At 62.7% G+C, this 55,723-nt stretch carries 55 protein-coding genes, 1 tRNA gene and 1 other RNA gene (2 of these 57 running past the window's edge); 29 read left to right on the top strand and 28 right to left on the bottom strand.

Annotated elements, in window-relative coordinates; translation table 11 throughout:
* The 15 genes from ECTHA_RS0107685 to ssrA form a co-directional block, all read right to left on the bottom strand.
* On the bottom strand, window positions 1–281 hold the beginning of the coding sequence (locus ECTHA_RS0107685; RefSeq protein ID WP_051582617.1) for a DUF932 domain-containing protein. Its footprint begins 538 nt before the window's first position; 281 of the gene's 819 nt are visible here — the first part of the coding sequence; its start codon is at window positions 279–281; the stop codon falls past the left edge of the window.
* 242 nt (window positions 282–523) lie between these two features.
* The gene (locus tag ECTHA_RS0107680) at window positions 524–871 is read right to left on the bottom strand and encodes a DUF7673 family protein (protein WP_025281510.1); all 348 of its coding nucleotides are present in this window, start codon (window positions 869–871) and stop codon (window positions 524–526) included.
* On the bottom strand, window positions 868–1,848 hold the full coding sequence (locus tag ECTHA_RS19430) for a DUF3577 domain-containing protein (RefSeq protein ID WP_238984833.1): 981 nt from the start codon (window positions 1,846–1,848) through the stop codon (window positions 868–870). The genes ECTHA_RS0107680 and ECTHA_RS19430 overlap by 4 nt, the downstream gene beginning before the upstream one ends.
* Complete coding sequence (locus ECTHA_RS17545) at window positions 1,845–2,288, bottom strand: single-stranded DNA-binding protein (protein WP_238984834.1); 444 nt, start codon at window positions 2,286–2,288, stop codon at window positions 1,845–1,847. Before ECTHA_RS17545 ends, ECTHA_RS19430 begins: the two co-directional genes overlap by 4 nt.
* A 48-nt stretch (window positions 2,289–2,336) precedes the next feature.
* Complete coding sequence (locus ECTHA_RS0107665; protein ID WP_025281513.1) at window positions 2,337–2,816, bottom strand: hypothetical protein; 480 nt, start codon at window positions 2,814–2,816, stop codon at window positions 2,337–2,339.
* Window positions 2,817–2,933: 117 nt separating this feature from the next.
* Window positions 2,934–3,818, bottom strand: coding sequence for a PFL_4669 family integrating conjugative element protein (locus ECTHA_RS17540; RefSeq protein WP_025281514.1), 885 nt, complete (start codon window positions 3,816–3,818; stop codon window positions 2,934–2,936).
* Window positions 3,815–4,579, bottom strand: a complete 765-nt coding sequence (locus ECTHA_RS0107655; RefSeq protein WP_025281515.1) for a PH domain-containing protein — start codon at window positions 4,577–4,579, stop codon at window positions 3,815–3,817. The genes ECTHA_RS17540 and ECTHA_RS0107655 overlap by 4 nt, the downstream gene beginning before the upstream one ends.
* Before the next feature lie 463 nt (window positions 4,580–5,042).
* Complete coding sequence (locus ECTHA_RS19870) at window positions 5,043–6,365, bottom strand: STY4528 family pathogenicity island replication protein (protein WP_128571893.1); 1,323 nt, start codon at window positions 6,363–6,365, stop codon at window positions 5,043–5,045.
* Window positions 6,366–6,415: 50 nt separating this feature from the next.
* Complete coding sequence (locus tag ECTHA_RS17535; protein WP_025281519.1) at window positions 6,416–6,967, bottom strand: DUF2857 domain-containing protein; 552 nt, start codon at window positions 6,965–6,967, stop codon at window positions 6,416–6,418.
* On the bottom strand, window positions 6,964–8,625 hold the full coding sequence (locus tag ECTHA_RS18965) for a ParB family protein (protein WP_025281520.1): 1,662 nt from the start codon (window positions 8,623–8,625) through the stop codon (window positions 6,964–6,966). The genes ECTHA_RS17535 and ECTHA_RS18965 overlap by 4 nt, the downstream gene beginning before the upstream one ends.
* The gene (locus tag ECTHA_RS0107625) at window positions 8,622–9,467 is read right to left on the bottom strand and encodes a ParA family protein (protein WP_025281521.1); all 846 of its coding nucleotides are present in this window, start codon (window positions 9,465–9,467) and stop codon (window positions 8,622–8,624) included. Before ECTHA_RS0107625 ends, ECTHA_RS18965 begins: the two co-directional genes overlap by 4 nt.
* Before the next feature lie 3 nt (window positions 9,468–9,470).
* Window positions 9,471–9,671 (bottom strand): helix-turn-helix transcriptional regulator, encoded by a 201-nt coding sequence (locus ECTHA_RS0107620; protein ID WP_025281522.1) that lies wholly within the window; start codon window positions 9,669–9,671, stop codon window positions 9,471–9,473.
* A gap of 107 nt (window positions 9,672–9,778) precedes the next feature.
* Window positions 9,779–10,549: a hypothetical protein gene (locus tag ECTHA_RS0107615; RefSeq protein WP_025281523.1), complete on the bottom strand. Its 771-nt coding sequence runs from the start codon at window positions 10,547–10,549 to the stop codon at window positions 9,779–9,781.
* A gap of 212 nt (window positions 10,550–10,761) precedes the next feature.
* A complete protein-coding gene (locus ECTHA_RS0107610; RefSeq protein WP_025281524.1) occupies window positions 10,762–11,991 on the bottom strand; it encodes a tyrosine-type recombinase/integrase in 1,230 nt (409 codons plus the stop codon).
* 162 nt (window positions 11,992–12,153) lie between these two features.
* Window positions 12,154–12,507: a transfer-messenger RNA gene (ssrA, locus tag ECTHA_RS19425) on the bottom strand.
* Between the two features lie 278 nt (window positions 12,508–12,785).
* Between ssrA and purL the strand changes: the two genes are divergently transcribed.
* From purL to ECTHA_RS0107595, 3 genes are read left to right on the top strand one after another with little or no spacing between them, the layout of a single operon-like run.
* Complete coding sequence (purL, locus tag ECTHA_RS0107605) at window positions 12,786–16,682, top strand: phosphoribosylformylglycinamidine synthase (RefSeq protein WP_025281525.1); 3,897 nt, start codon at window positions 12,786–12,788, stop codon at window positions 16,680–16,682.
* Window positions 16,683–16,693: 11 nt separating this feature from the next.
* Window positions 16,694–17,350 carry a TIGR04282 family arsenosugar biosynthesis glycosyltransferase gene (locus tag ECTHA_RS17525; protein ID WP_051582616.1) on the top strand — a complete coding sequence of 219 codons (657 nt, stop codon included), beginning with the start codon at window positions 16,694–16,696 and terminating at the stop codon, window positions 17,348–17,350.
* A gap of 27 nt (window positions 17,351–17,377) precedes the next feature.
* Window positions 17,378–18,106: a glycosyltransferase gene (locus tag ECTHA_RS0107595; RefSeq protein WP_025281527.1), complete on the top strand. Its 729-nt coding sequence runs from the start codon at window positions 17,378–17,380 to the stop codon at window positions 18,104–18,106.
* A 4-nt stretch (window positions 18,107–18,110) separates the two neighbouring features.
* Here the strand turns inward: ECTHA_RS0107595 and ECTHA_RS0107590 are convergent, their stop codons facing one another.
* A complete protein-coding gene (locus ECTHA_RS0107590; RefSeq protein ID WP_026623629.1) occupies window positions 18,111–18,935 on the bottom strand; it encodes an NAD(+)--dinitrogen-reductase ADP-D-ribosyltransferase in 825 nt (274 codons plus the stop codon).
* A gap of 176 nt (window positions 18,936–19,111) precedes the next feature.
* On the opposite strand from ECTHA_RS0107590, the gene nifH reads away from it, so the two are divergent.
* The 16 genes from nifH to nifM all read left to right on the top strand — a co-directional run bounded on the left by nifH (window position 19,112) and on the right by nifM (window position 33,961).
* A complete protein-coding gene (nifH, locus tag ECTHA_RS0107585) occupies window positions 19,112–19,996 on the top strand; it encodes a nitrogenase iron protein (protein ID WP_025281530.1) in 885 nt (294 codons plus the stop codon).
* Window positions 19,997–20,115: 119 nt separating this feature from the next.
* Window positions 20,116–21,567 (top strand): nitrogenase molybdenum-iron protein alpha chain, encoded by a 1,452-nt coding sequence (gene nifD, locus ECTHA_RS0107580; protein ID WP_025281531.1) that lies wholly within the window; start codon window positions 20,116–20,118, stop codon window positions 21,565–21,567.
* 106 nt (window positions 21,568–21,673) lie between these two features.
* Window positions 21,674–23,245: a nitrogenase molybdenum-iron protein subunit beta gene (gene nifK / locus ECTHA_RS0107575; RefSeq protein WP_025281532.1), complete on the top strand. Its 1,572-nt coding sequence runs from the start codon at window positions 21,674–21,676 to the stop codon at window positions 23,243–23,245.
* A gap of 205 nt (window positions 23,246–23,450) precedes the next feature.
* A complete protein-coding gene (gene nifT / locus ECTHA_RS0107570) occupies window positions 23,451–23,660 on the top strand; it encodes a putative nitrogen fixation protein NifT (protein ID WP_025281996.1) in 210 nt (69 codons plus the stop codon).
* A 168-nt stretch (window positions 23,661–23,828) separates the two neighbouring features.
* Window positions 23,829–24,539 (top strand): nitrogen fixation protein NifX, encoded by a 711-nt coding sequence (nifX, locus tag ECTHA_RS0107565; RefSeq protein WP_025281995.1) that lies wholly within the window; start codon window positions 23,829–23,831, stop codon window positions 24,537–24,539.
* 134 nt (window positions 24,540–24,673) lie between these two features.
* Complete coding sequence (gene nifE / locus ECTHA_RS0107560; protein WP_026623628.1) at window positions 24,674–26,092, top strand: nitrogenase iron-molybdenum cofactor biosynthesis protein NifE; 1,419 nt, start codon at window positions 24,674–24,676, stop codon at window positions 26,090–26,092.
* Window position 26,093: 1 nt separating this feature from the next.
* Window positions 26,094–27,512 (top strand): nitrogenase iron-molybdenum cofactor biosynthesis protein NifN, encoded by a 1,419-nt coding sequence (gene nifN / locus ECTHA_RS0107555; RefSeq protein WP_026623627.1) that lies wholly within the window; start codon window positions 26,094–26,096, stop codon window positions 27,510–27,512.
* Window positions 27,466–27,969: a NifB/NifX family molybdenum-iron cluster-binding protein gene (locus ECTHA_RS0107550; protein ID WP_025281994.1), complete on the top strand. Its 504-nt coding sequence runs from the start codon at window positions 27,466–27,468 to the stop codon at window positions 27,967–27,969. Before nifN ends, ECTHA_RS0107550 begins: the two co-directional genes overlap by 47 nt.
* 64 nt (window positions 27,970–28,033) lie before the next feature.
* Window positions 28,034–28,513 carry a NifX-associated nitrogen fixation protein gene (locus ECTHA_RS0107545; RefSeq protein WP_025281993.1) on the top strand — a complete coding sequence of 160 codons (480 nt, stop codon included), beginning with the start codon at window positions 28,034–28,036 and terminating at the stop codon, window positions 28,511–28,513.
* A gap of 57 nt (window positions 28,514–28,570) precedes the next feature.
* Window positions 28,571–28,873: a ferredoxin III, nif-specific gene (fdxB, locus tag ECTHA_RS0107540; RefSeq protein WP_025281992.1), complete on the top strand. Its 303-nt coding sequence runs from the start codon at window positions 28,571–28,573 to the stop codon at window positions 28,871–28,873.
* Window positions 28,874–28,900: 27 nt separating this feature from the next.
* On the top strand, window positions 28,901–29,572 hold the full coding sequence (gene nifU, locus ECTHA_RS0107535) for a Fe-S cluster assembly protein NifU (protein ID WP_025281991.1): 672 nt from the start codon (window positions 28,901–28,903) through the stop codon (window positions 29,570–29,572).
* Window positions 29,573–29,575: 3 nt separating this feature from the next.
* Entirely contained in the window at window positions 29,576–30,784 is a 1,209-nt protein-coding gene (gene nifS, locus ECTHA_RS0107530; RefSeq protein ID WP_025281990.1) for a cysteine desulfurase NifS, read from the top strand.
* A gap of 258 nt (window positions 30,785–31,042) precedes the next feature.
* On the top strand, window positions 31,043–32,212 hold the full coding sequence (gene nifV, locus ECTHA_RS0107525; protein WP_025281989.1) for a homocitrate synthase: 1,170 nt from the start codon (window positions 31,043–31,045) through the stop codon (window positions 32,210–32,212).
* 22 nt (window positions 32,213–32,234) lie between these two features.
* Window positions 32,235–32,567, top strand: coding sequence for a nitrogenase-stabilizing/protective protein NifW (gene nifW / locus ECTHA_RS0107520; RefSeq protein WP_025281988.1), 333 nt, complete (start codon window positions 32,235–32,237; stop codon window positions 32,565–32,567).
* A 57-nt stretch (window positions 32,568–32,624) separates the two neighbouring features.
* Entirely contained in the window at window positions 32,625–33,080 is a 456-nt protein-coding gene (locus tag ECTHA_RS0107515) for a nitrogen fixation protein NifZ (RefSeq protein WP_025281987.1), read from the top strand.
* A gap of 32 nt (window positions 33,081–33,112) precedes the next feature.
* Window positions 33,113–33,961, top strand: a complete 849-nt coding sequence (nifM, locus tag ECTHA_RS0107510; RefSeq protein ID WP_025281986.1) for a nitrogen fixation protein NifM — start codon at window positions 33,113–33,115, stop codon at window positions 33,959–33,961.
* Window positions 33,962–34,104: 143 nt separating this feature from the next.
* On the opposite strand, the gene ECTHA_RS17520 is transcribed toward nifM, so the two are convergent.
* The 5 genes from ECTHA_RS17520 to ECTHA_RS0107485 form a co-directional block, all read right to left on the bottom strand.
* Window positions 34,105–34,824: an MBL fold metallo-hydrolase gene (locus ECTHA_RS17520; RefSeq protein WP_025281985.1), complete on the bottom strand. Its 720-nt coding sequence runs from the start codon at window positions 34,822–34,824 to the stop codon at window positions 34,105–34,107.
* Between the two features lie 158 nt (window positions 34,825–34,982).
* Window positions 34,983–35,183 (bottom strand): YgaP family membrane protein, encoded by a 201-nt coding sequence (locus ECTHA_RS0107500; RefSeq protein ID WP_025281984.1) that lies wholly within the window; start codon window positions 35,181–35,183, stop codon window positions 34,983–34,985.
* Window positions 35,184–35,231: 48 nt separating this feature from the next.
* Window positions 35,232–36,530, bottom strand: coding sequence for a citrate synthase (locus ECTHA_RS0107495; protein WP_025281983.1), 1,299 nt, complete (start codon window positions 36,528–36,530; stop codon window positions 35,232–35,234).
* 152 nt (window positions 36,531–36,682) lie between these two features.
* Window positions 36,683–37,219: an invasion associated locus B family protein gene (locus ECTHA_RS17515; RefSeq protein ID WP_025281982.1), complete on the bottom strand. Its 537-nt coding sequence runs from the start codon at window positions 37,217–37,219 to the stop codon at window positions 36,683–36,685.
* 40 nt (window positions 37,220–37,259) lie between these two features.
* A tRNA-Arg gene (locus tag ECTHA_RS0107485) sits at window positions 37,260–37,336 on the bottom strand.
* 183 nt (window positions 37,337–37,519) lie between these two features.
* On the opposite strand from ECTHA_RS0107485, the gene ECTHA_RS0107480 reads away from it, so the two are divergent.
* Genes ECTHA_RS0107480 through ECTHA_RS0107470 form a run of 3 tightly spaced genes read left to right on the top strand, consistent with a single transcriptional unit; the run spans window position 37,520 to window position 41,257 of the window.
* Complete coding sequence (locus tag ECTHA_RS0107480) at window positions 37,520–38,800, top strand: nucleotide sugar dehydrogenase (RefSeq protein ID WP_026623625.1); 1,281 nt, start codon at window positions 37,520–37,522, stop codon at window positions 38,798–38,800.
* 60 nt (window positions 38,801–38,860) lie between these two features.
* Window positions 38,861–39,868 carry an NAD-dependent epimerase gene (locus ECTHA_RS0107475; RefSeq protein ID WP_025281980.1) on the top strand — a complete coding sequence of 336 codons (1,008 nt, stop codon included), beginning with the start codon at window positions 38,861–38,863 and terminating at the stop codon, window positions 39,866–39,868.
* 33 nt (window positions 39,869–39,901) lie between these two features.
* Entirely contained in the window at window positions 39,902–41,257 is a 1,356-nt protein-coding gene (locus tag ECTHA_RS0107470) for a phosphohexomutase domain-containing protein (protein ID WP_025281979.1), read from the top strand.
* A gap of 52 nt (window positions 41,258–41,309) precedes the next feature.
* Here ECTHA_RS0107470 and ECTHA_RS0107465 read toward each other — a convergent pair whose 3' ends face one another.
* Together ECTHA_RS0107465 and ECTHA_RS0107460 are read right to left on the bottom strand one after the other, a co-directional pair.
* Window positions 41,310–42,143, bottom strand: a complete 834-nt coding sequence (locus ECTHA_RS0107465) for a foldase protein PrsA (RefSeq protein WP_025281978.1) — start codon at window positions 42,141–42,143, stop codon at window positions 41,310–41,312.
* 35 nt (window positions 42,144–42,178) lie between these two features.
* Window positions 42,179–42,478, bottom strand: a complete 300-nt coding sequence (locus ECTHA_RS0107460) for a YciI family protein (protein ID WP_025281977.1) — start codon at window positions 42,476–42,478, stop codon at window positions 42,179–42,181.
* 198 nt (window positions 42,479–42,676) lie between these two features.
* Here ECTHA_RS0107460 and ECTHA_RS0107455 point away from each other — a divergent pair, with 198 nt between their 5' ends.
* The 7 genes from ECTHA_RS0107455 (at window position 42,677) to ECTHA_RS17505 (ending at window position 48,282) form a co-directional block, all read left to right on the top strand.
* A complete protein-coding gene (locus ECTHA_RS0107455) occupies window positions 42,677–43,294 on the top strand; it encodes an L-threonylcarbamoyladenylate synthase (RefSeq protein WP_025281976.1) in 618 nt (205 codons plus the stop codon).
* Window positions 43,295–43,300: 6 nt separating this feature from the next.
* Window positions 43,301–43,978: a site-2 protease family protein gene (locus ECTHA_RS0107450; RefSeq protein WP_025281975.1), complete on the top strand. Its 678-nt coding sequence runs from the start codon at window positions 43,301–43,303 to the stop codon at window positions 43,976–43,978.
* Window positions 43,979–44,016: 38 nt separating this feature from the next.
* A complete protein-coding gene (locus ECTHA_RS0107445) occupies window positions 44,017–45,234 on the top strand; it encodes a tryptophan--tRNA ligase (RefSeq protein ID WP_025281974.1) in 1,218 nt (405 codons plus the stop codon).
* A 9-nt stretch (window positions 45,235–45,243) separates the two neighbouring features.
* Window positions 45,244–46,110, top strand: a complete 867-nt coding sequence (locus ECTHA_RS0107440) for a segregation and condensation protein A (RefSeq protein ID WP_025281973.1) — start codon at window positions 45,244–45,246, stop codon at window positions 46,108–46,110.
* Window positions 46,107–46,655, top strand: a complete 549-nt coding sequence (gene scpB / locus ECTHA_RS17510; RefSeq protein ID WP_025281972.1) for an SMC-Scp complex subunit ScpB — start codon at window positions 46,107–46,109, stop codon at window positions 46,653–46,655. Before ECTHA_RS0107440 ends, scpB begins: the two co-directional genes overlap by 4 nt.
* A gap of 149 nt (window positions 46,656–46,804) precedes the next feature.
* Window positions 46,805–47,599 carry a 23S rRNA pseudouridine(2605) synthase RluB gene (gene rluB / locus ECTHA_RS0107430; protein ID WP_025281971.1) on the top strand — a complete coding sequence of 265 codons (795 nt, stop codon included), beginning with the start codon at window positions 46,805–46,807 and terminating at the stop codon, window positions 47,597–47,599.
* On the top strand, window positions 47,596–48,282 hold the full coding sequence (locus tag ECTHA_RS17505; RefSeq protein ID WP_025281970.1) for an endonuclease III domain-containing protein: 687 nt from the start codon (window positions 47,596–47,598) through the stop codon (window positions 48,280–48,282). Before rluB ends, ECTHA_RS17505 begins: the two co-directional genes overlap by 4 nt.
* Window positions 48,283–48,303: 21 nt before the next feature.
* Here ECTHA_RS17505 and ECTHA_RS0107420 read toward each other — a convergent pair whose 3' ends face one another.
* The 5 genes from ECTHA_RS0107420 to ECTHA_RS0107400 form a co-directional block, all read right to left on the bottom strand.
* Entirely contained in the window at window positions 48,304–50,370 is a 2,067-nt protein-coding gene (locus ECTHA_RS0107420) for a TonB-dependent receptor plug domain-containing protein (RefSeq protein ID WP_025281969.1), read from the bottom strand.
* Between the two features lie 19 nt (window positions 50,371–50,389).
* A complete protein-coding gene (locus ECTHA_RS0107415; protein ID WP_025281968.1) occupies window positions 50,390–52,474 on the bottom strand; it encodes a putative bifunctional diguanylate cyclase/phosphodiesterase in 2,085 nt (694 codons plus the stop codon).
* Window positions 52,471–54,831 (bottom strand): ATP-binding protein, encoded by a 2,361-nt coding sequence (locus tag ECTHA_RS17500; RefSeq protein WP_025281967.1) that lies wholly within the window; start codon window positions 54,829–54,831, stop codon window positions 52,471–52,473. The genes ECTHA_RS0107415 and ECTHA_RS17500 overlap by 4 nt, the downstream gene beginning before the upstream one ends.
* Window positions 54,828–55,346 carry a YfiR family protein gene (locus tag ECTHA_RS0107405; RefSeq protein WP_128571914.1) on the bottom strand — a complete coding sequence of 173 codons (519 nt, stop codon included), beginning with the start codon at window positions 55,344–55,346 and terminating at the stop codon, window positions 54,828–54,830. The genes ECTHA_RS17500 and ECTHA_RS0107405 overlap by 4 nt, the downstream gene beginning before the upstream one ends.
* A 218-nt stretch (window positions 55,347–55,564) precedes the next feature.
* A protein-coding gene (locus ECTHA_RS0107400) for an SDR family NAD(P)-dependent oxidoreductase (RefSeq protein WP_025281965.1) crosses the window boundary here: on the bottom strand, window positions 55,565–55,723 show its final stretch. 588 nt of this gene lie beyond the right edge of the window; only the last 159 of its 747 coding nucleotides appear in the window; the start codon falls outside the window, past its right edge; it ends in the stop codon at window positions 55,565–55,567.

Genomic DNA, 55,723 nt, shown 5'->3' with positions numbered 1-55,723 from the left:
TTGGTCAGCACCAACTCCGCGACCGAATCCCCCACCGCCATCTGGCGGTCAGGATCCTGGCGAAAGCGGATCATGTGCCTGGCCACGCCCACCCGCTCCAGATCCCGGCAGTTCGTCTGCTGGGCCCGCACCGGGTACCAGCCTTCGTCCCGCAGGGCATTGACCACCTGGATGGTGGGCACAAAGCCATACCGCTCCGAGACCGCATCATGCGGGGCCTGTGCGAACACAGCCGGCGCCGCGCGGCGCAGATGGTCATCGTTCAGCATCATCATGGACATGACATCTCTCCTCAAAAAGCCGGGACACGCCATGCCCCGACCGGGGAATGACGCCCCGGCAGGGTGGTTGGAATGACACTGGATTCAGGCCTGAAAGCCTCGCCCTTCTGCCGAATCCGCAAGGGCTTCACAGGTGCCACTGATACCGCAGTGGCCACGGACAACTCCGACCTTTCCGCAGGGCCCGGCCGCCAACCAGGTCCTGGGGAAAGGCCGCCCCTCAAGGAGGGGCAGCCAGGGGTTTAAGGCTTCGCGTGCCGTTGCCACCATGCCCGCAGCAGGGCCTCGGCGCCTGCCACGTAGTGGTGGATTTCCCGGCGTGGGCTCATGTCCATGGCCAGGACGGCCAGCACATCCGCCTGGATCGAAGGATCCAGACCGCGCAGGTCGTTGAGGTTCATCGGCCACGCATCACCGTTGTACAAACCCAGCAGGAAGCGACGCACCGTGGCGGCCTGCCCCCCATGGGTCTGGGCCACCTCGAAGAGTCGCATCAGGGCCGGCAGACCCGCGGCTTCACGAGCGGCCTGCGTCCTCTGCCACTGGGTGTCGTCCTGCTCCATCGGGTCGGCCAGTGCATCAGGATTCATGACACACCTCCCGGCAAACGCCAGGTCCGGCTCTGGCCATCGAAGCGATATCCCTGGGATTTCAGGCGATCCTTCTTGGCGGTAAACGCCGGATCATCCCGGCTCAGGCACACCTCCTGGGGCAGCAGGGCATCCAGGTCATCATCGGACGCATCCGTCACCGGATGCTGTGCCGCCGCCGGGTCGGCCACGGCATCACCTGCAAGTGCCTCAGACCGGGGCGTGCGAGCGGTGGCCTCCACCTCCGCAGCTGATGCCGAGGACGTCGGCTCCCGCTGCGCCTGGTAGACCATCCGGCCATCCACCTTCAGCCAGTGGAGCTTGAGCAGCCGGGCCTTGAGTGACACGCCGATCTGGCCTTGTCTGGAGCCCTTCTGGTGGGTGAACACCTCCGGGTAGAGATCCCCCAGACGAAAGCCGGCCAGCACCTTGTGACGCAGGGTGGTGCCATCGGCCGCCAGGCGCCCACGATCGTTGATCTGATCCAGGTACTGACGGATCAGTGCCTGGGCCTCCTGGCCGTTGACCCGGCAATCGAAGCGGGTGTACTGCGGATCGTCGGCCGCCCCGTGCAGGGCATTGACCTCCACGGCCAGAAAGGGCTCGCCGCGCCGGACGGACACCTCGCGGGCCCGGTTCAGGTAGCCCAGGCCGCTGATGTGAAGATCGAAGTACTGTGTATCGGACATGGTCTCGCTCCTGTCGATGAGGCAGGAAAACACCATGTCCCGATCGGGAAGGTGTCTTCCCGTCGGGGTGAACTCAAGATCCGGTTCGGTCTTGAGGCAGTGGGATGGCATGCTCGCCCGTGAAGCTGGACGGGGCATGGCCTTGTGGATCCAGGCCCGCGGGCCTTGCATCTCCACCGGATCCGAAGATGCTTGCTGGGCGCGGCGATACCCTCGCCGCCAGGGTTGAACCCGTTCAGGGTGGCGATCCCGGTCGGTGCCGGGCATCCCATGAAGTACGCCGCTCATGCGTCGGCATCCGGCGGCGCGTCATCGGATGCCTGGCCGCTCGCCGGTGGGGCAGTTCGGGGCTTGAGGGTCACGGTGTCCAGGCGGGCCAGTTCCAGGGTGAGCTTGTCGGCGGTCAGACGCAGTTCCACCCGCGGCCCGTCCTCACTATCCCAGGCATGTTCGCGCAGTCGCCCCTCCACCCGCACCCGCATGCCCTTGTGCAGCACATGCGCACAGTGCTCCGCCAGGCGTCCCCAGGTGCTGACGCTGAGCCAGAAGCCCCCTTCGTCGGCAAAGCCCCCATCCTCCAGCGGCACTGGCCGATCGAAAAAGATCCGCATGTCGGCCACCGCCCGGGTCTCGCCATCCACGTCCACCTGCCGCAGGCTGGGCGCACCGCCCAGATTGCCGCTCGCGATCAGTCGTGCGCTCATCATGGCCTCCGGATGTCGTCGCATGTGGGGCCATCACATCACCGCCGGGTGGTCGGCGCCATGAAAAACCGTTCATCCGCCGCATGAGGGTTTTTCCGCCCACGCGCTCAGGGCCTCCAGGTGCTGACGGTAGGCCCTGAGCCGGCGCAGTTCATAGCTGGCCAGGTTGAAGTGCAGGCTCAGATGCGCGGCGCGCCGATCAAAGTCCAGCATCACCTGCACCACCGCCGGGGACAGGGATCGCAGCAGTGCCTGGCCGGCTTCACCCGTGAGCTCCAGATAGGTCTGTGCCACCGGATGGGCCGCGCGTCGCCGCCAGCGCAGACTGGCCCCGGGGGCCTGGCCATGGATGCTGAGCCACACCGGCGGCTGGCGGAACTGGCTGCGCCAGAGGCGACACAGCTGGCGCATCTGCTGGCCCAGCACCTCCCGTCGCTGGGCCACCTGCTGACAGCGACGCCGGGCCTCGCCCAGGGAGGTGAGGGGGCCGAAGACATCCGGGTCCAGGGGCCCCTCGGGATGGTCTCTGAAGTCCGGGTAGAGGGGATTCACCGTGGATCACCGCAAGGCAAGATCAAGGTCAAGGGCAGGGGGACGGGTGAGGGGAAGGGTGACAGGACGCTGCCCCTTACCCTTAAAGGGTAATAAAGGGCCCTTTGGGGGATATATCTAGCCAGTGGGGCGGGCAGGGTCGTCATCGTCATCCTCCTCGTCCAGGCACCTGGTGCCCTCTGCGCCGTCCTCGCCTGTGTGAGATTTTTCGCCAGTACGGGCCGAGGCCTCCAATGGATTGATCTGCGCGTCAGCCGCCCGCGACGGCTTGCGGATGTCCGGGGCGATGCGCGGGCGCGTCTCCCCCTGGATGACATCCGGGGGCAGGGTGCCCATGGCCTCGATGGCAGATCGGGCGCGGGCGTTATCGGCCAGCAGATCCGCACGGGTGACAGCGCAGTGCTTCCAGGCCTGGGCTGCCGCAAAGGCCCGGCGCACCTTGCGCCCACCCTGGTAGAGCATGCGCTCGCTGGTGTCCCGATCCAGCATGCCCACGTGGCGGGCGGTGAGCAGGGTGCGGGCCAGGCGGTCGAAATCGCAGATCAGATAGGCTCCCATGTAGCCATAGGGGTTGGCGAAGTTCAGCGGAATGCGCACCGGTGTCAGGGTCTGCGCCAGACCGATGGCGATCCCGTCCACACCATCCAGCTGACCCTGAACCCGCTGCTGCAGCTGGTTGACGTCCTCGCGCCCCTGTTCCAGTGCCTCGAGTATCCGCAGCAGGGCGGCATCGGCATAGGGATCATCCCGGGCGGCGCTGTCCCAGATGCGGCGCACGATCATCCCGAACCGGACCAGGCCGATGATGGCGGGCTTGTCGGGACCGGCGGCCCGGCCCAGGACCAGGCGCTGCGCCTGGCGGGTCTGGATCTGGAGAACCACCTCGCTGCGTAGGCCACCGGGGCTGTCCGTGGCCGTGCGGTAGGCCACGGCCGGATCGCTCGGGAGCGGGTGGCCCAGGGGCGACGCGCAGGCCTCAGGTGCGCTGTCCAGGGGGATCATGTCTCACCGCCTGCCGGCCGCTGGGCGGCCTGGATCAGGTTCTGGACCTGCTGGCGGATGCTCGCCGGATGGCGCAGGCCATGCCAGCGGATGTCGATCTCGCCGGTGCCGGCCGAGGCAAACTCCAGATGGCCGACGTTGAACAGGCGCCCCCACAGGGATTGCTCCAGGCCGATGGAGCGAATGTGCGTCAGGTTCACGCGCCGGGTGCGTCGGGCGATCAGACCGGTCTGCACCTCGATGGCCCCGTCCCTGAGGCAGTAGCGATGGCTGTAACGCTGGACCATCCAGGCGATGGCGCTCAGCGACGCCATCAGCAGGCAGAAGCCCATCGCCCAGAGACCGGGATCCAGTGGCAGTGCCTGCACCGCATGCTCGAAGGCGCGCTCCCCCAGCAGCATTGCCAGCCAGGGATCGGCGGATTCCACGGCAGCCACGGCCAACGCCAGGCTCAGCAGGATCACCAGGCCGTGGTACCAGCCATTGCGCCAGGCGGGCCGTAGCACCCGGGCGGCGGCCTGGACGCCCTGAGGCGGGCTCGGCCCGGCGGTGGCAGTCGCTTGCGCCGCAGCCGTCCCAGGGGGCGAGCGAACCAGCTGGAAGCCCTGCCTGTCCCGCCGGACCAGGTAGGGCCGCCCGGTCTCGGCGATCAGCAGGTCACGCAGTCGCGCAGCAGCCTCGAAGTCCTCGAGCGACGGCCAGGCAATGGGCGGCGGCTGCCCCGGCGAGGGGGCACGCGAACGCGGATCGAGCTGAGACATGACGACTCCTCGGATTGACCCACCACAGAGGATCCGCAAACCGCAACCGGAATGCAGCCGAAAACGGTTCATCCAAAACGAACGGTTTTTTGCGGATGGGGGGTGGGCGACTCGCCCAGGTAATTTGTAGGGTTATTTCCCGGCGCTGAGCCGGTGCTGGCAGGGGGTGAATCCTCCCCGCCAAGGGGGTGGGCGACTCGCCCAGGTAAATTGTAGGGTTATTTCCCGGTGCCGTTCCGGTGTCGGCAGGGGTGAATCGGTCCCGCCAGGGGGTGGGCGACTCGCCCAGGTAAATTGTGGGGTTATTTCCCGGCGCCGAGCCGGTGCTGGCAGGGGGTGAATCGGTCGCGCCAGGGGGGTGGGCGACTCGCCCAGGTAAATTGTGGGGTTATTTGCCGGCCCGATCTGGTGCCGGCAGGGGGGGAATCGGCCCCGCCAGGGGGGTGGGCGACTCGCCCACCCCCTACGAAGTCTTGGATTTCTTCCTGGTTCTCATGGCCTGGATCCGTTGAACAAGCGGATGATCCGGATCACCGGCGGGCAGTGGATCGGGAGATTGCATCGGTTGGCCCTGAGGGGCCCGTTCCGCCCGCTTCTGCCGGGCCTGTCGGACCCGCAATCCCGCGCTGGTGAGCTGGAACTGCCCCTCTCGGGCCCGCTTGCAACTGGCGATGAGCCAGCCGACCGGGTTCTTGATCGGATCGCCGTGTGGGCTTTGCAGGCGCCCCTGGAGCTCATCCAGGACGTCCTGGGCCTGTGCCTGCGCCAGTCTGCGACAGGCTGGGGCCACCAGCAGGCGCTCATCCGCGCTGAGTTGCGCGGGCCAGGTGAGTCGGGCGGGTTCGCATTGTCCCGTATCCTCTTCGTTTAACCTTGGGGGGGTTTTTGTAGTAGTAGTTTTATTTTTTTTACTACTACTACTACTACAAGGAGCCGAGTACAGTTTTTGGACTCGGATGTTATCTTGTTGTTTTTCTTGAAAAACTTCATTTTTTCCAGCGGAGTACAGTTTTTGGACTCGGCTATCGGGCACCGAGTCCAATTTTTGGACTCGGCTGGAGGCCGGTGCATCCCCCTCGCCAGCCTCACTGAGGGGGTGTGGATGGGGTGGAATGCATATTCCTCTCAGTGTGTCAAGGCTAAACTGTGCACTCGCTTCGAGGAACTTCAGGCGTCGCCAGGCGGTGGTTTTCAGGTCTTCGGGCTGTGTGATGTCGTCACCTTGCAAGACGGATGTCTCGATGGCGGCGAGGGTGTCCTGCGCAAGGCGGCGAATCCGGGCCTGGGCGTGGCGGGTCAGGGTGTGGAGAAAACCGATGTGGCCGGTGTCCAGGTGCATGGCGTCGGCGAGGGGAATCGGTTCGTCATGCAGGGCGTAGATGTTGCCCACATGGCGCCCGGCCGCATCACGCACCCGGGCGCACAGGGAAAGCCATCGGGCAATGCGCAGGACCAGCATGGCCGATGATATGGTGCTGCGTGAGGCCACGTTGGTGTATTGCGCCAGTGTGGTGTAGTCCGGCATGACCGCCGGTCCATCGGCGCCCACCAGGGTGCGCATGACCGCCCAGAGACGCACTTCCACGGGTTTGAGGACCGGATCCCGGATCAGTCGCCTCGGGATGCTGTCGTTCCAGGTGCCCAGGAACAGCAGTCCGCCCGCGTCTCGCTGGAAGGCATCCGGTTGTTGCCGCAGATGGGCGACCGTACGCTCTATGTATTCCGCCAGATCCCGGGTGTGGGAGGAGACGGGGGGTGAGTGATTGCCTGATGACGGAGTGGACATGAGTTCGGATCTCAGGGGCTGAGGACACGGTATCGCTGCGTGTCATGCCCTCAGTGATCCGACGGCATCAGACCGGCCTGTTCCCAGGCCTGCAGCAAATGAACGACCATCCCGACCGAGACCTGGGCCGCCTGTGCCGTCTCCAGGTAACGCTGTGCAAGGGGGTGGTGCTGATGGGCTTGCCACAGATCCCAGATGTTCTGCTCCTGGGCTTCAGTGGGTTTGCCGGGGCGGCCGCAAGGACTCTGCACCCCCAGCAGCTTGCGTCGCTGGGCATATTGCAGGGCGCCCCAGCCAAACAGGTCGGCCATCAGCGAACGCGGCGCGCCGGCCTGCAGCAGGGCATCCTGCAGGGCCTCGCTGTGAGCCTCTTCGCGCACCCGGTTGAGCATCGTCCGATAGGTGTCGTGGTCCACCTGCATGCGCAGAAAATGTCCGCTCAGCCGACTCAGGTGGGAGAGATCCTTGAGAGTGAGCTGCTCCATGCCCCGGATCTCCTCCAGGGTGAAGCCCAGCTCCAGGGCGGCCCCCAGGTCGCCATCCTGCACCCGCTGCAGGGCAAAGCGCAGGATGTGGAAGGACACTTCACTGGCGGCGTTCATGATTCGTGCTCCCCGTCAGGTGGCCACAGGCTGTTGCCCGCCGGATCCCGGGCCTGCTGGCGTGTCTGGCGGCAACTGTGGAGGAGTTGATGCAGGATCTGTATGTCCCGCTCCGCCAGTCTTGGGGAGGACAGCAGTTCATTGCCCAGCCGGGTCCAGTCCGGTGTCCGCACCCGAGCCTGTGCATCCGGATCCGCTGGCAGATAATCGATCAGTTCATGTTCGATCAGGTGCGCGGCGCGATCCTGATCGGCATGGAACTCCGACAGCACGAACAGGAACCACCAGATCCAGTGCGAGAGAGTGTCATCCGGTACGCTGGGATCCACTGCCTCGGCGGGGAAATCCACGAGAAACCCCAGCCCCAGGCGATAAGGGCGGATGCAGTCCCCTAGTCCATGGTGCTGAGCCAGTTGCAGGCTCAGCACGTAGTTGCGGCTGCGCAGGGACTTCAGGTCCGTGGGCAGTGATGGGTTTGGGCGGGGGTTTGCGCTATACGCGGTCTCGCTATCCTCCTGGCCATCGCCATCGCCATCGCCATCGCCATCGCCATCGCCATCGCCATCGCCATCGCCATCGCCATCGCCATCGTTGTGGGAGGTCGACTCTTGGTGCTCGCCAGGAGCCGCCTTCAGGCTGTGTGGGGCCATGGATGGGTCAGGCATATCACCCGGAGAGGGCGCCTCCTCGGATGCAGGCGCTGACTGGGCAAGATCAGGGCAGGCCGCCTCAGGCGGCGCGATGGGCTGATCTTGTGTGTCGGACACGGGTTCCTGAGGCTCGCCCATCAGCCGTCGACCTGCGATCAGGGCGTCCACCTCCAGGCGGATGTGGGTCAGGGGGCGTTCCAGCAGGGTGGCCAGGCGGTTTTCCATGCCCTCGCGTACCAGTTCCACATCGAAATCCGGACCGTCCAGGTCCGTCAGCACGTCACTCCAGATGCCGTCGAACAAATCCGGTGCTTCACCGGCCTGTGTCCAGAGTGTCTGAAAGGCCTGCTCCAGGGTGCGCAGCCCATCAATCTGGGGTTGCCCCATACCGTTTCGCAGGGCCTCGGGGATGAGGGGATACAGGATCCGGGCGGCATACTCGAACCGGCGCAGGTGACGTCGGGAGAGGGTGTATCCCAGGTCCGCCAATTGGCGGGCGAGTTCACTGCGGGACAAGGGCTGCTGAATCTGGGCCTCCAGTTGGGCGCGCAGATCCTCAAGACCCAGTGCCTTGTCGATCAGTGTCAGTTCGCCACGCAACTCGTTCTCCACCAGGTGTGCGGTGAGCACGGCGGCTTCATGGGTCCAGGGGTGAAACAGACAATGCACCTGAGCGAAGCAGGGGTCACCGGTTTGTGCCAGCAACTCCTTGAGGATTTCCAGGCGGGTGTTGCCACCGGCGCGCACCATATAGTGCGGATCCCCCGGCCGCCGGGTGATCTCCAGGGCATTGTTCAAGCCCCGCTGGGCCCGGATGGACTGCTTGATCTCATCGTAACGCGGGTTGCGCTCGCGCCGTGGATTGCGATCATAGGGCTGGATACGGCTGATCTCGAGAATCATCTGCGTGACCGTCACCGGATCCGCTGAGGCCGGTGGTTCGTCGGGCCGGGCGAAGTGGCCCTCGCGCAGCATGGCCCCGACATCGGGTGATTCCGGGCGACTCATTGCACACCTGCCTTGTCGGTCGACAGACTCCAGCGTGGCGCTTGCCCCCGCAGGTGCGGGAACACTTCATGGACCAGGGCGGCCATGGTCTGCAGTGCCGGCGCCGTGGGGCCGGTGCGCCGGGTCTCCCAGCGATGCACCGGGCAGCGATGGGTGGCGGCTTCACGATAGGCCACCGTGGCCGGTATCACCGTCTCGAGGATCGTGATGGCGCCCCGCGAGGGCACATACGAGGCCTCGCGCAGTTCCTGGGCGATGATGCGGGCATCCCGGGTGTGATCCATCCGGTAGAGAACGCCGCGCAGGGGGCCGACGGGCGCCCCCATACAGGCCATGGGGCGGAGCCGCTCGAGCATGGCGACGGTGCCTCGGGTGAATTCCCGGGCGGAAAGGATTTCCGGGGGGATGGGCGAGATCAGTAGATCGGCGGCCAGGATGGCGGCATCCTGCAAGGGCCCGACGGCCCCCTGGGTATCGATCAGAATCACGTCATACCCGGACTCGAGCTGCATGAGCAGGTGACGCATGCGTACCCGCCCATCCGGCTGATGCAGCACCCAGTTCTGCAGGTGGCCGCCGGGATCATCGGAGAGCACCAGGTCCAGTCCAGCGACACTGCAGCGGCTGATGATGCCCTCCAGCGAGGCGGTACTGACCAGTTGCATGAGCCCGGCGGGGGCCCGGTCGGTGATGGCGTAGTAACTGGACAGGGTGGGCTGGATGTCGGCGTCCACGGCCAGGACACGTTGCCCCAGATCGGCCAGGATGCCCGCCAGGTTGGCACACAGGGTGGTCTTGCCCACCCCGCCCTTGGTGCTGGTGATGGTGACCTTGATCGCCATGGGTCACCTCGCCACCGGATGCCGGCTGGCATCGATCCGTTGCTGCAGCCACTGATCCACGTCCTCTTCCACCCAGCCCACGGCGCGACCGCCCAGGGAGATGGGTTTGGGGAAGACCCCCTGGGACACGCGCAGATAGATCGTGCTGCGGGACAGGCCGGTGCGTGCCTTGACGTCAGGCAGTCTGAGAATGGTGTTGGCCATGACAATGCCTCCTTGGGCGTGTTGGGACATGGCCTGGGAGTGTCGATGGGCCGAATCGGAAAATCACCGCAACTGCGGCGGCCCCGACCGCAATTGCGGTGAACGGATCAGCTGGCGCGAAAACGTTGGTTGGCAGCGGCCAGCTTGGCCTGCAAGGTCCGCTGGGAGAGCCCGGGCTTGCCCTCGTGACGGGCCAGCAGGGCCTCGATGACATCGGCCTGGCGCCGGAAGCGTGGCGCAGGCGAGGAATCGCCGGGGGAGGGCAGGAGGAGCTCCATCAGGGCGGCGATGATGTTCAGGTAGGTGGTCTCGGCGCGCTCGCCGAGCGGGCGATGCTGCTGCGCTTCCTCCAGCTGGTGGCAATGGGCCTTGAGGCTTTTTTTCTGCCCCTGCAGCCTCTTGCAGCGGCGCTTTTGCTTGATCAGCTGTTTTTCCAGGCGGTCGTGTTCCGCCTTCAGGGCCAGGAAGGTTTCAACGCTGATGCCGGATCGCCGCTGGCGTTCCACCGCGTCGAACAGCAGGGAAGGCTTGTCGGCGGGAAACTCCCGCTCGATCCAGTCCTTGAAATCCCGTCGCTGGATGGTACGCATGGCTCTGGGTACTGGATCCTGGGAATGCAGGAGTTGGCCATTGCCCAGTCGGCCACAGGGCAACTGGTCCTGCTCAATGGCTTCGTGGATGACACGACAGCGCTCATCAAGGCAGGCGATCTCGGGATGGTGGAAGATGCCATCCTCAATCGGCTCGGCCTCTTGCAGGAGGGTCTCGATGGTTTTTGGGGGAACGCCGCACCACAAGGCTGCGGCGGTGGGGACTGGGTAGTAGGCGTGATAGGACTGAAGGATCTGGCAGTCATCTGCTGTGCTGGGCTTGGTCATGTCATCCGCTCCCTTAACACTGCCCCTGACGAATCCTTTGGCGTCCGTTTTTGATAAAACTTGATATGCTCTCTAAGATTGTTTTGGGATAAATCAATTCTCTGGAGTTATAGGGCCTCTGTATCCCATCGCGTGTCTAGGCTTGAATCCCGCTGGGGGCAGGTATTGCCAGGTCTGGATCTCCGCTGGTCTTCAGGGTTTCCGATCGGGTCTCAGGAGGCCAGGGATTGATCGCTCGAGGGCAGGGCATCGGTACCGGTCTTGCCGGATTTGATCGCGTCAAGGTAATCCGCCCAGACCTGCATCATCTTGCGGCGTTCGTCCAGGTGAGCCGTGCGGTTGTAGGCTCGTCCATGGGGGTCGCGAACCCTGTGCGCGAGTTGGTGTTCAATGTAGTCGGGGCGAATCCCGAGCACTTCGTCGAGAATTGTCCTGGCAACGGCCCGAAAGCCGTGGCCCGTCATTTCATCCTTCCCGATGTCCATGCGGCGCATGGCGGCCAGGATTGCGTTGTCACTCATTGGCCGGCTGGGGCTTCTCGCACTGGGAAACACGTAGCGGCCATTGCCGGTGATGTGGTGTATTTCTTGCAGGATCTCCAGGGCCTGCCGGGAGAGGGGTACAATATGGGGGGTTGCGGTTTTGCTGGCCTGGTATCGCCATTCAGCAGCCCCTAAGTCGAAGTGTGCCCATTCGGCTTTTCTCAGCTCCCCGGGCCGCACGAAAACCAGCGGTGCCAGTCGCATAGCGCAACGCACGGTAGTTGTTCCGTGGTACCCATCCATCGCGGTCAGCATGAGACCCAGTCGGTCCGGATCAGTGGTTGCCGCAAAATGCTTGGCCTTGACTGCGGTTAAGGCCCCTTTAAGGTCGCCCGAAGGATCCCGTTCAGCACGGGCGGTGGCGATGGCATAGCGGAAAACCTGACCGCAGTTGCTCAGGGCGCGGTGGGCTGTCTCGATGGCTCCACGTTTTTCAATGCGACGCAATACGTCCAGAAGTTCGGGGGCGCTAATCTCGCTAATAGGTCTCCTGCCGATGCGCGGGAAAACGTCACGCTCAAGGCGGCGAATAATCCGGTTACCGTGGTCTTCAACCCAGTCCGTTGAGCGCCTCTCAAACCATTCCCTTGCCACTGCCTCAAAGCTGTTGGCCGAGCTTTCAGCGCGGGCCGATTTCAGAGCCTTTCGGCTGACGCTGGGGTCAACGCCGTTTTCCAGTAGCTGTCGGGATTCGTCTCGCCGTTTTCTGGCCTCCTTGAGTGAGGTCTCAGGATAGACACCAAGAGATAGGCGTTTTTCCTTCCCTCCATAACGATATTTCAGGCGCCACCAGCGGCCACCGGAGGGGGAGACTTCCAAATAAAGTCCACCACTATCAAAGAGTTTCTTCGTCTTGTCGGAGGGTTTGACCTTGCGAACGGCGACGTCAGTCAGGGGCATGGGGGCAACTCCTGCAGGGGGCTACAGAGTTGCCCCCAATGTTGCCCCCACTTGCCCCCGGCTGTCAAAGAACTTTCCTGGATTCGGGTGGATGCCGGACACAAAAAAAGCCCCCGTTTCCGGGGGCTTAGAGACTTCATTGGACTGCTTTGAATGCTCACTTGGTGGAGGCGGCGGGAATCGAACCCGCGTCCGCAAGCCCTACGCCCTTGGTACTACATGCTTAGTTCGTCTTTTAGGTTAACGCCTTGGTCTCCGACGAACAGGATACCGCAGCGCGAGCCCGCTTGGTTTTAACGGTTAAGACCCGGGCAGGTCCGCTCCGCGAGCTTGTGTGCGATGACCTCTGAGTAGAACCCACAAGCAGGTCCCGTCAGAGGCTGACCGGTTTTTAAGCGGCCAGAGCGTAGTTGTCGTCGTTGGCAACTATAGCGTTACAGCATGATTTACGAGGTAAGCTGTATCCTCGGCATGCACCTCAGGTTTCACGACCCACGTCGAAGCCAGGTCGCCCCCGGTGTTGTAACAATAGACATGGTACCCGGGGGGGAGTTCCCTGTCACTAGCGCGCCCGGAAGAAAAAAGGGGTGGCTGCTCTTTCCTGATCGCGTTCTGAGGGGGGATTCGCGGCCAGGGCCGCTCCCACGGAGGTATGCAAGGAGCATGGGGTGGGGGCTTTTCCGGGAGCAGCTCCCATGGGGAGCTGCTGTGGTTCCAGTAGGGGCAGTCGGGGGCTTTTGGGGCGCTTTTCAAGTATCATGGACGGCTTTTCAAGCCTGAGTTCGGGGTCTTCAATGCTGTGTCTTCCGGGTAGTCCCTCCCTGTCCAGTTTTCGTCGTCAACGCCTGCTGGAGGATCTGCGTCGTCAGGTGCCGGAGATCAGCGGGGTGTGGGCCCGATTCGAGCATTTCGTGCAGACGGAGCGGGAGCTGACCCCCGATGAGCACCATGTGCTCGGGCAGTTGCTCAACTACGGCGAGCAGCCTGATGACGCATCGGCAGAGCAGGGGCAGCTGGTGCTGGTGGTGCCGCGCCTGGGTACCATCTCGCCCTGGTCCAGCAAGGCCACCGACATTGCCCGCAACTGCGGGCTCGATGGCGTGGTACGGCGGATCGAGCGGGGTACGGCCTTCTGGCTCAAGGCTGACACTGCGCTGGGCACCGAGGCGCTTCACCGGGTATTGCCATTGCTGCATGACCGCATGACCGAGACCGTGCTCACCGACCGGGACGAGGCCGAAGGGCTGTTCTCCACGGCCTCTCCGGCGCCGCTGCGGGTGGTGGAGCGGGGCGCAGATCCCAAGAGCGCCCTGCAGAGGGTGAACACGGAGCTGGGTCTGGCGCTCACCGACGATGAGATCGATTACCTGGTGGAGGCCTACGAGGCCCTGGGTCGCGACCCCACCGATGTGGAACTGATGATGTTCGCCCAGGCCAACTCCGAGCATTGCCGGCACAAGATCTTCAACGCCGACTGGGTGATCGACGGGCGTCCTCAGGAAAAATCCCTGTTCGCCATGATCCGGAATACCCATGCCCAGTCCCCCGACGGGGTGCTCTCCGCCTACCGTGACAATGCCTCGGTGATGGAGGGCCATCGGGCCCATCGCCTGATCCCTGATGCCCGCACTGGCGAATACCAGTCCGTGGAGATGGATCTGCCCATCATCATGAAGGTGGAAACTCACAACCACCCCACCGCCATCTCCCCCTTCCCGGGTGCCGCCACCGGCTCTGGCGGCGAGATCCGTGACGAGGGCGCCACTGGTCGCGGCTCCAAGCCCAAGGCGGGCCTGTGCGGATTCTCCGTATCCAACCTGCGCATTCCCGGCCTGGAACAGCCCTGGGAGGAGGATTTTGGCAAGCCGGAGCGGATCGAGTCGGCCCTGAACATCATGCTGGAGGGCCCCATCGGTGCGGCGGCCTTCAATAATGAATTCGGGCGCCCGGCCCTGGCGGGCTATTTCCGCACCCTGGAGGCTGAAGTGCCCGGGCCTTCGGGCCTCGAGCTCAAGGGCTACCACAAGCCCATCATGATCGCCGGCGGGGTGGGCAGCATGCGCGCCGAGCATATCGAGAAGCAGGCCCTGCCCGAGGGCACACCGGTGGTGGTGCTGGGTGGGCCGGCCATGCTGATCGGCCTGGGTGGCGGTGCGGCCTCGTCCATGGCCAGTGGCGAGAGTGCCCAGGAACTGGATTTTGCATCGGTGCAGCGAGGCAATCCGGAGATCCAGCGCCGCTGTCAGGAAGTGATCGACCGTTGCACGGCCCTGGGTGAGGCCAACCCGGTGCTCTCCATTCACGATGTGGGGGCCGGCGGTCTGTCCAATGCCATTCCCGAGATCCTCAACGATGCCGGTCGTGGGGGCAGCATCGAACTGCGTACCGTGCCCTCCGATGAGGAAGGCCTGTCCCCCATGGAGATCTGGTGCAACGAGGCCCAGGAGCGCTATGTGCTGGCCATCGAGGCGGATCGCCTGGATGATTTCGTGGCCCTGTGCGAGCGGGAGCGGGCGCCGTTCGCGGTGGTGGGTACGGCCACGGCGGAGCAGCGCCTGCTGGTAGGCGACGCCCTGCTTGATGCAACGCCTGTGGACATGCCCATGGAAGTGCTGCTGGGCAAGCCCCCCAAGATGCTGCGCGATGTGCATCATCAAACCTTCCAGAAACCGGAAGTGGATACCGGTGTGGTGGATCTGGCCGAGGCCGTGCAGCGGGTGCTGCAACTGCCTGTGGTGGCCTCCAAGTCCTTCCTGATCACCATCGGTGACCGCACCGTGACCGGCCTGGTGGCCCGGGATCAGATGGTGGGCCCCTGGCAGGTGCCCGTGGCCGACGTGGCGGTGACCGCCAGTGATTACGATGCCTACACCGGCGAGGCCATGGCCATGGGTGAGAGAGCGCCCATCGCCATGGTTCACCCGGCCGCTTCGGGGCGCATGGCCATTGGTGAGGCGATCACCAACATCGCCGCCGCTGCGGTGGAGGATCTGTCGAGGATCTGCCTGTCCGCCAACTGGATGGCGGCCACCGGGCACCCCGGCGAGGATGCGGCCCTGTTCGATACCGTTCGCGCCGTGGGAGAGGAGTTGTGCCCGCGCCTGGGGATTGCCATCCCGGTGGGCAAGGACTCCCTGTCCATGCGCACGGTCTGGGAGCAGGACGGCGAGCAGCGCCTCATGACTTCGCCCTTGTCGCTGATCATCTCGGCGTTTGCGCCGGTATCGGATGTACGACTTACCCTCACGCCCGAACTGCGCACCGATCAGGGTGATACTGACCTGATCCTGGTGGATCTGGCCAAGGGTCGCCAGCGCCTGGCCGGATCGGCCCTGGCCCAGGTAACCGGTCAGGTGGGGCATCACGCCCCGGATCTGGATGATCCGGACACCCTCAAGCGTTTCTTCTCTGCCATCCAGGATCTGCGGCGCGAGGGGCATGTGCTGGCTTATCATGACCGTTCCGATGGCGGCCTGCTGGCTACGCTGTGCGAAATGGCCTTTGCCGGACGCACGGGGGTGACCGTGCACCTGGACGATCTGGGTGATGACACCCTGGCGGCGCTATTCTGCGAGGAGCTGGGCGCCGTGATCCAGGTGCGTCACGATGATACTGAAGAGGTGTTGTCCATGCTGCATGGTGCCGGCCTGGCGCATCACAGTCATGTGATCGGCACCCTGAATGACACCGGGCAGATAGAATTCCGGCGCGGTCATCAGGTGGTCTTTGCTGACAGCCGGTCCAATCTTCAGCAGTGCTGGGCTCGCACCAGTTACCACATGCAGGCCCTGCGGGATGACCCCGACTGCGCCCGGGAGGAGTTCGAGGCCCTGATGCCGGATGATGATCCGGGCCTCAATGCCCGTCTGACATTCGACCCGACAGATGACCTGGCTATGCCCTTCATTCAGACGGGCGTGCGGCCCCGGGTGGCCATCCTGCGGGAGCAGGGCGTCAATGGTCAGCTGGAGATGGCGGCAGCCTTTCACAGGGCAGGCTTCTGCGCCGTGGATGTGCACATGACCGATCTCATGGAGGGCCGGGTGGATCTGGCCAGCTTCCAGGGGCTGGCAGCCTGTGGTGGATTCTCCTATGGTGACGTGCTCGGTGCCGGCGGGGGATGGGCTCGATCCATCCTGTTCAACGCGCGCCTGCGGGACGCCTTCCAGGCCTTCTTCGAGCGTTCGGACACCTTCTCCCTGGGGGTGTGCAATGGTTGCCAGATGCTCTCCCAACTCAAGGACCTCATCCCGGGGGCAGGGCATTGGCCCCGTTTTGTGCGTAATCGCTCCGAGCAGTTCGAGGCCCGTTTTTCGCTGGTGGAGGTGACCCACAGCCCATCCATCATGCTTGAAGGGATGGTCGGTTCGCGTCTGCCGGTGGCGGTTTCCCATGGTGAGGGTCGTGTCGCACTGGGCAATGTGGATGTGGATGCCTTGTCGGGTTCCGGGTTGGTGTCGCTGCGTTATGTGGATCATTTTGGTCAGACGACGGAGCGTTATCCCTTCAACCCCAATGGTTCCCCTGAGGGCATCACCGGGCTGACCACTCACGATGGTCGTGCCACCATCATGATGCCGCACCCGGAGCGGGTGTTCCGTACCGTGCAGCATGCGTGGGCCCCGGCCGAGTGGGGCGAGGATGGCCCCTGGCTGCGGATGTTCCGCAATGCCCGGTTGTGGGTCGGGTGAGGGGCATGGTCATGTCTGCCAGTGTTGAGGAAATACCGGTCCTGGTGTTCACGCGCGCCCCGGTGCCAGGGCGCACCAAGACCCAACTGATCCCGGCAGTGGGCGCCGAGGATGCCTGCCGTATCCACAAGGCCATGGTACGTCACGCCATGATGGTGGCCTGTGCTGCCGACTGCGGTTCGGTGATCATCCATGGTGCCCCGGATGCCAGTCACGCCTTTCTGCGCAAGCTGGCCGTGGATTACGGCTGCGCGCTGACCTCCCAGCAGGGTATCGACCGGGGTGATCGTATTCAGGAAGCCCTGGGGCGTGCCCTGGAGTGCTTTGGTGGGGCCATTGTCATCGGGACTGACTGTCCGGAGATGACGGTGCAGGATATCCGCCAGGCTGCGGACAGCCTGCGGTCGGGTCGGGATGCGGTACTGGGGCCAGCCCATGACGGGGGCTATGTGCTGATCGGCATGCGTCGGGTGGAACCGCAGGTGTTCCAGGGTATCGAATGGGGCACGGATCAGGTGTTGGCGCAGACCCGGTCGCGGTTCGAGGCCCTGGGGTGGTCCTGGGATGAGCTTGAACCCCGGCAGGATCTGGATACGCCTGAGGACTGGGAAGTTTTACGAGACAGCTATCCCTGGTTGAGCCCCGCTGCCCTTGCCCTGAACGAGTGAACTTTTTCCGGAGCGCCCCTTCACCTCATGTCGGAATACCCCCAAGTCTCCATCATCATCCCCGCCTGGAACGAGGCCGAGTGGATTGGCCGGACCCTGGAGGCGGTGAACGCCGCCCGTGCGGAGCAGCCGGAGATCTCGGAGGTGATCGTGGTGGACAATGCCTCCACGGACGATACCGCCGCCACCGCCGAGGCTGCCGGTGCCCGGGTGGTCTTCGAGCCGGAACAGCGCATCGCCCGCGCCCGTAACGCCGGTGCCGCCGAGGCCCGCGGTGAATGGCTGATCTTCGTGGATGCCGATACCTGGCCCGATGGCGCGTTGCTTCGGGCCACGCTGCAGGCCCTGGGTAGCGGCCAGGTGTGTGGGGGTGGGGCGCGTATCCGCTTTGATCGTCTCTCCCTGTCGGCTTATCGACTGGGCGTGATCACCTGGAATGGGTTGTCCTCCCGGCTGCGCCTGGCGGCTGGCTGCTATCTCTTTTGCACCCGCGATGCCTTCGAGAGGGTAGGGGGCTTCACCGAGCGGGTGTATGCCGGAGAGGAAGTGTTCCTGTCCCGACGTCTGGCCCGCGATGGCCGTAGCCGAGGCCAGGTGTTTCGCATCCTGGATGACCCCCCGGTGCTCACTTCAGGGCGCAAGACCGAATGGTTCGGCCCCTGGCAGCATCTGCTCATGACTCTGGTGGTTTTGCTGGTGCCGTTTGCCTTGCGTTCACGGCGGCTGAGCTGGTTCTGGTATCGGCGCCCATCGTGATCGCTCACAGGGTGCTCAGGCTCACCTCGTACACCCCGCCGATCACCAGATGTTCCCCTTCCCCCCTCAGGAGTCCGGGCAACAGTTCCTGAAAACAGCACACCTTGGCCAACGGCACCCGAACGGTGAGGATGTAGTCCCCGAATTCGTCTGCTCGCTCCCGATGGCTGGAAAAGGCGTTCACGTTGTTGAACAGCACCACGGCCCGCTTGCCCCTGCGCCAGAGCACTTCGTGATCCTCCAGGCCGTTCACCCCTCGGTATAGGGTGAGGTGAGTCTGCTCCGGATATTGTCGGCCCAGTTCGTACTGACAAAAGCCGAACAGCAGATCCATCTGCGATTCCAGTGCATTGGTGTTGTAAAGCCCACAAGTCCGTTCGTGCATGAAGCGGGCATAGCCTTCCCCTTCGTTGTCCGTGAGCGGCTGGCGGTGAAATCGGGTCATCAGCCCGAAGCGTGATTCCACCCAGCCCTTGAGCACCGCCGCCTCGCGCCCGTCCGGGTTGAACCACCAGCCCCGCACCAGGCGCAGGTAATCCGCATTGCCGCGCCCCCCGTCCCCTTCCAGTCCGCAGGCCGACAGGTCATCCAGGCAGAAATGACCGCGCATGTAGGCCTTGAAGTCCTCGGCCCTGAGTTCGGGTGTATCGAGTGTGTCCAGGTGTTGCCACAGGTAGCGATGCAGATCACCCAGACCATCGAGCATGAGCGGTGTTGGATGCTGTTGGTAGGTGAGGCTGCCCAGGATCACGGCCGGCAGGTTGCAGCGGTTGATGGGCAGGCGGGCGCAGGCAGGCAGGCTGGGGGGAGGGGACGTGTCGTTATCCATACAGAGTTAGGGTCTTTGTCGGGTATCCCACGCGTAGTGACGGTCCGGTTGTTGTGTTTTAAAGTTTTTAAAAACAGTGATTTAATTGTTTAAAGGGCAGCTGGCACGTGCCTTGCAATCCCTCCTGATGAAGACACACACACAGTCCACAGCTCAGGCAGAGGAGATTGAAAGCCATGCCCACACGTCAATGTGCAATCTACGGTAAAGGCGGTATCGGCAAGTCCACCACCACCCAGAATCTGGTCGCCGCCCTGGCGGAGTCCGGTAAGAAGGTCATGATCGTCGGCTGCGACCCCAAGGCTGACTCCACGCGTCTGATCCTGCACGCCAAGGCACAGAATACCATCATGCAGATGGCTGCTGACGCCGGCAGCGTTGAAGATCTGGAACTGGAAGATGTTCTCAAGACCGGCTTCGGCGACGTCAAGTGCGTCGAGTCCGGCGGTCCCGAGCCGGGTGTCGGCTGCGCTGGTCGCGGTGTGATCACGGCCATCAACTTCCTGGAAGAGGAAGGTGCCTACGAGGACGACTTGGACTTCGTGTTCTACGACGTACTGGGTGACGTGGTCTGCGGTGGCTTCGCCATGCCCATCCGCGAGAACAAGGCCCAGGAAATCTACATCGTGGTGTCCGGCGAGATGATGGCCATGTTCGCCGCCAACAACATCGCCAAGGGTATCGTGAAGTACGCCAGCTCCGGCAGCGTGCGCCTGGCAGGCCTGATCTGCAACAGTCGTAATACCGACCGGGAAGATGAGCTCATCGAGGCCCTGGCCAGCAAGCTGGGTACCACCATGATTCATTTCGTGCCCCGCGATAACGATGTGCAGCGTGCCGAGATCCGTCGCATGACCTGCGTGGAATACAACCCCAAGTCCAAGCAGTCGGACGAGTATCGCGCGCTGGCCCAGAAGGTGGTCGATAACAAGCACTTCGTCGTGCCCACTCCGTGCAGTATGGATGAGCTGGAAGACCTGCTCATGGAGTTCGGCATCATGGATGTGGAGGACGAGAGCATCGTCGGCAAGTCGGTTGAGGCGGATCAGGCCACCGCCTGATGCCTCGAAAAGCGGTCGGGTAAGCCCCATGGGGCTGCCCGGCGGTGAACCCAGTCCCACCCCATTCCACCTGACGCATGTCCACGGATGAGTGGCGGCGAACAGAGGAGTCCATCGAAATGTGCGCTATGAAACGTGACGAGGCTGAAGCCCTCATCCAGGAAGTGCTTGAAGTCTATCCGGAAAAGGCCAGGAAGGATCGCGCCAAACACCTGACCGTCAACGACCCCAATGTGGAACAGGCCAAGAAGTGTCTGGTGTCCAACCGCAAGTCCGTGCCTGGTGTCATGACCATCCGTGGGTGTGCCTACGCAGGCTCCAAGGGCGTGGTTTGGGGCCCCATCAAGGACATGATCCACATCTCCCACGGCCCGGTGGGTTGCGGCCAGTATTCCCGTGCGGGGCGTCGCAACTACTACACCGGCCACACCGGGGTGAACACCTTCGGCACCATGAACTTCACCTCCGATTTCCAGGAGAAGGATATCGTCTTCGGCGGTGACAAGAAGCTGGAGAAGATGATCGACGAGATGGAAACCCTGTTCCCCCTGAACAAGGGCATCAGCATCCAGTCCGAGTGCCCGGTGGGCCTGATCGGGGACGACATCGAGTCGGTGGCCAAGAAGAAGACCAAGGAAACGGACAAGCCCGTCGTGGCCCTGCGCTGCGAAGGTTTCCGGGGTGTGTCCCAGTCCCTGGGTCACCACATCGCCAACGACGCCATCCGCGACTCGGTGCTGCCGCGCCGGGATGATGATCACAGCTTCGAGTCCACCCCCTACGATGTGGCCCTCACGGGGGACTACAACATCGGTGGTGACGCCTGGGCCTCACGCATCCTGCTCGAGGAGATGGGCCTGCGTGTGATCGCTCAGTGGTCCGGGGATGGCACCATCTCCGAACTGGAACTGGCACCCAAGGCCAAGGTGAATCTGCTCCACTGCTACCGTTCCATGAATTACCTGGCGCGGCACATGGAGGAGAAGTACGGCCTGCCCTGGATGGAGTACAACTTCTTCGGCCCCACCAAGATTGCCGAGAGCCTGCGCAAGATCGCCGATCTGTTCGACGACAAGATCAAGGAAGGTGCCGAGCGGGTGATCGAGAAGTACCAGAGCGAGATGGACGCGGTCATCGCCAAGTATCGTCCGCGCCTGGAAGGCCGCAAGGTCATGCTGTATGTGGGTGGCTTGCGTCCCCGTCATGTGATCGGTGCCTATGAGGACCTGGGCATGGAGATCGTGGGGGCCGGCTACGAGTTTGCCCACAACGATGACTATGACCGCACCATCAAGGAAATGGGCGATGCCACGCTGCTGTACGACGACGTCACCGGCTACGAGCTGGAGGAATTCGTCAAGCGGGTGCGTCCGGATCTGGTGGGTTCGGGGATCAAGGAGAAGTACATCTTCCAGAAGATGGGCATCCCCTTCCGTCAGATGCACTCCTGGGATTATTCAGGCCCATATCACGGCTACGACGGTTTTGCCATCTTCGCCCGGGATATGGACATGACCCTGAACAATCCCTGCTGGGACAAGCTGCAGGCCCCTTGGAAGAAGGTCGCCTGAGGAAAAACCTGCCCGTGGCGCCGACGCGACCGGCGCCACGGTGACCACCTGATGATGTTCCCCAGACCGTAGTCCACAGATTGGTGGCGCGGCAGGAGAAGAGACCATGAGCCAGAATCCCGAAAACATCAAGCCCTGTTACCCCCTGTTTCAGGAAGAAGACTACCAGCAGGTGCTGGCCCGCAAGCGGGAAACGTCCGAGGAGGCCCACAGCCCGGAGAAGATCCGTGAGGTCTTCGAGTGGACCACCACCGAGGAATACAAGGAACTGAACTTCCAGCGCGAGGCCCTCACCGTCGACCCGGCCAAGGCCTGCCAGCCCCTGGGCGCGGTGCTCTGCTCCCTGGGTTTTGAGAAGACCTTGCCCTATGTGCATGGCTCCCAGGGTTGCGTGGCCTACTTCCGTACCTACTTCAACCGGCACTTCCGCGAGCCCATCGCCTGTGTGTCCGACTCCATGACCGAGGACGCCGCGGTGTTCGGTGGCCAGAAGAACATCATGGATGGTCTGCAGAACGCCAAGGCCCTGTACAAGCCGGACATGATCTCCGTGTCCACCACCTGCATGGCCGAGGTGATCGGCGACGATCTGAATGCCTTCATCGGCAATGCCCGCAAGGAAGGATTCATCGAGGAAGACTTCCCGACGCCCTACGCCCACACGCCTTCCTTTGTGGGCAGCCACACCACGGGCTGGGACAACATGTTCGAGGGCACCATCCGTTACTTCACCCTCAATCACATGGAAGACAAGGAGCCGGGCAAGAACGGCAAGATCAACCTGGTGCCGGGTTTCGAAACCTACCTGGGCAACTACCGGGTGATCAAGCGCATGATGAATGAGATGGGGGTGGACTACAGCCTGCTGTGCGATCCGGAGGAGGTGCTGGACACCCCGGCTGATGGCGAATACCGCATGTACGCCGGTGGCACCACGCAGGACGAACTCAAGGATGCGCCCAACGCCCATGACACCCTGTTGCTGCAGCCGTGGCAGTTGGACAAGACCCGCAAGTTCGTCAAGAACACCTGGCATCACGAGGCCCCGAAGATCAACATCCCCATGGGGCTGACGGGCACGGATGAGTTCCTGATGAAGGTGTCGGAGATCACGGGCAAGCCCATCGCCGCCTCCCTGGAAAAGGAGCGGGGCCGCCTGGTGGACATGATGACCGACTCCCATACCTGGCTGCATGGCAAGAAGTACGCCTTGTACGGGGATGCGGACTTCGTGATGGGCATGACCCGCTTCCTGCTGGAACTTGGGGCCGAGCCGCGTCACATCCTGTGCAACCATGCCAACAAGCGCTGGAAGAAGGCCATGGAACAGATGCTCTCGGAAAGCCCTTATGGCGCGAACTCCGAGGTGTATTTCAACAAGGATCTGTGGCACCTGCGCTCCCTGGTGTTCACCGACAAGCCGGACTTCCTGATCGGCAATTCCTACGGCAAGTTCATCGAGCGTGACACTTTGGCCAAGGGCAAGGAATTCAAGGTGCCGCTGGTGCGGATCGGCTTCCCCATCTTCGATCGTCACCACCTGCACCGCATGACCACCCTGGGCTATGAGGGCGGCATGTACATCCTCACCACCCTGGTGAACTCGGTGCTGGAGCAACTGGATGACGAGACCCAGGAGATGGGTGTGACGGACTACAACTACGACCTGGTGCGGTAAGGGGTGCTGGCTCCTCGCCCCTCACCCCAACCCCTCTCCCCCATGGGGGAGAGGGGCTCTCTTCTCCTCGGGGGAGGTGAGTTCCCCCCCTGGGGGGAGAAGGGCCGGGGATGAGGGGCAACGGAGGGCAGGAAGCCTTCCCAGGCATCCAGTTTGCCCCCTCCCGAAAGGGAGGAGGGTCAATATTTCCAAGCGAGAACACACCATGCCAAGCGTCATGATCAACAAGACGGAGTCGGGGATGTCCTTCTACGTCCCCAAAAAGGACCTGGAAGAGGCCATTGTCTCCATGGAGCATGAAGGGCCGGGGCGCTGGGGTGGCGAGATCACTCTGGCCGATGGCTCCCGTTATTTCCTGGAGCCCATGGACGAGGCCCCGCGGTTGCCCATCACCCTGCGGGCCAAGCGTCTCTGACCAACTCTCTCTAAAGATATGATCCAAGCCCCTCTCCCCCGTGGGGGAGAAGGGAGTGTTCGTAGCTGAACCTTGGTTCTTTCACGTGAATACACATGCCCGGGGCGGGGTCCTGCCCGCGAAGAAGTGCCCGCCCGCCAGCGAATCAAATCCCGATGAGGTACCCCCATGTCCACCGATATCCTCGACCGTGAATGCGCCCTGCGCATTGCCCTGGCCAAGAAGGTCCTGCCCGGGATTGAACTACCCCGATTGCTCGAGATCATCATCGAGCGCATTGGTGCTCCCATCAAGGAAGAGGCGCTGGCCTCGATGACGGCCGAGGATCTCAGGCAGGGCCTCAAACGCACCCGCCATCCCGACATCGAGCAGGACGAATGCAACAGCCAGAGTCTGGAAATGGCGGTGCGCTATCTGTCTGGCGAACGGGAGGTGGAGCCGGATCTGCCCGCCGTGGAGTCGCTGGCTGATGATGATATGCCCGGCTCCATCCGCATCGCCCTGGCCTCCAATACCGGGGACATACTGGATGGTCATTTTGGTTCCTGTGCCCGGTTTCTGATCTATCAGGTGTCCCAGGCTGCGGCGCGGCTGGTGGAGATTCGTTTCACCGACGAGGCCGACAAGGCCGAGGATCGCAACGCCGCGCGAGCGCAACTGCTGGCGGATTGTCAGTTGTTGTATGTGGAAAGCATCGGTGGCCCGGCGGCAGCCAAGGTGATCCGTGTGGGTGTGCATCCCATCAAGTTGCCGGACAGTCCTGCGGCGTCCGAGGTGATCGCCCGTCTGCAGGCGGTGCTGGAAGGTACGCCACCGCCCTGGCTGGCGAAGGTGATGGGGCGCGAGCCAGGAACAGTGGCCCGGTTCGGCGAGGGCTGATTTGTTGCCTGACCTCCCTATTGTCGCCTTTGCTACATGCCGCTGAGTCAGGAAATTCATAATAAACAATAAGTTGAAGATGGCCCGCCTCTTGCAATACTCCCTGCAAAGCCGATTCCGCAGCGGAGCAGACAATGAAGGCACAGGACATCAAGGCATTGCTGGATGAACCGGCATGCGACCACAACACCAAGGAAAAGTCCGGTTGCGCCCGCCCCAGGCCCGGGGCCGCGGCCGGGGGGTGCGCATTTGATGGGGCCCAGATCGCCCTGTTACCGGTGGCGGATGTGGCCCACATTGTTCACGGCCCCATCGCCTGCGCGGGCAACTCCTGGGATAACCGTGGTACCCGTTCCTCAGGGCCCGACCTGTTCCGCCTGGGCCTCACCACCGACCTGACCGAGCAGGACGTCATCATGGGGCGCTCCGAGAAGCGTCTGCTGCATTCCATCCGCCAGGCGGTGGAGTCCTTCAATCCGCCAGCCGTCTTTGTATACAACACCTGCGTACCCGCCCTCATCGGTGACGATGTGGAGGCGGTCTGCAAGGTGGCCGAGGAGCGTTGGGGGGTGCCGGTGGTGTTCGTGGACGCCGCAGGCTTTTATGGCTCCAAGAACCTGGGTAATCGCATTGCCGGCGAGTCCATGGTCAAGCAGGTGGTGGGCAGCCGAGAACCCGAGCCGCCGCCCGAGTCGGCTCAGCGCCCCGGCATCACGGTGCATGACATCAACCTGATCGGTGAATACAACATCGCCGGCGAGTTCTGGCATGTGCTGCCGTTGCTGGATGAACTGGGCTTGCGTGTGCTGTGCACCCTGTCCGGGGATGCCCGCTATCACCAGGTGCAGACCATGCACCGGGCCGAGGCCAACATGATGGTGTGCTCCAAGGCCATGATCAACGTGGCCCGAAAGCTCCAGGAAGGCTACGGCACCCCCTGGTTCGAGGGCAGTTTCTACGGCATCAACGACATGTCCCACGCCCTGCGTGAATTTGCCCGCTTGCTGGGCGATCCGGACCTCACGAGACGCACTGAAGACCTCATTGCCCGTGAGGAGGCCCGCATCCGTGCCGAACTTGCCCCCTGGCGGGAACGCCTGGCGGGCAAGCGGGTGCTGCTCTACACCGGCGGCGTGAAATCCTGGTCCGTGGTTTCGGCCCTTCAGGACCTGGGCATGGAGGTGGTGGCCACCGGCACTCGCAAGTCCACAGAGGAAGACAAGGCCCGCATCCGCGAACTCATGGGGGAGGACGCCCGCATGATCGAGGACGGCAATCCCAAGGCCTTGCTGGGCATCTTCGAGGAAACCCGGGCGGACGTGCTCATCGCCGGGGGACGTAACATGTACACCGCCCTCAAGGCCCGTATTCCCTTCCTGGACATCAATCAGGAACGCGAGTCCGCGTACGCCGGCTACCAGGGGATGCTGGAGCTGGCCCGTCAACTGGCGTTGACCCTGGAGAGCCCCATCTGGCCCCACGTGCGTCAGCCTGCCCCCTGGGACAGTACCGGCATGCCCCTGGACACCCACACCCATCAGGAGGCCCGCTGAGATGGCCCGGATCATTCGTCGTAGCAAGGCTCTATCCGTCAGTCCCCTCAAGGCCAGCCAGCCCCTGGGGGCGGCGCTGGCCATGCTGGGCATGAATCGCGCCATCCCCATGTTACATGGCTCCCAGGGCTGCACGGCCTTTGCCAAGGTCTTTCTGGTGCGCCATTTTCGGGAACCCATCCCCCTGCAGACCACCGCCATGGATCAGGTCAGTGCCGTCATGGGCGCTGATGAGAACCTCGTGGAGGGTCTGGCCACCGTATGTGGCAAGTCCCGGCCCGACCTGATTGGGGTGCTCACCACGGGGCTTTCGGAAACCGAGGGCGCCGACGTGGAGCGGGTGATCCGGGAATTTCGTCAGCAGCATCCGGAATTTGCCGATGTGGCCGTGGTGCCGGTGTCCACACCGGACTTTTCCGGATCGGCGGAAACAGGCTTCGCACTGGCCGTTACGGCACTGATTGATCACCAGGTACCGGAGTCAAGACAGGCGGGGGCGGCCCCCGGGCAGGTGAACATCCTCGCTGGCGCGGCGCTCACACCGGGCGATGTGGAATGCCTCAAGGACATGGTGGAAGCTTTCGGTCTGGAACCCCTGATGGTGCCGGATCTCTCCGGTTCGCTCGATGGGCATCTGTCCGAGGCCCGTCTGTCAGCGCTCACCACGGGTGGGACACCGCTGAGTCATCTGGATCGGCTGGGGCAATCCGCCGCCACCCTGGTGATGGGGGCCTCCATGGGCAGCGCAGCGGAGCATCTTGAGGCTCGCACCGGCGTACCCAATGTCCGTTTCGACAGTCTCATGGGCCTGGAGGCTACGGATGAGCTCATGCTCACCCTGTCCCGACTCAGCGGCCGCCCAGTGCCGCCACGCCTGCAGCGGGAACGTGCCCGCCTTCAGGACGCCATGCTGGACACCCATTTCATGCTGGGCTTCTCCCGTGTGGCCATCGCCGCCGACCCGGACCTGCTGCATGGGTTTTCACATCTGATCAGGGAGATGGGGGGTGAGGTGGTGGCCGCCGTGGCGCCCACCCGGGCGCCGGTGCTTGAGCGGGTGGCGGCAGAGCAGGTGAAGATTGGCGACCTGGAGGATCTGGAAGCCCTGGCTGGCGAGAGAGGGGCCCAGTGCCTGATCGCCAATACCCATGGCGTGGAGCCCGCCCGACGCCTGGGCATCCCCCTGCTGCGCGCGGGCTTTCCCCAGTATGACTGGCTGGGGGGATTTCAGCGCACCTGGATCGGATATGCGGGTGCCCGCCAGGCCCTGTTCGATCTGGCCAATCTGCAGCTTTCGAACCCGAGCCATGACGTGGCGCCGTACCGATCCATCTACGCCCATCCCGAAGCCCAAACCTGGGAGGAACCGCAGCATGACACTACAGCGTCGTCTGCAAGTGATCACGCCATCTGGCACTGAGTCTGCCGCCATGGAAGAGGGGAATGCAATGATTCGGGTGGCCTTTGCCAGCACGGACATGATCCGCGTGGATCAACATTTCGGGTCCGCCCGGGGGATGGCCATCTACCGGCTGACCCAGGAGCGCGCCGATCTGGTGGAGGCGGCTCAGTTTGGCGAGCAGGCCCAGGACGGTGGCGAAGACAAGCTGCTGGCCAAGTTCGAATGCCTGGAGGGGTGTGCGGCCGTTTATTGCGCCGCCGCCGGCTCATCTGCCGTGAAACAACTCCTGGCGCTGGGTACTCAGCCGGTGCGGGTGTCCCATGGCACGCGCATTTCCGACCTGCTGCGCGAATTGCAAACCTGCCTGAAAGAGCACACCCCACCCCCCTGGATGGCCAAGGCCGTCCAGCGTCAGCAAGGCGACCCGAGTCGCTTTGACGCCATGGCCAGCGAACCCTGGGAAGAGGAGGGGTGACCGGCCACCCGGTCCATCGCCTCTTGCCAACGCATGACATCAACGTCCGATCAGGAATTCGACCATGACCACCGATACAGCCACCGCCATCATTGCCACCGACGACCCCATCCTGGAGACGGATTTCATCCGGGAGGTGATCCGTCAGGTGCGCGCTCTGGATACCTATGGCACCCGCGAATCCGAAGCCGATGCGCAGCTACTGGAGCAGTTGATCCTCACCGCCGAGCAACGCCGGGCGATACCCATCGTGGGCGATCCCGATGCGGGCGCCATTGCCCGTCTACACGTGTTCTACAACGCCCTGGCCATGATGATTGAACGGGAGTGCGGGCTGCTGGCCTCGCCCATGATGAGCCTGAATCGCGAGGGTTTCGGTCGCGTGATCATCGCGGTGGGCAAGTTGATCGTGGTGGACAAGAGCCTGCGTGACGTCCACCGCTTTGGCTTTGACAGCCCATCAAAGATGAAGAACGAGGCCGACAAGCTGCTGTCCGTGGCCCTGAACATCATTGGTGACCACCCCAAGGTGGCCGGTCTTTGATGACCGAAACGATACAAGACACAAGATCATAAGACATACGAGAAGAGGCACAGAACCATGAACCCCATTACCGGCGTCACCCGTGGCGGCACCCAGTGGACACCCGCCTTCATCATGGAACTCAAGGAGGAGAACTGCATTGGCTGCGGCCGTTGTTTCAAGGTCTGTACCCGCAACTGCTTTGAACTGGTGGAGCGGGAGATGGACGACGACGAAGACGACGATGACGACGGCTTCTCCGACGACACCTCCATGGTCATGCGGCTTGCCGATGCCATGGACTGTATTGGATGCGAGGCCTGCTCTCAGGTCTGCCCCAAGAAATGCCACACCCATGCCCCCGCCGCTCTGGCGGTATGACGGCACACACCCTGGAGGGTCAAGATCATGTGGGATTATTCCGAGAAGGTGAAAGAGCACTTCTTCAACCCCCGCAACGTCGGCGTGGTGCGTGACGCCAATGCCACCGGCGAGGTGGGTTCCATCAGTTGCGGCGATGCCCTGCGCCTCACGCTCAAGGTGGACCCGGAGAGTGGCGTGATTCAGGAGGCGGGTTTCCAGACCTTCGGCTGTGGTTCCGCGGTGGCCTCCAGCTCGGTGCTCACCGAGATGATCATTGGCCTGACCCTGGAAGAGGCCGAGCGCATCAATAACGAGGATATTGCCGATGCCCTGGGCGGGTTGCCACCGGAGAAGATGCATTGCTCCGTCATGGGACATGAGGCCCTGCAGGCCGCCATTGCCAATTATCGCGGCGAGGTCTGGAAGGATGATCACGAGGAAGGTGCCCTGATCTGCAAGTGCTTCGCCATCGATGCGGTGAAGATCGAGCAGACCATCCGCGCCCATGGCCTTCGCACGGTGCAGGACGTGACGGGTTATACCAAGGCCGGGGGCGGTTGCTCCACCTGTCATGAAGGGATCGAGGAAGTCCTCACCCGGGTGCTGGCGGAAAAGGGGGAGGCGTTCGACCCGGAAAATCACGCCACCGAGGCGCCGCGGTCCAGCAAGGGGGCCCTGCCTCCCATGAACGTGCGTGCCATGGCCATGGGGGAATAGACCATGAAACCCATCTACATGGACAACAACGCCACAACCTGCGTGGATCCCCAGGTGGTGGAGGCCATGCTGCCGTTCCTGACCGAGCAGTTTGGCAACCCCTCTTCCATGCACAGTTTTGGTGATCAGGTGGGGCGAGCCCTGAAGCAGGCGCGTGAGCAGGTGCAGGCCCTGGTCGGGGCCGAGCATGCCTCGGAGATCATCTTTACTTCCTGTGGCACCGAATCGGATTCCACGGCCATCCTGTCCGCCGTGCGTGCCCAGCCCCAGCGGCGGGAGATCATCACCACGGAGGTGGAGCACCCGGCGATACTCAATGTCTGTGAGCAGCTGGAAAAGGAGGGCTACACCATCCATCGCCTGGGCGTCGATGGTCAGGGTCGCCTGGATCTGGCTCACTACCGCCGGGTATTGTCGGACCAGGTGGCCCTGGTGTCGGTGATGTGGGCCAATAACGAGACGGGCACCCTGTTTCCGGTGGAAAGCATGGCCGAGATGGCCCGCGCCAGGGGTGTGATGTTCCACACCGATGCGGTTCAGGCCGTGGGCAAGCTGCCCATTGATCTCAAGTACACCTGCATCGACATGCTCTCCATCTCGGGTCACAAGCTGCATGCACCCAAGGGCGTGGGGGTGTTGTATGTACGGCGTGGCTTGAGGTTCCGGCCCATGCTGCGCGGTGGGCATCAGGAGCGGGGCCGTCGGGCCGGCACGGAAAACGTGCCGGGCATCATTGCCCTGGGCAAGGCCGCGGAACTGGCCTTGAGCCATTTGGACGAGGAGCGCCAGCGGGTACGCGCCCTGCGAAATCGCCTGGAGGCCGGGTTGCTGGAACAGATCCCCAACGCCTTTGTCACCGGGGATGTGGACAACCGTCTGCCCAACACACTGAACATGGCCTTTGAGTACATTGAGGGCGAGGGCATCCTGCTCATGCTCAATCATCAGGGTATCGCGGCGTCCAGCGGTTCGGCCTGCACCTCCGGCTCTTTGGAGCCCTCCCATGTGATGCGGGCGATGGGGATCCCCTATACCGCTGCTCACGGGTCGGTACGGTTCTCCTTGTCCCGGTTCAATACGGAGGAAGAGGTGGATCGGGTGATTCAGGTGATGCCGGACATCGTGGCCCGTTTGCGCAAGATGTCGCCGTATTGGGGTGAGGATGGTCCGGTGGAGAATCCTGAGCAAGCGTTTGCGCCAGCCTATGCGTGATGGTTTTCCCCTCACCCCAACCCCTCTCCCCAAAGGGGAGAGGGGCTCACGGGCGTGAAGCGTTCACTCCTGTCTCACTGTCTGCCGTGTCCCCCGAACCCCGACCCATGTAGCAAATCCCACAACTCCCTCCCGGAGGTCGCAAAACGACACCCGGAAACACGGCGATCACACAGAAAATTTCGCGTAATCAGTCATCTGTAAGTTGGCATGGAACTCGCTTAATTATTTCTGGAACCTGTGCTGAGCGAGCTGCCCATGACCCACCCCCCTACCATCGTCATCGACGACACCACCCTTCGGGACGGTGAACAATCCGCTGGTGTCGCCTTCAACGATGCCGAGCGTGTTGCCATCGCCCGCGGGCTGGATGAACTGGGCGTGCCGGAGCTGGAGGTGGGGATCCCGTCCATGGGGGACGAGGAATGCGACTCCATCCGCATGCTGGCAGGCTTGGGACTCAACGCCCGTTTGCTGGTCTGGAGCCGCATGCGCACCGATGATCTCAAATCCTGCGCCCATCTGGGTGTGGATATGGTGGACCTGTCCATTCCCGTGTCGGATCAGCAGATCACCCGCAAGCTCGGGCGCACTCGGGAATGGGTACTGGAGTGCATCCGGCGCCATGTGGCCGAGGCCCGGGAACTGGGTCTGGAGGTGGGCGTGGGAGGGGAGGATGCCTCTCGGGCCGACGTGGATTTTCTGGCGCGGGTGATGGAGACGGCACAGCAGGCCGGAGCCCGACGTTTTCGGTTTGCCGACACCGTGGGCATCCTTGAGCCGTTCACCGTTCTGGAACGCCTGCGCCGACTTCGGGCCACTTCGGACCTGGAGATCGAGATGCATGCCCATGACGATCTGGGGCTGGCCACGGCCAATAGTCTGGCCGCTGCCCTGGGAGGTGCCACCCATGTGAACACCACGGTCAACGGCATTGGGGAGCGGGCCGGCAACGCTGCCCTGGAAGAGGTGGTGCTGGGTCTGCGGCAGTTGCACGGCATCGACACCGGCGTGGATCTGCGTCGTTTTCAGACCCTGTCCCACCTGGTGGAAACGGCCACCGGTCATCCCATTCATTGGCAGAAGAGCCTGGTGGGTGAGGGCGTCTTCACCCATGAAGCCGGCATCCATGTGGACGGCCTGCTCAAGGACCCAGCCAACTACCAGGGTGTGGACCCGGCGGAACTGGGCCGGGAGCATCGGCTGGTGCTGGGCAAGCACTCCGGCAGCAGTGCGGTGATCCAGGCTTATGCACGTCTGGGGATCACCCTGGGCCGTGCCGAGGCCACCCTGCTGCTATCCAGAATCCGAAGCGCCGCCTCGCGGACCAAACGGGCACCGACCGAGCGTGAACTGGCGCTGTGGTACCAGGAACTGGACAGCCTGGCCGCCGCCCCCATATCAACCGCGCATCACGCCCTCACCTGAAACCCCCAAAGAGGATCACGCCATGAACGCTGAAGCCCTGCAAGACGACCTCCAGGATCTGGAATCCGCCGAGGACTTTCTGGAGTACTTCGACATCCCCTACGACGAGGCCACGGTCAAGGTGAACCGCCTGCATATCCTGCAGCGTTTCCATGACTACCTGGCGGCTCAGACACCGGGAGAATCCGGCGACGCTGGCGCATTGAGGGACCTGTACCGGGGCCTGCTGGCTCAGGCCTACAGCGATTTCGTGAATTCCGATGCCCAGACCGAGAAGGTATTCAAGGTCTTCCAGCGTCCCCCTCCGGGCGTGGCTTACGTATCCCTGGACGAGGCCTTCGGCCGCAAGTCATGAACCCATCCACGGGCACCCGCCCGAGACTCAAGGCATGGCAAGGATAAGGAACAGCACATGAAGCCCATGTACGAATATGGTGAACGGGTGCGCGTGGTGCGCCCGGTCCGCAACGATGGCAGCTATCCGGGCATGGATCGGGGAAGTCTGCTGGTGCCCAGGGGCAGTATCGGCGTGGTGATCGATATGGGCAGATTCCTTCAGGATCAGGTCATCTACACCGTCAACTTCATGGAGCATGGCCGCATCGTTGGCTGCCGCCAGGAGGAGTTGCTGGATGCCGATGCCCATTGGGTGCCCACCCGCTACGAGTTCCGCGACAAGGTGACGCCCCGGGTGCCGCTTGGCATCAAGGGGCAGCCGGTGGTGGAGGCCGGTGTGGTGGGCGAGGTCTGCAAGGTACTGCGGGACCTGCCCGATGGGGTGGAGTACCACGTGAATTTTGAGGGGCGTGTCCTGCAGGTCCCCGAATCGGCCCTTGGAGACCCTCCGGGGGAAGACATGACACCGTGAATCCACATCAAGCATTTTGAGCGGGAGGCCGTATGACGCCCACACTGGAACATCGCCCGGAGCTGGCCTACATTGAACTGCGCACGGCGCTGGACAGCTTCGAGAAGCCACTGGGTAAACTGGATGAGGCAGAGCGACGGACTGTGCGTGCCCGCTCGGCCCGGGCCTATGAGATCGGTGCTCGGGCACTGGCATCGGACCAGGCGCCGGATGTGCATGTGCCGCGGGAGACGCTGGACCATGCCCTGGCAGAGATTCGTGGTCGCTACCCGGACGAGGCCGGCTTTGCGGCAGAGTTGGAAGCTCATGGGTTCGACCTGGCCAGCTTCCGCGAGGCGCTGCATCGGGAGCTGCGCCTGGAAGCCGTGCTGGATCGCGTGGCCAATCGCTCGGCCCAGGTGAGCGATCTGGATGTGAAGCTCTTCTACTACCTGCACCTGGAGCGGTTCCAGGTGCCCGAATCACGCACCGTGCGCCAGATCCTGATCACCATCAATCCGGACTATCCTGAAAATACCCGCGATCAGGCGAGACAGCGACTGCAGGCCCTGGCCGACGACCTGACCGGGGATGTGGAGCAGTTTGCCGCCCAGGCCAGCCGTCACTCGGAGTGTCCCAGTGCCATGAAGGGCGGCCTGGTGGGCAAGGTACCCAGAGGGACCCTGTTCGCTCCCCTGGATGAGGCGCTCTTTGGCATGAAGGCGGGGCAGGTGAGCCCGATCGTCGAGACAGAAATGGGGTTTCACGTCCTGCTGTGCGAGGGTATCCACGCGGCACACACCATACCCCTGACCGAGGTGGAAGGGCGTATTCGCGAGAAGCTGGAAAAGCGTCGCCGCAGCGTCTGCCAGCGGGAGTGGCTCAAGGGCCTTGAACCCTGAAACCCCCATGCTTCCATGCAACCGTGGGAGCGGCCCTCGGCCGCGAAGAGGGCTGCAGGCAAGCACCCACGTCCTTGCCGCGGCAAATCGCCGGCAGGTCGGCCCCCACGCAAGGGCAGGGCGCTCCTTGCCCTTTGGAAGCATCAGCTTTGACTGCCCTGGGCTCCCACCGGCGCCTTCTCCGGCCCATAAGGGCCACTGCGTACCCGATCATGTTCTTCCATGCGGTAATGCACGAAGGCCGCCTCGTCCTCGAAATGCATGAAGGGGTTTCCCTGAGCCTGTTCCGCCAGGGTGGAGGTGGGCTGCACGCCATAGTCATGTCCGGGATGGATGACCGTTCGACCCGGAAGCTCGTCCCGCAATCGCTTCAGGGAACGGAGCATCGCCTTGGGGTCTCCCTGCTTCAGGTCGCATCGGCCGCAACCGTACACGAACAGGGTGTCTCCGGTGATCAGATCATCACCCAGGTGGTAACAGGTGCCGCCCGGGGTGTGTCCCGGTGTGTGTAGCACGCGGATCAAGGTATCGCCCAGACGGATTTCGTCACCATCGTTATGCAGCACGGCATCCGTCGGAGCCTGGCCCCAATAATCGGCCTCGGCCTGGAGCAGGTGTACTTCGGCCCCGGTCTGCGCACGCACCTCGTCCAGACCGTTGATGTGGTCCTGATGGGTGTGTGTGAGCAGGATGTGGGTGATATCAAGCCCCAGTGAGCGGGCCCTTTCCAGGGCTTCATCCACTTCCCAGGCCGGATCCACAATGGCGGCCTGACGGGAGGCCTTGTCTTCCAGCAGGTAAATGAAATTGTCCATGGGGCCCAGTTGCAGGGTATGGACGACGTGGGTGGGGGATGCGGTCATGAAGGTCCTCCAGAAGGCAAGGGCACGGGTCCAGGACCACCCCCCTCCCCGAAAACGGGAAGGGGCGGTAGTCAGTTCACCCCCAATGATCAAGAGGTGGGCTCAGGCCCTGGGGTCGCCACCCGCTAACCACGGGCATGGCATGAGCCGGGTCGAATTCAGCTGAAGGCTTCGCCCGGTTTCATGCCGAATTTCTTGAGCACGATGGCCAGCGGGCAGAACCCGGTGAAGGCCGATTGCAGCAGGTTGAGGCCCACAAATGCCGTGAGCCACAGCCACAGGGGGCTGAGCAGCGACAGCAGCAGGCTGAGCAGAATCATGCCACCGGCAAATGCCAGTACTGCGCGATCAATCGTCATGGTGCTTCCCTCTCCGTTGATTTAGGGTCTCCTAATATAGAGGTGCGCTCAACGCTTCTCAATGGGCACGTAGTCCCGGGTGGCGGCGCCGGTGTACAACTGACGGGGGCGGCCGATACGGGATTCGGGGTCCTGCATCATCTCGCACCAATGCGCATTCCAGCCCACCATGCGGGCCAGAGCGAAAATGGCGGTGAACATGTTCAGCGGAATGCCCATGGCACGCAGGATCAGGCCCGAATAGAAGTCTACGTTGGGGTAGAGCTTGCGTTCCTTGAAGTACTCGTCCTCCATGGCGATGCGTTCCAGTTCCATGGCCACCTCGAACAGGGGTTCGTTCTCTGCGCCCATCTCCCGCAGCAGTTCATGACACATCTTGCGGATGATCTTGGCACGGGGGTCGTAGTTCTTGTACACCCGGTGCCCGAAGCCCATGAGGCGGAAGGAGTCGTCCTTGTCCTTGGCGCGATTGACGAAGTACTCCACCGACTGGCCACTTTCGACGATGGACTCGAGCATCCGCACCACCTTCTCGTTGGCGCCGCCATGCAACGGGCCCCAGAGGGAGGCGATGCCGGCGGAGACGGCAGCAAAGGGGTTGGCCTCGGAACTGCCGGACAGGCGTACCGTGGAGGTGGAGGCGTTCTGCTCATGATCGGCGTGCAGGATCAGGATCAGGTCCAGCGCCTTGGCAAATACCGGGTTGGGCTCGTAACGCTCCGTGGGCACCCCGAACATCATGCGCAGGAAGTTTTCCGAATAGCCCAGTTCGTTGTCGGGATACAGGAAGGGCTGGCCGACGGCATATTTGTAGGACCAGGCGGCGATGGTGGGCATTTTGGAGATCATCCGATGGGCGGCGATCTCCCGGTGGCGCGGGTTGTGCACATCGGTGGTGTCGTGGAAGAAGGCCGACAGGGCGCCGAACACACCCACCATGATGGCCATCGGGTGGGCATCGTGCCGGAAGCCGTCATAGAAGCGACGGATCGCCTGATGGGGCATGGAGTGCTTCTGGATGATGCGGGTGAAGGTTTCCAGTTCGGTGGCAGTGGGCAGCTCACCGTAGAGCAGCAGGTAGCAGGTTTCCAGGTAGCTGCTGTGTTCGGCGAGTTGCTCGATGGGGTACCCCCGGTACATGAGGATGCCCTGATCGCCATCGATATAGGTGATATCGCTGCGGCAGCTGGCCGTGGACATGAAGCCCGGGTCGTAGGTGAAGTAGCCCAGTTCCTTGGACAGTGGCCGGATGTCCACGGTGGCCGGGCCCTGGGTGCCTTCAAGCACGGGCAGTTCCACCTGCTTGCCGGTGGCGTTATCGATAACCGTGACGGTACGGGATGTCATGGGTTGTCCTCGTCGTCCGTTGTTCGGATGATTGGTCTCGGGGCCGCGCCCCTGATATTTGCTTCGCGACCAGCCCACTGGGCGGCCCCAATGCCACACTTTATTGCGATGCAGCACCCAGCGTCTACGATTTCTTTCACTGGGGTGATGTCTTACTTGATCTCGCGACTGGCGGCTGTGAACCCCATCAGTGAGACATCGGCCACCAGGATTTGCTCACTGTTGAAGGGCCGGAAGCCCACACGCATGTTGGTTCCCGCGCGCATGGCCTCTTCCAGTTCCGGGTTCAGCGGGCGGGCCGTCAGGCACCCTTGTTCGAAGCAGGTAAGGAACGGCGCGTTGTATTCCTCGCCGTCGTCCACCTGCATGACGATACCCGCCCGCAGATCCAGCCCCAGGGGCAACAACACCTCGATGATGCGGGTGCCATCGCGCATGTCGCGGATGTTCACCTGCATGGCGGGTCCGCGACCTTGGGCACCATCCATCTCCAGGGTCTGCTGAATCTGGCAACGTTCGGTACCTTCAACCTCCAGGCATACGCTCTGCCAGTCCTGATGCATGGTACGGGTGGGCTCGTTGGCGCCCGCGCTCCACGGCAGCATCAGCAGGGCCATGGCGGCCAGGCCGGAAAACAGGGTGAGGTGGCGTATTCCAGGGGTGCGTGACTGCGGGCTATGGTTCGACATTGAAACCTCCATGGTGGGGCAAGGTGGATGCTTGAAAGAATGGCGCCCCGGGCAGGGTTCGAACCTGCGACCTTCCCCTTAGGAGGGGGACGCTCTATCCAGCTGAGCTACCGGGGCATGTTGGGCCGGGACGATGAGGGTATGCCTGCTGTGGCAGGGGCCGACTCAAGGGTCGTATAGGATAGCCAAGATCCCGGGAGCCCGAAAGTGCGGGCTGCCGACTGGCCCTGCAAGGTCGCGCGATCGCGGCATTTGCGGTATCTTTCCGGCTTCGAGGAAACGGCCTGGAAGGATGCTCCCATGAGCGAAAAGATCGGTGTCATTGGACTGGGTTATGTGGGGTTGCCCGTGGCCCTGGGCTTCGCCCGCCACTATCCCGGCACCATCGGTTTTGACATCAGCGAACGGCGTATCAAAACCCTCAAGGAAGGGCATGACTATACCGCCGAGGTCACTCCCGAGGAATTGGCGGAGCACGATCTGCTCTACACGCGGGACCCGGCCGACCTCAAGGGCTGCACCTTCTTTGTGGTGACCGTGCCCACCCCCATCGACGAAAACCGTCAGCCGGACCTCACTCCGGTGATGAAGGCCTGTGAGACCGTGGGGCAGATGCTCACCCCCGGTGCCGTGGTGGTGTTTGAATCCACCGTGTATCCAGGCGTGACCGAAGAGATCTGTGGCCCCATTCTGGCCCGGGTGTCCGGTCTGCGTCAGGGCCAGGACTTCAAGCTGGGTTACTCCCCGGAACGCATCAATCCGGGCGACAAGGAACATACCCTGACCCGCATCGTGAAGGTGGTCTCCGGCGAGGACGCGGAAACGCTGGATCGGGTGGCCGAGGCTTATGGCCGCATTATCGAGGCCGGTGTGCACAATGCCCCCACCATCAAGGTGGCGGAGGCTGCCAAGGTGATCGAGAACACCCAGCGAGACCTGAACATTGCCCTGATGAATGAACTGGCATTGATCTTCGATCGTCTGGACATCCGCACCAAGGACGTGCTGGAGGCAGCGGGCACCAAATGGAACTTCCTGCCCTTCAGCCCTGGTCTGGTGGGCGGGCACTGCATCGGTGTGGACCCCTACTACCTCACCGCCAAGGCCAAGGCTGTGGGTTACTACCCCCAGGTGATCCTGGCCGGGAGGCGCATCAACGATGGCATGGGCGCCTACATTGCCCAGCGCCTCGTCAAGCTGCTCATCGAGCAGGATCACCCGGTGAAGCGCGGTCGTGTGGGCGTGCTCGGGCTCACCTTCAAGGAAAACGTGCCGGACCTGCGCAATTCACGGGTGCCGGACATCATCCGCGAACTGCGTCAGTTCGGTATCGAACCCCTGGTGCACGACCCCCTGGCCGACCCGGAAGAGGCCCGCCATGAATACGACCTGGAACTGGTCGACCTGGATGCCTTCACGGAACTGGATGGTCTCATCCTGGCCGTGCCCCATCGGGCCTACCTGGAAGACGGCGCCGGTGCCCTCTGCACGCGCCTGAGCGAGGGCGGCGTGTTGCTGGACGTGAAATCAGCCCTGCATCCCGACGACATCCCGCAAATCACTCGCTACTGGAGCCTGTAAGCCACGGCTGGCGATGGTTTGCGACGGCACGGCCCAAATTGACAACCAAGGCAACATGATATGAAGGTTCTTGTGACCGGCACCGCCGGATTCATCGGTTCGGCCCTGGCCATGCGGTTGCTGGATCGGGGAGATGAGGTGATCGGCGTCGATAACCTCAACGATTACTACGACGTGAACCTCAAGCTGGCCCGGCTGGATCGCATCAAGGACCATGCCGGATTCACCGAGGTGCGTGCCGATATCGCCGACCGGGCCGTGATGGAAGAGACCTTCGCCCGTCACAAGCCACAGCGGGTGGTCAACCTGGCAGCTCAGGCGGGGGTGCGCTACTCCCTGGAGAACCCCCACGCCTATGTGGAAACCAACCTGGTCGGGTTCATCAACATCCTGGAGGGGTGTCGGCACCACGGGGTGGAGCATCTGGTGTATGCCTCCTCCAGTTCCGTGTATGGGGCCAACACCACCATGCCTTTCACGGTGCACGATAACGTGGACCATCCCATGAGCCTGTATGCGGCCAGCAAGAAGGCCAACGAGCTCATGGCCCACACCTACAGTTCCCTTTACGGCCTGCCCACGGCCGGCCTGCGCTTCTTTACGGTGTATGGCCCCTGGGGGCGACCGGACATGGCCCTGTTCATGTTCACCCGCAATATTCTCGAAGGCAAACCCATCGACGTCTTCAACTACGGCCAGCATCGCCGCGATTTCACCTACATCGACGACATCGTGGAAGGCGTGATCCGCACCCTGGACAAGGTGGCAGAGCCCAATCCCGAATGGTCCGGCGACAACCCGGATTCAGCCAGCAGTTTCGCCCCGTATCGCCTGTACAACATCGGCAACAATCAACCGGTGGAACTGCTTCACTACATCCAGGTGCTTGAGGATTGCCTGGGACGCAAAGCCGAGAAGAACCTGCTGCCACTGCAGCCTGGCGATGTGCCGGATACCTACGCGGATGTGCAGGACCTGGTGGCCGACGTGGGCTATCGGCCCGCCACCCCGGTGGAGCAGGGAGTGGAGAACTTCGTGCGCTGGTACCGGGATTTCTACCAGGTCTGAACATTCAAGCCCACTCAAGACGACAGGTTTCCCATGTCCGCGCCGCTGCCCTGTTTCAAGGCCTACGATATCCGTGGGCGCATCCCCAATGAACTCAACCCCGATCTGGCCTACCGTATCGGACGAGCCTACGCCGGGGTGATCGCCCCCAGGGGCGCGGTGGCGGTGGGTCAGGATATCCGACTCAGCAGCCCGGAACTGGCCCAGGCCGTGATCCAGGGCCTGAACGATGCCGGTGTGAATACCTGCTCCCTGGGTCTGTGCGGCACCGAGACGGTCTACCACGCTGCCTCACTGGGTGGCATGGGCGGCGGCATCATGGTGACGGCCAGCCACAACCCCATGGACTACAACGGCATGAAGCTGGTGCGCGAACAGGCCATCCCCATCAGTGGGGATACCGGGCTCAAGGAGATCGAGCGGCGGGTTCGGGAAGGAGATCCCGGGCCGGTGGCTGACGTGCACGGTGAGGACCGCAGCCTGGATGTGATGCAAGGCTATGTGGAACGGGTCCTCGGTTTTGTCGAGTTGTCGACCCTGCGTCCGTTACACCTGCTGGTGAATGCCGGCAATGGTGCCGCTGGCCCGACCTTTGATGCCCTGGCGGCGCGGCTGCCGTTTCGTGTGACCCGCATCCACCATGCGCCCGATGGCCGTTTTCCCAATGGCATTCCCAACCCCCTGCTGCCGGAAAACCGCGCCGTCACCGGCGAGGCGGTGGTGGCCCATGGTGCCGATCTGGGGATTGCCTGGGATGGGGATTTCGATCGCTGCTTCGTCTTCGATGAACGTGGCGAGTGCGTGGAAGGCTATTACATGGTGGGCCTGCTGGCGGCACAGATGCTGGAGAAACAGCCGGGCTCACGCATCGTTCATGATCCACGGCTCACCTGGAACACGCAGCAAATGGTGCAGGCCGCCGGGGGTGTGCCGGTGATGAGCAAGACGGGCCACGCCTTCATCAAGGAGCGCATGCGCCGGGAAGACGCCCTCTACGGGGGCGAGATGTCAGCTCACCATTACTTTCGTGATTTCAGCTATTGCGACAGCGGCATGATCCCCTGGCTCCTGACCGCCGAGCGCATGAGTCTCACGGGCAAGCCGCTGTCTGCCCTGGTGGAGGAGCGTATCCGTGCCTACCCCTGTAGCGGCGAGATCAATTATCGGGTGGAGGATGTGCCCGGCACCCTGGAGCGGGTGACGCAGTTCTATCTTCCCCAGGGACCGCAACTGGACGACACCGATGGGCTCAGCATGGAATTTGCCGAGTGGCGCTTCAACCTGAGGGCCTCCAATACCGAACCGGTGATTCGCCTCAACGTGGAAGCCCGGGGGGATGCCGGGTTGATGCGGGAGAAGACGCGGGAGCTGGGTGGTTTGATTACCTGACTGCCCGGGGCAAGCTGGAGCCCGCAGGGGGCTCCAGAAACACCAACCTGGCTTACCGCAACCGATCTTCGTGAATCTCGATGGTCGCCCGCTCGCGCAGTTCGTCCACGTAACCCTGCAGCGCCTCGGTGGCCAGGATCTGTTCCAGGCGACCCCGGGATGCCTCGAAGGTGGGCAGGGTCAGTTCGCGGTTTTCCTCATGCAGGATCACATGCCAGCCGAACTGGGACTCCACCGGAGAATCGGAGTATTCACCGGCCTCCAGCGAGGCCAGTGCCTCGGAGAACGCCGGTACCATCATGTCCAGCCGGAACCAGCCCAGGTCGCCACCGGACTCGGCGGAGGTGTCCTGGGAATATTCCCGGGCCAGATCCGGGAACGAATCCCCCTGATCCAGGGCCTCGATCAGCACCCGGGCCTCCTCTTCGGTGTCCACCAGGATGTGCCGGGCCCGAAATTCGCGGGCGTCCAGAGCGGCGATCTGTCGGTCATACTCGGCCCGCAGTTCTGCCTCGGAGAAATCCTGTTCCTCCAGGTAGCGCTCCACCAGCGTGTTTACCAACAGATTGGTGCGGGTGCGCTCCAGTTGGCGAAGGATTTCCGGATCCTCATGCAGACCCTTTTCAAGAGCCTCCTGGCGCAGCAGCTCCATGTTCACCATCTCATCCAGGGCCGACTCCGGCGATTGCAATTCTCCGTGATGGTGCCCGGACATCTGCCGGAGCTGCAGAAAATCAGTGAGGTCCCGATCCGTGATGGGGATGTCATTGACCACGGCCATGGCGTCACTGTGGTCAGCGCGCTGGTCGGGCGACGGTTCCGATGAACAGGCGCCCAGAGCGAGGATCACGGCGGCCAGCAGCGGGAGAGACTTGAATGGGGTCATGGAATGCGTGTCCTTTGAATGATCCTGCTCAGGGTTCAGGGAAAGACCTTCTTGAAGGGCTTGACGGTCACCTGGGCATACACGCCTGCGGCCACGTAAGGGTCGGTGTCGGCCCAGGCCTGAGCGGCGTCCAGAGAGTCGAACTCGGCCACCACCAGGCTGCCGGTGAAGCCGGCGGGACCCGGATCGGCACTGTCGATGGCCGGATAGGGGCCGGCCAGCACGAGACGACCGGCATCCTGCAGGGTCTGCAGGCGCTCAAGATGGGCAGGGCGGGCCGAGCGGCGTTTTTCCAGACTGTCTTCCACGTCCTGACTGATGATGGCGTAGAGCATCAAGCACCTCCTGGCGGGCAACGGATAAACGTCGGGAAGGGTAACCCACCCAGTCCATGGAATACAGCGCCCGCCACGGCCCCGCCGAGGTTCACCCCGATGCCTTCAAGCCGGGCGAAACCATTCGGGCGATGGCCGCTGGGTCTGATAAACTTGCGGGTTCAACTTCCGACCGCTCAGGGATACAGCATGAGTCGCGTGATCGAGATCCATCCGGTAGACCCCCAGGCGCGCCTGATCAGGCAGGCTGCGGACGTGGTGCTGGAGGGTGGCGTCATCGTCTACCCCACGGATTCCTGCTATGCCCTGGGGTGTGCCATGGGCAACAAGGCGGGCATGGAACGTATTCGCCGCATTCGCCAACTGGATGAGCAGTATCACCTCACCCTGGTATGTCGAGATCTCTCGGAGATCTCGGTGTATGCCAAGGTGGACAACACTGCCTACCGGCTGCTCAAGGCGCTCACGCCGGGGCCTTATGCCTTCCTGCTCAAGGCCACCCACGAGGTGCCCAGACGCCTGCAACATCCCAAACGCAAGACGGTGGGGCTGCGCATCCCCGATAATCCCATCTGCAACGCGCTGCTGGAGGCGGTGGGGCAGCCCCTGATGAGTTCCACCCTGGAGCTGCCGGGTGATGATCATCCCATGTCCGATACCTTCGAGATCCGCGAACGCATGATGCCGCTGGTGGATCTGGTGATCGACGGTGGCGCCTGCAGCCTGGAGCCCACCACGGTGATCGATCTGGAGGGGGATGTACCCCGGCTCATGCGGCGTGGCCGGGGTGAAGTACCCCCGGGTCTTGAGGAGTAGGGCTCCATGGACGGCATCTTGCAGATCATCGCCATCTGGGCCCTCCCGGTGCTCTTTGCCATCACCCTGCACGAGGCCTCTCACGGACTTGTGGCCAAGCAATTGGGCGATCCCACGGCCAAGATGCTGGGCCGGCTCACGGCCAACCCCTTCAAGCACATCGATCCGGTGGGGACCGTGGTGGTGCCCATTGGTCTCTTGCTGTTCACCGCGCTGACCCCGGCGCCGCCGTTCGTCTTCGGCTGGGCCAAGCCTGTGCCGGTGAATACCAACAATCTCAGAAATCCGCAGCGCGACATGGCCATTGTGGCCGTGGCCGGGCCCACTGCCAATCTGCTCATGGCCATCTTCTGGGCCCTGATGATCAAGCTTTCCGTGCTACTGCAGGGCAGCCTGGACTGGGTGGCCACGCCGCTGTTCTACATGGGCATTGCCGGCATCACCATCAATATCCTGCTCATGGTGCTCAACATGCTGCCCCTGCCGCCGCTGGATGGAGGGCGCGTGGTGGCCGGTTTTCTGCCGCCCCGGGTGGCGGCCCGCTATGAGCGCCTGGAGCCTTACGGGCTGGTGATCATTCTGATTCTTCTGTTTACGGGCATTCTGGGGGCCATCCTGTTCCCGGTTTACGGTTTCTTCGTGGATCTGCTCCAGACCGTGTTTGCCCTGCCATCCTGGCGTTAACCGATTCGTTTATCCAACAGCATGTGTGAGGAGTCCACTTGAGTTCCCTGCCGACACAAAATCAGCGCGTCCTGTCGGGCATGCGTCCCACGGGCCGACTGCATCTGGGCCATTATCACGGCGTTCTCAAAAACTGGGTTGAACTGCAGCACTCCTACGAGTGCCTGTATTTCGTTGCCGACTGGCACGCCCTGACCACGCATTACGAAGACCCGCGCGTGCTCGGTGAGAGCGTATGGGAGATGGTGGTGGACTGGCTGGCGGCCGGGGTGAGCCCGGGTTCCTCGCGGATCTTCATTCAGTCCCGCGTGCCGGAGCATGCGGAGCTGCACTTGCTGCTTTCCATGATCACGCCTCTGGGCTGGCTGGAGCGGGTGCCCACCTACAAGGATCAGCAGGAGAAGCTCAAGGAGCTGGACCTGGCGACCTATGGGTTCCTGGGTTATCCCTTGCTGCAAAGTGCCGATGTGCTCATCTACAAGGCCGGTCTCGTGCCAGTGGGCGAGGATCAGGTGTCCCACCTGGAGGTGACCCGCGAGGTGGCCCGGCGCTTCAACCACCTCTACGGCTGCGAGCCCGGCTTCGAGGAAAAGGCCGAGGCGGCGGTGGACAAGATGGGCAAGAAGAACGCCCGCATGTACCGGGATCTGCGTCGTCGCTACCAGGAGAAGGGTGAGGACGAGGCCCTGGATGTGGCCCGCGCTCTGCTGGAGACTCAGCAGAACATCTCTTTGGGGGATCGTGAGCGCCTGTTCGGGTATCTGGAAGGCGGCGGTCGCATCATTCTCCCCGAGCCCCAGCCGCTCCTTACCAAGGCCTCCAAGATGCCGGGACTGGACGGGCAGAAGATGTCCAAGTCCTACGGCAATACCATCTCCCTGCGCGACGAGCCGGCGGATGTGGAAAAGAAGATCCGCACCATGCCCACCGACCCGGCCCGTGTGCGTCGCACCGATCCGGGTGATCCTGACAAATGCCCCGTATGGCAGCTGCATCAGGTGTACACCACTGAAGACGTGCACAACTGGGTGCAGGAGGGGTGTCGTTCGGCCGGTATCGGCTGCCTTGAGTGCAAGCAGCCGGTGGTGGATGGGGTGCTGGCGGAACTGGGTCCCATGCAGGCCCGTGCCAAGGACTATGAGTCCGATCCCAATCTGGTGCGCTCCGTGGTGGCAGAGGGCTGCGAAGCGGCTCGCGACATTGCCCGGGATACCCTGGAAGAGGTCCGGCGCGCCATGGGGCTGGCCTACCGATGAACGCCACCGATGAGTGATGTGCCGTCTGTCCTCTCGCCTGCGTCCGAGTGCGTGGGCGAGGATGAGGCGGTCACTGCTCGGGTCCGCGGAGAGCCGCTGACCCTCACGCCCAAGGATCTGTACATCCCGCCGGACGCCCTGGAGGTCTTCCTCGAGACCTTCGAGGGTCCGCTGGATCTGCTGCTGTATCTGATCCGCCGCCAGAACCTGGATGTGCTGGATATCCCCATCGCCGAGATCACCCGGCAATACATGAAGTACATCGAGCTCATGCAGGAACTGCGTCTGGAACTGGCGGCGGAGTACCTGGTGATGGCGGCGGTGCTGGCAGAGATCAAATCCCGCATGCTGCTGCCACGTGCCGCCGAGGTGGAGGATGAGGAGGATCCCCGCGCGGCGTTGGTGCGTCGTCTGCAGGAGTATGAGCGTTTCAAGCAGGCGGCTGAGGATCTGGACGACCTGGCGCGTCTGGAGCGGGATATCTTCATGGCCGCCATGGAACCGCCTCCCATGCATCATGAAAAGCCTCTGCCGGACGTGGGCCTGGACCAGTTGCTGCGGGCCTTTCGTGAGGTGCTGGGGCGGGCCGATATGTTCAGCCACCACCAGATCCAGCGGGAACCGCTCTCGGTGCGCGAGCGCATGAGCCGGGTGCTGGCCTCCCTGGGTGAGCGGGGGCATGTGGAGTTCTGCGCCCTGTTCACTGTGGAGGAGGGGCGACGGGGTGTGGTGGTCACCTTTCTCGCCATCCTGGAATTGATCAAGGGACATCTGGTGGAGTGGGTGCAGTCAGAGGTGTATGCGCCCATCTACCTGCGCCCGGCAGGCCCCCACCCCGGCTGGGATGATGCCGGTGACACACAGCCGAACACATGACCCCGGAACGATTGCAACGCATTCTGGAAGGCGCACTGATGGCGGCGCAACGCCCCTTGTCCGTTGAAGAGCTGGAACGGCTGTTCGAGGGCGACGCCAGCCGCCCCGAGCGGGCCAGCATCCGCGAGGCCCTCAGGGAGATTGCCGAGTCCTGTCAGGATCGCGGCTATCACCTCAAGGAAGTGGGCAGCGGTTACCGTTTTCAGGTGGATGAGGAGTTGGCGCCCTGGGTGTCGCGGCTATGGGAGGAGAAGCCTCCCCGGTACAGCCGGGCCCTGCTGGAAACCCTGGCCCTGATTGCCTATCGGCAGCCCATCACCCGGGCGGAGATCGAGGAAGTGCGAGGGGTGGCGGTGAGCTCCCACATCATCCGCACGCTCACCGAGCGGGAGTGGATTCGCGTGGTGGGGCACAAGGAACTGCCCGGGCGTCCGGCGTTGTTCGGGACCACCCGGGGGTTTCTGGATTATTTCAACCTCAAGTCGCTGGATGAGCTGCCCACATTGGCAGAGCTTAGGGATCTGGATCAGCCAGCCAGGGAGTAGGGCAGGCATGCTCGCCGCTCCTGTTGGATGGGTATGGCCAGTCTCGAAAAGACCTGCGGCTTCCCTCATACTACGGAGTCGATGGGGATCGCGGCCAGTGTCCCCGGCTTCCCCTTCCATCCACTGACTGTCTCTCCAGGGAACCCTTCATGACCGAACGCCTCCACAAACTGCTCGCCCAGGCGGGCCTGGGCTCGCGCCGCGAAGTGGAGCGCTGGATTGCCCAGGGCTGGATCACCGTCAACGGCAAGGTGGCCAAGGTGGGCGATCAGGCAGGTCCCGATGACGAGATCGCCATCCAGGGTCGCCCGGTCACCGTGGAGTCGCCGGATCTGCGAGTGCTGGCCTACCACAAGCCCGAGGGGGAGGTGAGTACCCGGTCCGACCCGGAAGGGCGGGTCACCGTCTTCGATCACCTGCCCAGGCTGCGCAAGGGTCGTTGGATCAGTGTGGGGCGTCTGGATATCAATACCTCGGGCCTGCTGCTGTTCACCACGGACGGGGAACTGGCCAATCGCATGATGCATCCGTCCCGCCAGATGGAACGGGAATACGCCGTGCGGGTGCTGGGAGAAGTGGATCCCGCCGTGATTCAGCGCCTCCAGGAGGGGGTCACCCTGGATGACGGCGAAGCCCGTTTCGATGAAATCCGCGAGGCCGGCGGCACCGGCGCCAATCACTGGTATCACGTGGTCCTGCGCGAGGGCCGCAATCGGGAAGTACGCCGTTTGTGGGAATCTCAAGGGGTGACGGTGAGCCGCCTCATCCGGGTGCGCTACGGGCCCGTGGAACTGGATCAGGGTCTGCGCTCGGGGCGCTGGCGGGAGCTGGCTCCCGATGAGATGAAACGCCTGTATTCGGAACTGGAACTGAAATGGAAGCGCCCCCGTAAACCCGCGCGGATCGCCCGCCCGCCCGGCACCCGTCGTCTCCCCAGGCAGTGAATGCGCAGCGCCTGAAGCAGGTCTTTGATCGCCTCTCCAATCACCATGGCCCCCTGAACTGGTGGCCAGGTGACAGCGGGTTCGAGGTGATGGTGGGCGCTATCCTCACCCAGAACACCGCCTGGAGTAACGTGGAGCAGGCCATCGCCAATCTAAAAAGGGCCCAGGCGCTTGCACCTGAGCGCATCCTGGCGTTACCGCCCGAAGAGCTGGGGCAACTGATCCGCCCTTCCGGGTATTTCAATGTGAAGTCGAAGCGCCTGCGGTCCTTTTGTCAGTGGTACCTGGAACAGGGCGGTGAGGCGGTCCTGAGCGCATGGGATACCGGGATGCTGCGTACCCAGTTGCTGTCGGTGAACGGAGTGGGGCCGGAAACCGCCGATGACATCCTGCTGTACGCCTTTGAGCGCCCGGTGTTCGTGGTGGATGCCTATACTCGCCGACTGTTCTCACGGCTGGGAATGGTCGACGGCGATGAGCCTTACGAGAGCCTGAGGGCCTCGGTGGAAGCAGTGATCGGCGACGACGTGCCGATGCTCAATGAGTTGCATGCGGTGATCGTGATCCATGGCAAGGATGTATGCCGTCCCCGGCCCCGTTGCAGTGACTGCGTGCTGCTGGGTGAATGTCCGACGGGGCAGGGGCTGAACCGGTTTCCACCCGCCACCCCCCGTTCCTCCTGATTGCCAAGAGGTCGGGTTTGGTCAGAAGCTGAGCCTGATCTGCCCGTAAACACCCCGACGCGTTTGAGCCGGCTGGAACGTTGGGGCCACGGAAAAATACTCGGTCCGTTCGGAATCCAGCAAATTCTGCGCCACCAGGGCCAGCTCTATCGCGCTGTCAGGTCGCCAGGCCATCCTGAGATCCATGGTGGTATAGGCATCCAACGGGGGCAGAAAGGGTCGGTCGCGCTGGTCCACGTGCCGGACCCACATGTCCAGATCCGTTTGGTGATTGAGGCTCCATGAACTGCGCAATGAGGTGATGTGTCTGGGGATGAAGCTGGAAAACAGTTGATCCCCCCCCGTGAACTCACCCGTGTCATTGAAGCTGTAGGCAAGTTGGAAACGCAGCCTCTCCGTGGGTCTCCAGTCCCCTGAAAGCTCCACACCCGTTACGGTGAGTTCGCCGGTATTGATGAAATCATTGGGGGCGATCAGGTATTGCTGATCTTCGCTGATCAGGAGGTCGTCGGGATCCGTGATCAACGCAGCTGTTCTGAGATTGTCGTAACGATGCATGAAGGCCGTCACGTCCAGGTAGACTTCGGGGGAGAGCTGCCCCCGGTAACCTGCCTCGAACGCCGTCAGGCGTTCTGACCCAAAACGATCGTTACCGCGCACTTCGCCTTGTATGGGCAAGTCGGCCACTGAGTCGTCCAGCGGAGAGTCAAACGAGACCACGCCGGGGGGTGCCACTGTCAGGATATAGTCTGCTGTGCGTTCCCCCCGTGAAGGAATGCGTTTGGCCTGGGATAGCGAACTCCACAGACTGTGTTGGGGGGTCATGTTCCACAGCATGCGGATGGTGGGCTGGATTTCGGTGCTGGTGTAGCTGTTGTAATCCAGTCTTCCCCCCAGCGTCAGTCTCAGACCGTCGGTGAGTTCAATCTCGTCTTGAGCAAACAGGCTGGCAAGGTGCAGGGTTTCCCTGGACTGTGCAATGCGCGTGGTCAGGCCGTCGGAGAGGGTGTCCCGATACCAGCGATAACCGGCACCCCAGGTGAGCGTATGCTGGCTCGAAAAACCGATGCGCTGCTGTAATTCAAGATCAACGATATGCTGCTGTTGATCCGCCAGCATGGTGGCCTCCAGGTCGGAGTAACTCCAGGAGGCATTGACTCTGATTTCAGAGCGCTCCGAAGTCTTTCGGGTCATGCTGGTTTGCAGATCAACGCCAGAGAAACGGTCGGTGATGTTTTCCACCCGTCGGTACGTGGGGGGAGGCTGGAAGGGATCCCTGACAACACCGATCCCATCCGAGTCCGTTCGATAGAGATTGCCGGAAACCATCCATTGGCCCGCCATCTCGTCTCCATCCATACGAAATCCTGCTGATAGATGATTGGCTTGATCACGGTGATCGTCGCCGGATTCCTTCAAGGAATCACGGTGGCCACTGTTTCGCAGATACACGCTGAAGCTGCTGTCTTCTCCAAGGCTTCCTCCCTGTCTCAGCAGGGTGAACGGCCCGGTCACATCACCATACCCGGCACTGACCAGCGTGCCATGGGTGCTGTGTGACGAACGGGTGATGATGTTGATGACCCCATTGACCGCATTCACCCCCCAGACGGCTCCACCCGGGCCCCGGATGACTTCGATACGCTCGATGTTCTCCAGGGGAATCTGCAGCGTATTCCAGAGCACCCCGGAAAAGCTGGGGCTGTAGGCACTGCGCCCATCCACCAGTACCATGAGCTTGTTGGAGAGGTATTCCGTATGGCTGCGAATGGAAACGGCCCATCGGTCGGCGCTGATACGGGCCACATCCACACCAGGGGCCAGACGCAGCGCCTCCGGCAGGGAGCGGGCGCCCGACCGCCGTATATCCTCAGCGGTGATGACGTGTGCGGCGGCGGCCACATCGGAGAGAGGCTGGGCACGACGGCTGGCGGAGATCACCTCCTGCTGGAGCAGATCTTCCAGAGACAGATCAAGAAAGCGCTCAATGCCCGAGTTCTGTGCGTTGGCAGCGGCGCTGGCACCACAGAAGATGATCAGAAGACAGGAAATGACGGGGATGCATCTGCGGGTGGCTGACCTGTCCATGACATGCGCGCTCATGATGTTATGAAAGACGATCAAAATCCCAGTTCTGTCCGAGCAAGTCCGGGATCTGTTCTGCTGCAACGGGCTTACTGAAATAATACCCCTGAAGAGTGTGGCAGCACTGCTGCATCAGGATCTTCACCTGCTCCAGGTTTTCCACACCCTCGGCGGTCACCGTGAAGCCCATGCTTTCACTCAAGGAAATAATGGCTCTTATGATCGCCAGGCTTCCGGCATCATGGGGGAGTCCATGGACGAAGCTGCGGTCCACCTTGAGGTTGTGCAAAGGCAGCCGCGTCAGGTAGCTCATGGATGAGTAGCCGGTACCGAAATCATCCAGAGAAAATTTGACCCCCAGTTCCTGCAGTTCATGCAGGGTTTGCAGTGTGGTCATGCTCTCGTCCATGAGTGTGGTTTCCGTGATCTCCAGTTCAAGGAATTCTGCGCCCAGCCCGGTGTCCTCGAGAATGTCCCGCACCTTGCGCGTCAGGCTTCCGTTTCGGAATTGCACGGGCGAGAGGTTGACCGCCATCGCCAGTGGCAGGCCCATGGCCTGCCAGCGAGCGGCGTCCTGGCAGGCCATGCGCAAGACCCATTCGCCAATGGGGACGATCAGCCCATTGCCCTCGGCCAGGGGGATGAACTCCGCGGGTGATATCAGCCCCTGCTGTGGGTGCCGCCAGCGGATCAGGGCTTCGACGGAGTGGATTTTCCCCGTCTGCAGATCCACCTGGGGTTGATAGACGAGGAAAAACTCCTGTGCTTCCAGGGCACGGCGCAGGTCGCTCTCCATGTTCAGACGCCGCATGGCCTCATGGGTGAGCGAGGGGCTGTAAAACTGAGCATTGTTCCGCCCCAGAAATTTGGCATGGTACATGGCCGTATCGGCATGTTTGAGCAGTGTGTCGGCATCTTCCCCATCATCCGGAAATACGGCAATGCCGATGCTGGCGGTGACGACCATCTCCCGACCGGCAATGAAGAATGGCTGTTGCATGAGTTCCTGTATCCGGTGGGCTGCCACCAGGGCATCCTCGGGATGGTTCATGTCCGGGATGATGACGGTGAATTCGTCCCCACCAAGACGGGCCAGGCTGATGTTCTGATGCTGGGTCGAAGGGCGGGATACCGTATCCGTGGGACGCACACCCAGTCGCAGGCGGTGGGAGGCATGCTTTAGCAAGATATCACCGGTGGCGTGGCCCAGCGTGTCGTTGATCTGTTTGAAACCATCCAGGTCCAGGAACAGCACGCCCAGCTGGCTGCCACTGCCCTGGGCACGATGGATTTCACCCGCCAGGCGATCCACGAGATGCTGGCGATTCGCCAACCCTGTCAGCGTGTCGTAATAGGCCAGTCGGTGTATCTCATCGTCTGCTTCCTTGCGTCGTGTGATGTCTCGAATGAGGCAGAGTGTTTCCTGATCGTCGATGATCACGATACGGGTCTCGAAGTAGCGAACGGGCCCGTCCACCTCCTGAAGCGAGTATTCAATATCCTGCAACTCGCCGGCTGCACGCGCCTTTCGTATGGCCTCCGTATAGGCCCGGGAAACCTCCTCGGGCAGGCTGCCCTGCACACTGGCCCCGGGTCCGGGATGAGCCTGGTCATGGTGCCCCGCCAGCCGATCCAGCACGATCCCTTCATCACTGAGCCGCAGGAGGGTGTCCGGTAGCGCACTCAGGATGGCGGCGTTGCGAGCATTGGCCCGTTGCAGATCAAGTCGGGTCAGGTGCGTGCGCCACAGGTACTTGATCCGATGTCCGATGAGGTTCCAGTGGATGGGTTTGGAGATGAAGTCGGTGGCGCCGGCCTCGAAGGCTCGGGCAATGGAGTCCACGTCATCCATGCCAGTGACCATGACGATGGGGAGTTCATCACCAGCCAGGTGACGCAGGCGTCGGCAGGTCTCGAAACCATCCATGCCGGGCATGTCCACATCCAGCAGCACCATGTCGCAAGGCGTTTGTGCGAAAGATGCCAGTGTCTGTTCACCATCCTCGGCTCTGATCGTCAGGAAGTCCGCCGCCTCCAGAGCAGCGGTCATGAGCATGAGTGCGGTGACATCGTCGTCGGCCAGCAGAATCCTTACAGGCTCGTTCATGGGGCCGCCTTGATCCGTTCGCGGATTTCATTGAGGGTTGCGCGTGATACCTTCTGGAAGGGTGTGGACAGGGCATCGGTATCACGCATGCGATTCTCACGTGCGCAGACTTCCAGTTGCCGGCAGATCTCGGAGAGTCGCCTGGCCCCCACGTTTCTGGAGCTGGATTTCAGGGCGTGGCTGGCGCTGCGCAGGCCTTCCACATCGCCTTTTGTCAGGGCCTCTTCGATCTTCTGGATCAGCGGGGGGCCGGTATCCAGGAAGGCCTGCAAAACTCTGGTCAGAAGGTCCTGGTCCGGGGTCAGCGCTTTCAACTCATCGAGATCCTGCGGATGCAGCATGGGGAGGTCATCGACATTGCATTCCTGGGCAGAGGGCGCCGACTGGTTGGGGGCGGTGGTGGTGGCAGTGGGAAGCCATTGGCGCAGCAGGGTGTGGAGTTGCTCGATGGTGTAAGGTTTTGGCAGGCAGGCCTGCATGCCGACTGCCAGGCATCGATCCTGTTCCTCTCTGGAGGCATTGGCCGTCAGCGCGATGATGGGGGTCTTGTCGCGGCCTGGCACGCGACCTTCACGTATGGCCTCGGTTGCCTGATAGCCGTCCATGATCGGCATGCGACAGTCCATCAGAATCAAGTCCACCGCGTTGGCCGTCAGCATGGACAATGCCTGCTCTCCCTCATGGGCCAGGCGGACCCTGAGCCCCAGCTGCTCCAGCATGGCACGGGCAACCAGTTGGTTGACCGGGTTGTCTTCAACCAGAAGGATACAGCCATCCAGCCTCTGGGCCCTGTCGATATCCTGCCCTGGTCTGGCTTCCTCGAGTGTATCTTGCGTATCGGTGGGGCAGGTACCCAGCGGTAGTTCCAGATGAACGCATAAAATCGACCCTTGTTCAGGAATGCTATCCACATGGATGCTGCCTCCCATCAGTTCTACCAGCCGTCTGCAGATCGCCAGCCCCAGGCCGGTCCCTCCGTAGCGCCGGGTCGTTGATCCGTCTGCCTGCGCGAAACGCTCGAAAATCAGATCTTTGGCCTGAGGCGTCATCCCGATGCCGGTATCCTTGACCTGCAGGTGAATGGATCCCTTTTGGTCGGGCGTGATCTCGATCGTGGCACACACCTGAATGCTGCCTTGATGGGTGAACTTCACCGCATTGCTCAGCAGGTTGGTCAATACCTGGCGGAGTCTGAGGGGGTCGCCCCGAAACCAGAATGCCTGATTCGCGGGACAGAACTCCGTGGAGAGGCTCAGGCCCTTTCTGGCGGCAGGTTCCTGAAACAATTGGACGCAGCCATGGACCAGCGCCACCAGATCAAAGTCCACCGACTCCAGTTGCATATGGCCAGACTCCGCCTTGGAAAAGTCCAGGATATCGTCAATGATGCTCAGCAGGTGTCGGCTGGTCTGGAGAGCCGTTTCCGCATATTGGCGCTGCCTGGGGTCCAGAGGGCCGTGCAGCAGCATCTCGTTCATGCCCAGCACGCCATTCATCGGGGTGCGGATCTCGTGGCTCATGTTGGCCAGAAACTCGCTCTTGGCCTGGTTGGCGGCTTCTGCGGCCTCCTTGGCTTGCAGCAACTCGGCGGTTCGGGTTGATACTTCTTCTTCCAGACGCACCTTTTGCAGGCCCAGGCGTCGATCCCTTTCCTGGATTTCTTCCAGCATGCTGTTGAAACCCTGTGCAAGTGTACGGATTTCAAGGATATCGCTGTTGCTGGCACGCACACCCAGGTCGGCATCTTGCGTGACACGCTTCATCAGTGCAGTCAGGGCCGAGACCGGCTGGACGAGGCGGGCTACCAGAGTCGCCATCAGGATCCGGCTGGTGAGCAGAGCCAGGGCGGCGGCCACCGCGGTGATCAGGATCAGCACCACCATCTGGATGTAGAGCGATCGCAGGCCGATGACGGTCTGAATGGCTCCCAGGGTGTCGTCTTGCAGTGTGATGGGTTGGGTCAGCCTGACCGCAGTCAGACCGTAGCGGGTCTCTTCCTGAGGGTTCCACTTATGATGAGCCCGAATTCCGGGTGCCGATTCATAATGGGCGAAGGGCTCACCATGGCGGTCGTGGATGACCGCCGCCTGGACATCGGGGGAATGACGCAGGGAGGCAAGTAAATCTCCGGCGGCCTTCCTGTCATCGAACAGCAGGCTCGCTGCGGCGTTTTCCGCCAGGACCCGGGTCTTCACCCGATTGGCATCCACCATGCTGAGCAGGTTGACGGTCAATCCCCCGAGAATGGTGATGACGGCCATGATGGTGACCGAGATCACCAACGCCGCGCCATTGATACGTCGCAGTCGGTCCGCGAGGGAAGGGGGTGGATCACTGCCGGGAGCGGAGGTGGTCATTGCTCCACCTCTTCTGCCAGGCGAAGCAATCTGGAACTGAGATTCAGACCCTGGGCGCGGGCCGCGGTCAGGTTCGCTTCAAAGGCGATACGATTTTGCTGCGTGATCATGTTGATCGCCACTCCCCGACGCATGGCGCTGGGCGAGTCGGCCACGGTCAACACGGGTGAGCCATCCACTGTCCCGAGGATCTGCGGCAGCTGACCGATGGCGGAGCGGCTGATGAAGACCAACTCGCAGTTGCTCAACTCGTTCAGGGTGGGTGTCAAATGGACGCTCAGTCGGCGGGTACCCACCGATCGCTCCTCAAGCTTGAGGAGGTCGGCGCCGAACGGGTCACTGCCGTACACACACAGGTTCAGGGTATCACCAACGTGTTCCGGCCACTCGGTGAACAGAGCAAAGTTATAGAGAAAGGCGGCCTTGAGCTGGTACTCGGAAGGGGCGCCCGCGGCCATGTGGGCGGGCAGGCAAACAAGCAGACAAAGAACCAAAGCCTGTGCGGCCCTTCTCATTCGCGGCATCTCACCCGCCCGCGATCGCGTTCCATATCTTCGAATCCTGTTCCGATACGCATTACGAAGAGCGATGCCGCCAGGATCTTGCGTCAGGGCGGGATCTTTACAGGGAGTTTAGGACAAGCCCGGATCGCTGTCTTCTCCCGGCTGCCTCTTGCCTCCGGGCCGCCGGAAGGCGTGGGCATCAGTGACCGGAGATCCCGGCGCACCCCCTGTCAGGCCAGCTTGAGATTCTGCCCGGTCGTCTCCCCTGCATCCGGACCCAGGAGATAGAGATAGGGTCCGATCACCTCTGCCGGTTCAGGGTGTTGAGTGGGATCCTCTCCGGGGTAATGATCGGCCCGCAACTGGCTCTGCACCGGGCCGGTATCCAC

Source organism: Ectothiorhodospira haloalkaliphila ATCC 51935, from assembly GCF_000633935.1.
GTDB lineage: Bacteria > Pseudomonadota > Gammaproteobacteria > Ectothiorhodospirales > Ectothiorhodospiraceae > Ectothiorhodospira > Ectothiorhodospira haloalkaliphila.
The sequence above is the reverse complement of the archived record's forward strand: the minus strand, read 5'-3'. Positions and strand labels throughout refer to the sequence as shown.

Bases quoted from the DNA above. Each gene is read 5' to 3' on its own strand.
- nifD (WP_025281531.1), top strand. From the start codon at position 20,116: ATGTGCGCTATGAAACGTGACGAGGCTGAAGCCCTCATCCAGGAAGTG.
- ECTHA_RS17500 (WP_025281967.1), bottom strand. From the start codon at position 54,831: ATGACCACCTCCGCTCCCGGCAGTGATCCACCCCCTTCCCTCGCGGAC.
- ECTHA_RS0107415 (WP_025281968.1), bottom strand. From the start codon at position 52,474: ATGAACGAGCCTGTAAGGATTCTGCTGGCCGACGACGATGTCACCGCA.
- scpB (WP_025281972.1), top strand. From the start codon at position 46,107: ATGACCCCGGAACGATTGCAACGCATTCTGGAAGGCGCACTGATGGCG.
- ECTHA_RS0107610 (WP_025281524.1), bottom strand. From the start codon at position 11,991: ATGCCCCTGACTGACGTCGCCGTTCGCAAGGTCAAACCCTCCGACAAG.
- ECTHA_RS0107420 (WP_025281969.1), bottom strand. From the start codon at position 50,370: ATGGACAGGTCAGCCACCCGCAGATGCATCCCCGTCATTTCCTGTCTT.
- nifM (WP_025281986.1), top strand. From the start codon at position 33,113: ATGACGCCCACACTGGAACATCGCCCGGAGCTGGCCTACATTGAACTG.
- ECTHA_RS0107475 (WP_025281980.1), top strand. From the start codon at position 38,861: ATGAAGGTTCTTGTGACCGGCACCGCCGGATTCATCGGTTCGGCCCTG.
- ECTHA_RS0107495 (WP_025281983.1), bottom strand. From the start codon at position 36,530: ATGACATCCCGTACCGTCACGGTTATCGATAACGCCACCGGCAAGCAG.
- rluB (WP_025281971.1), top strand. From the start codon at position 46,805: ATGACCGAACGCCTCCACAAACTGCTCGCCCAGGCGGGCCTGGGCTCG.
- ECTHA_RS17535 (WP_025281519.1), bottom strand. From the start codon at position 6,967: ATGAACGCCGCCAGTGAAGTGTCCTTCCACATCCTGCGCTTTGCCCTG.
- ECTHA_RS19430 (WP_238984833.1), bottom strand. From the start codon at position 1,848: ATGAGCGGCGTACTTCATGGGATGCCCGGCACCGACCGGGATCGCCAC.
- ECTHA_RS0107465 (WP_025281978.1), bottom strand. From the start codon at position 42,143: ATGACCCCATTCAAGTCTCTCCCGCTGCTGGCCGCCGTGATCCTCGCT.
- ECTHA_RS17545 (WP_238984834.1), bottom strand. From the start codon at position 2,288: ATGCGACGACATCCGGAGGCCATGATGAGCGCACGACTGATCGCGAGC.
- nifK (WP_025281532.1), top strand. From the start codon at position 21,674: ATGAGCCAGAATCCCGAAAACATCAAGCCCTGTTACCCCCTGTTTCAG.
- ECTHA_RS17515 (WP_025281982.1), bottom strand. From the start codon at position 37,219: ATGTCGAACCATAGCCCGCAGTCACGCACCCCTGGAATACGCCACCTC.
- ECTHA_RS0107515 (WP_025281987.1), top strand. From the start codon at position 32,625: ATGAAGCCCATGTACGAATATGGTGAACGGGTGCGCGTGGTGCGCCCG.
- ECTHA_RS0107620 (WP_025281522.1), bottom strand. From the start codon at position 9,671: ATGGCCAACACCATTCTCAGACTGCCTGACGTCAAGGCACGCACCGGC.
- nifT (WP_025281996.1), top strand. From the start codon at position 23,451: ATGCCAAGCGTCATGATCAACAAGACGGAGTCGGGGATGTCCTTCTAC.
- ECTHA_RS18965 (WP_025281520.1), bottom strand. From the start codon at position 8,625: ATGAGTCGCCCGGAATCACCCGATGTCGGGGCCATGCTGCGCGAGGGC.
- nifH (WP_025281530.1), top strand. From the start codon at position 19,112: ATGCCCACACGTCAATGTGCAATCTACGGTAAAGGCGGTATCGGCAAG.
- ECTHA_RS0107680 (WP_025281510.1), bottom strand. From the start codon at position 871: ATGAATCCTGATGCACTGGCCGACCCGATGGAGCAGGACGACACCCAG.
- ECTHA_RS0107615 (WP_025281523.1), bottom strand. From the start codon at position 10,549: ATGACCAAGCCCAGCACAGCAGATGACTGCCAGATCCTTCAGTCCTAT.
- fdxB (WP_025281992.1), top strand. From the start codon at position 28,571: ATGAACCCCATTACCGGCGTCACCCGTGGCGGCACCCAGTGGACACCC.
- purL (WP_025281525.1), top strand. From the start codon at position 12,786: ATGCTGTGTCTTCCGGGTAGTCCCTCCCTGTCCAGTTTTCGTCGTCAA.
- ECTHA_RS19870 (WP_128571893.1), bottom strand. From the start codon at position 6,365: ATGTCCACTCCGTCATCAGGCAATCACTCACCCCCCGTCTCCTCCCAC.
- nifN (WP_026623627.1), top strand. From the start codon at position 26,094: ATGGCCCGGATCATTCGTCGTAGCAAGGCTCTATCCGTCAGTCCCCTC.
- ECTHA_RS17540 (WP_025281514.1), bottom strand. From the start codon at position 3,818: ATGATCCCCCTGGACAGCGCACCTGAGGCCTGCGCGTCGCCCCTGGGC.
- ECTHA_RS0107590 (WP_026623629.1), bottom strand. From the start codon at position 18,935: ATGGATAACGACACGTCCCCTCCCCCCAGCCTGCCTGCCTGCGCCCGC.
- ECTHA_RS17520 (WP_025281985.1), bottom strand. From the start codon at position 34,824: ATGACCGCATCCCCCACCCACGTCGTCCATACCCTGCAACTGGGCCCC.
- ECTHA_RS0107550 (WP_025281994.1), top strand. From the start codon at position 27,466: ATGACACTACAGCGTCGTCTGCAAGTGATCACGCCATCTGGCACTGAG.
- ECTHA_RS0107405 (WP_128571914.1), bottom strand. From the start codon at position 55,346: ATGAGAAGGGCCGCACAGGCTTTGGTTCTTTGTCTGCTTGTTTGCCTG.
- ECTHA_RS0107450 (WP_025281975.1), top strand. From the start codon at position 43,301: ATGGACGGCATCTTGCAGATCATCGCCATCTGGGCCCTCCCGGTGCTC.
- nifE (WP_026623628.1), top strand. From the start codon at position 24,674: ATGAAGGCACAGGACATCAAGGCATTGCTGGATGAACCGGCATGCGAC.
- nifV (WP_025281989.1), top strand. From the start codon at position 31,043: ATGACCCACCCCCCTACCATCGTCATCGACGACACCACCCTTCGGGAC.
- ECTHA_RS0107460 (WP_025281977.1), bottom strand. From the start codon at position 42,478: ATGCTCTACGCCATCATCAGTCAGGACGTGGAAGACAGTCTGGAAAAA.
- ECTHA_RS0107440 (WP_025281973.1), top strand. From the start codon at position 45,244: ATGAGTGATGTGCCGTCTGTCCTCTCGCCTGCGTCCGAGTGCGTGGGC.
- ECTHA_RS0107470 (WP_025281979.1), top strand. From the start codon at position 39,902: ATGTCCGCGCCGCTGCCCTGTTTCAAGGCCTACGATATCCGTGGGCGC.
- ECTHA_RS0107625 (WP_025281521.1), bottom strand. From the start codon at position 9,467: ATGGCGATCAAGGTCACCATCACCAGCACCAAGGGCGGGGTGGGCAAG.
- nifS (WP_025281990.1), top strand. From the start codon at position 29,576: ATGAAACCCATCTACATGGACAACAACGCCACAACCTGCGTGGATCCC.
- nifW (WP_025281988.1), top strand. From the start codon at position 32,235: ATGAACGCTGAAGCCCTGCAAGACGACCTCCAGGATCTGGAATCCGCC.
- nifU (WP_025281991.1), top strand. From the start codon at position 28,901: ATGTGGGATTATTCCGAGAAGGTGAAAGAGCACTTCTTCAACCCCCGC.
- ECTHA_RS0107500 (WP_025281984.1), bottom strand. From the start codon at position 35,183: ATGACGATTGATCGCGCAGTACTGGCATTTGCCGGTGGCATGATTCTG.
- ECTHA_RS0107595 (WP_025281527.1), top strand. From the start codon at position 17,378: ATGTCGGAATACCCCCAAGTCTCCATCATCATCCCCGCCTGGAACGAG.
- ECTHA_RS0107545 (WP_025281993.1), top strand. From the start codon at position 28,034: ATGACCACCGATACAGCCACCGCCATCATTGCCACCGACGACCCCATC.
- nifX (WP_025281995.1), top strand. From the start codon at position 23,829: ATGTCCACCGATATCCTCGACCGTGAATGCGCCCTGCGCATTGCCCTG.
- ECTHA_RS17525 (WP_051582616.1), top strand. From the start codon at position 16,694: ATGTCTGCCAGTGTTGAGGAAATACCGGTCCTGGTGTTCACGCGCGCC.
- ECTHA_RS0107655 (WP_025281515.1), bottom strand. From the start codon at position 4,579: ATGTCTCAGCTCGATCCGCGTTCGCGTGCCCCCTCGCCGGGGCAGCCG.
- ECTHA_RS0107480 (WP_026623625.1), top strand. From the start codon at position 37,520: ATGAGCGAAAAGATCGGTGTCATTGGACTGGGTTATGTGGGGTTGCCC.